The sequence below is a fragment of the Burkholderia sp. MSMB1826 genome (assembly GCF_001526325.1).
Lineage (GTDB): Bacteria > Pseudomonadota > Gammaproteobacteria > Burkholderiales > Burkholderiaceae > Burkholderia.
The window spans coordinates 1-57,277 of sequence record NZ_LOYN01000006.1 but is presented as its reverse complement, the minus strand read 5'-3'; the positions used below and the strand labels follow the sequence as shown (position 1 = coordinate 57,277).

Sequence of the window (57,277 nt, the reverse complement as noted above, 5' to 3'; positions counted from 1 at the left end):
TATGCGTCCCATTCGTTCGGCGCGGTGTTTGCCGAAGTGCACGTCGATGCCGCGCTCGGCACGCTTCGCGTACCGCGCATCGTCGGCGTCTACAGCGTCGGCAGCGTGCTCAACGCGAAGACGGCGCGCAGCCAGTTGATCGGCGGGATGGTGTGGGGGCTCGGCACCGCGCTCGAGGAGGGCTCGCATCTCGACGTGCGGCACGGCCGCTTCACGAACGCGAATCTCGCCGAATATCACGTCCCCGTGAACGCGGACATCGGCGAGCTCGACGTGAGTTTCGTCGACGAAAGCGACACGCATTTCAATCCGCTCGGCATTCGCGGCATCGGCGAGATCGGCATCACCGGCGTGCCGGCCGCGATCGCGAATGCGGTCTATCACGCGACCGGCGTGCGGGTGCGCGATCTCCCGATCACGCTCGACAAGGTCGTGCCGCCGACGCGCGCGTGAGCGTGCCGGCAGGCGGCGTCAGCGTCGCGGCGTCCTGCGCCGCACTTCGCTGCGCAGCCAGTCGAGCCAGGTGCGGATCGCCGCTTCGCGAGGATGGCCGGGGCGCCACACGACGTAGTGCGCGTACACGTCGGTGATGCGCACCGTCGATACGCGCACGAGCGTGCCGGCCGCGAGCTCGGGCTCGATCAGCGAGCGGCGCGCGAGCGCGACGCCGCGCCCCTTCAGCGCGGCATCGATCAACGCGTTCGCATCGGTGAAGCGCGGCGCGCGCGCGGATTCAGTGAGGTCGAGCCGCGCGGCCTGGAACCACGGTTCCCACGGCTGCGCGGGATGGCGCAGCAGCGTCGCGCGCACGAGGTCGGCCGGCGTGCGCGGCACGATGCCGTCGCGATTGCGGTAGGCGGGGCTCGCGACCGGAAAGATCGTCTCGTTCATCAGCTTCTCGGCGACGACGCCGGGCCACGTGCCCGGCCCGTAGCGCAGCGCGACGTCGATGCGGTCGCGCTTGCGCAGCGGCGCGAGCGCCACGTCCGGATGCAGCGCGATCGAGATGTGCGGATGCGCGGCCGCGAAGCGCGGCAGGCGCGGCGCGAGCCAGCGCTCGGCGACGCTCGGCAGCACGCTCACGTTCAACGTCACGTCGCAGGTGCGCGGGCGGCGGCGCACCGCGAGCGTCGGCTCGAACGCGCGTTCGAGCACGCTCAGGCCCTGGCGCACCTGCAGCGCGAGCGCATGCGCGGCGTGCGTCGGCGTCGCGCCGTTGCGCTCGCGCGTGAAAAGCGGATAGCCGAGCTGCGCCTCGAGCGCGCGGATGTGCTGGCTGACCGCGCCCTGCGTGAGCGCGAGCTCGTCGGCCGCGCGCGTGAAGCTCTGCAGCCGTACGGCGGTCTCGAACGCGCGCAGCGTCTGCAGCGGAGGAAGGTGGATGCGTCGCATGCGGGTATTAGTAACACTAATGTCCGAGCACGACAATTCATCGTTTGCCGCGCATCGGCACGCGTTCCTACACTCGGCTCCGTCTTCCACAGCCCCGTCGGGCCATACCACCATGAACGCCTATCGTCTCTATCTTTCGCCGGGCGCCTGCTCGCTCGCCGCCCACATCGCGCTGGAGGAAACCGGCGCGCCGTTCGACATCGAGATCGTCTCGGTGAAGGAGCGGCAGAACCTCGAAGCGCGCTACCTCGCGATCAACGCGAAGGCGCGCGTGCCCGTGCTCGCGATTCCGGGCGAACCGCGTGTGCTGACCGAAACGCCGGCGATCCTCACGTATCTCGCGCGCCGTTACCCGGATGCGCAATTGCTGCCACTCGGCGATCCGCTGCGCGAGGCGCGCTGCCACGAATGGCTCGCCTGGCTGGTCGGCTGGGTGCATGGCGTCGGCTACGGCGCGCTGTGGCGGCCGGGCCGCTTCATCGACGATCCGGCGCTGCACGGCGCGATCAGCGCGCAGGGACGCAGCACGATCGAGGCCGCGAACGCGTCGATCGAAGCCCTGCTGGCCGACGGCCGCACGTGGGCCGAACCGGGCGCGCATTCGATCGTCGATCCGTTCCTGCTCGTGCTGTATCGCTGGGGCGTCGCGATCGGGCTCGACATGACGCGACATCCCGCATGGACTGCCCATGCGCAGCGCGAGGCCGAACGGCCGGCCGCGCGGCGTGCGCTGGCGCGCGAGGCGGTCTGACGGGGGCGCGGGCGCAGGGATCCGCGCCGCGCTGCCCGCGCGGAACGGGCGGCGGCTATCTCGCCGCGAACAGCGGATAGGTCGCGCCCGCGATCAACGCCGCCGCGAGCCACACCACGCTCCACGAACTCGCGGCGAGCAGCGGCGGAATCGCGAGCGGCGTCGCGAACAGCCCGAGATAGACGATCGTGTTCGCCATCCCGAGCGCGGTGCCCGCGTGGTTCGCGCCCGCGAGCGTCGCCAGCTCCGTGTACGCGACGCCGTGCCATGCCGACACGCAGATGCCGGCGAACACGAGAATCGCGACGATCGCGGCGAGCGGCACATGCGGGCTGCCGGCCGTCGCCGCCGCGAGCAGCGCGAACGACCCGGCCGCGACGAGCACGGAACCGCGCAGGTACGCGCGCCGGTTGCCGTGCCGGTCGGTATGGCGGCCGCTCCAGACGCGCATCGTCATCGCGCCGAGCTGCAGCGCGACCATCGCCGCGCTGATGCCGGCAAGACCGAGCCGGCCGAAGTCGTGCAGGAACACCGTCGCGAACGTGAGCACCGCGAATTGCGGCGCGCACAGCAGGCCGATGCCGAGCACGATGCGCCACACGGGCCCGCTCGCGAGCGGGTTGCGCGCGGGGCGCGCGGATGGATGCGCAGGCGATTGCGCGGCGGACTGCGACGGCGCCGACTGTCCGTGGGCCGCCTGCATGAGGCGCGACTGCGTCGGGGTCGCCTGCGCGAAGACCGGTTGCGCGACACGGGGCACGTCGGGCGGCTCGTGCAACCAGCGCCACGTGAGCGCGGCCGATCCCGCGCACAGCAGCATCAGCGCGCCATAGACCGCAGCGAATCCCGCGTGCGATGCAAGCGACGGCAGCAGCGCCGCGCCGAGGCCGCCACCGAGCGGCACGGCCGTCTGGCGGATGCTCATCGCGAGCCCGCGTTCGCGCTCGCCGAACCAGCGCATCACCGCGCGCCCGCTCGAACCGTTCACGCTGCCGCCGAGCAGGCCGACGCAGGCCATCGCCGCGACGACGCGCATCAGCGGCGGCGCCGCGTGCGCGGTCGGGACGATCGTGCCCACCATCAGCGCGAGCATCGCGGCCGTCGCGACGAGCCCGGTCAGCAGCACGCGGCGGTCGCCGAAGCGGTCGGCGGCGATGCCCCACGGCAGCTCGGACAGCGCGACGCCGAAGCCGAGCGCGCCGAGCACGAGGCCGAGTGCGCCGTTGTCCAGATGGTAGGCGGCGCGTATCCACACGGCCGTGGTCGGAATGCCGGCCGCGGCGGCCGAAAAGCTCATGTTGGCGGCGACGCCGGCGGCCAGCACGCGCCAGCGATGGGCCGGCCCGCGCACGTCGCGGGCGGGCGAAGAGGGGGAAGCGATGCACGAGGTATCCATGACGGCAGGCCCGGTTCGAGGTTGACGTGCACAGTCTGGCGGCCTACATTCATCCTGAAAATCGGAAAGTTTTGGATGAATCGTTCGATGAAACAGGATGATTGAGATGCCCGGACAAGACATTCCGCGCGACGGCGGCGAGCCGCTCGCGTTGGCCGATGCCGCACTGGCGCGGCCCAACTTCGACATCGCGGCGCTGCGCAGCCTCGTCGCGGGCGTGGATCTCGGCAGTTTCGCGAAGGCGGCGGACCGTGTCGCGCGCTCGTCGTCGGCGGTGAGCGCGCAGATCCGCAAGCTCGAGGAGCAGGCCGGCACGCCGCTGTTCGTGAAAGCGGGGCGCGGGCTCGCGCTGACCGATGCCGGCGACGCGATGCTGCGCTACGCGCGGCGGATGATCGAGCTGAACGACGAGGCGGCCGCGGCCGTGCGCGGCGTGAAGCTCGACGGCTGGGTACGCGTCGGGCTGCAGGAGGATTTCGGCGAGGCGATCCTGCCGGACGTGCTCGGGCGGTTCGCGCGTGCGCATCCGAAGGTGAAGATCGAGGCGCGCGTGGCGCGCAACGCCGATCTGCTCGACCGGCTCGATGCGAACCAGCTCGATCTGGCGCTCGTGTGGGGCGATCCGGCGTCGGCGGCGCTCGTGTCGCGGGCGGGGATCGACGGCGAAGCGATCGCGCAGGTGCCGATGCAGTGGATCGGCGCGGCGGCGGGCGGTGGTTTCGGTGTGCCGGATGGCGGGGGGGACGCGGGTGGGGAAGGCGGCGTCGACGAAACCGGCGGCCGTGCGGTGCGGGCGACGGACGAGCCGTTGCCGCTTGTCGTGTTCGACCGGCCGTGCCGGTTCTTCGGCGCGGCGACCGATGCGCTCGATCGTGCCGGCGTGCCGTGGCGCGTCGCGTTCACGACGCCGAGCCTGGCCGGGCTATGGGCGGCCGCGGCGGCGGGGCTCGGGCTGACGGTGCGCTCGCATTACGGGTTGCCGGCTTCGGTGCGCGTGCTCGATGCCGCGTCGTGCGGGCTGCCGGCGCTGCCGAGCTTGCCGCTGATCCTGCTGCGGCGCACGTCGTCGGCGACCCCGACGGTCGACCGGCTTGCACGGATCGTGACGCAGGCGGTGCGGGGCGCGACGGAGGAGGGCGGCGTAGCGCTCGCGGCGTGACGAGCCGCCGAGATCCGGCAGGCATCCCCCATTCGGCTGAATGGATCGTTCGGGCCGACTTGAATACAGTGGTGGCATCCAAAGCGGAGGTCATCATGCAACGCGCAAATATCCCTGGCACCACGGCCGATCCATCGCAACAAGTCGACGTTTCGATTTCCGGCAAGGAAACCGCGATCTCGAACCCGCCAGCATCCGGGGATCGGTCCGTATCCGTCAAACGGCCCGTTCGGTTCGGCCTCCTGCAAGGTCAGGTTCGGATTGCGGACGACTTCGACGCACCGCTGCCCGACGATGTGCTGGCTGCTTTCGAAGGGCGCTGATGCGGTTGCTGCTCGATACGCACATCTTCTTGTGGAGCGTGACCGATGACCCGAAGCTCAGCGCCCGAGCACGCAGGCTGATCGCGGATGCCGACGAGCGGTTCGTCAGCAGCGCGAGTATCTGGGAAGCCGCGATCAAGGCCGGCTTGGGGAAGCTCGATGTCGACGTGGATCGGCTAGTTCGCGTGCTTCGGGCGAGCGGGTTCCGCGAACTGCCGGTCCGGGCCGTACACGGGGCGGCCGTACGCAACTTGCCGAGCCATCATCGCGACCCGTTCGATCGGCTGCTCGTTGCGCAGGCCCAGCATGAACCCTTGCGGCTCGTCGCTGCCGATGGGCATCTCGCCCGGTACGGCATGTCTGTGGTTCTGACAGTCTGAAACAATCTGCCAGGCGGGAAGCCGGCGGTCGCCGGCCCCCGATGCATGACCGGCCGTTCATACAGCCGCAGCGTGCGGTTCGATTTCCTCGAGCGCCGCACGGAGCCTGCCCAGCCTCTCCCGCAACCCGTCGCTCGCCGGCACGAACGGCAGCCGCAACCCGTCCTCGCACCACCCTTGCGCGGCGAGCACGGCCTTCACCGGCGCCGGGTTCGGTTCCGCGAACAGCGCCGCGACGAGCGGCTGCAGCGCGACCGACAGGCGCCGCGCGTCGGCGAGCCGCCCGTCGCGCAGCCACGCATGAATCCGCACATGCCATTCGGGCAGCACGTGCGCGCTGCTCGCGATCGCGCCGTGCGCGCCTGCGCACATCGCCGCGAAGTTCTGGTTGTCGTCGCCGGACAGGATCGCGAGCGGCGTGTCGTGCACGAGCCGGCTCATCCGGTCGAGCGTGCCGCCGCATTCCTTGATGCCCGCGACGCGCGGATCGCGGGCGAGCGCCTGCAGCGTGTCCAGTTCGACGTTCACGCCGGTGCGGTACGGGATGTTGTAGACGAGCACGGGCAGGTCGGCCGCGTCGACGATCGCCTCCACATGGCGGCGGATGCCGTCCTGCGTCGGCCGCACGTAGACGGGCGGCGTGACGAGCAGCCCGTCGGGGCGCAGCGCCGCGAGCTCCCGCGCGCGGGCGGCCGCGAAATGCGTCGCGCTCGCGGTCAGCCCGACGACGATCGGCAGCGCGGGCGCCGCGTCGCGCAGCGTCGCGAATACCGCGTCCTGTTCGCGCGCGTCGAGCAGCACGCCTTCGCCGGTCGTCGCGCCCGCGACGAAGCCCGCGATGCCGGCGGCCGCATAACGGCGTGCGAGCCGCGCGAGCGCCGCGTGATCGACCTCGCCGTGGTGGAACGGCGTGATGATCGGCAGCCAGATACCTTCGAAACGTGTGTTCATGCAAAGCCTCATGGTGGAAACGGAGTGGGAAGGAACCGTTCCGCCGGCGGGGGGCCGGAGCGAGGCGTGCGTGCAAGGAGAATGAAACGACCTGCGGGCATCCCGTCCGGCATTCGCCTGACGGGACGCGACGTCCCCGTCAGTCGAGGAGTCGTTTTTTCAGTTTCAGCCCGGCCGCGCGCGCACCTGCCGCGACGGCGGCGAGGATCGAGGGCGAGCGCAGGGTAGCGGACATGGATGAACCGTGAGTGGGCTGAGCGGCGATCTTAACACCGGGGCGGCAGGGCGCGCGAGCCCCGGCCGTCGTTTAGCAGGATTCGAGATTTGCTTTTCACGACTGATTGGAAGGCGCGCTGCGCCCGGCCGCTAGAATGCCCGCTTACGTTTCGATGACGGCGCGTACGCGTGCGGTCACGCACATTCACCACCACTGGAAACGGGGCATATCACGATGGCAAGCATCAAGGGGATCGGCCGCTGGCTGCACACGGGCGCGGCGGCGCTGGTCGTGGCGGCGACGGCCGCGCAGGCGGACACGTCGATCCTGAACGTGTCGTACGACGTGACGCGCGAGCTCTACAAGGACATCAACACGAGCTTTGCCGCCGCCTACAAGCAGAAGACCGGCGAGACGGTCACGATCAAGCAGTCGCACGGCGCGTCGAGCGCGCAGGCGCTGTCGGTGCTGCAGGGGCTGCAGGCCGACGTCGTGACGATGAACCAGCCGAACGACATCGACCTGCTCGCCGAGCGCGGCCAGTTGCTGCCGAAGGACTGGCGCGCGCGCTTCCCGGACAACAGTTCGCCGTACTCGACGACGATGGTGTTCCTCGTGCGCAAGGGCAACCCGAAGGCGATCAAGGACTGGAGCGATCTCGCGAAGCCGGGCGTCCAGGTGATCATCGCGAACCCGAAGACGTCGGGCAACGGCCGCTATGCGTATCTCGCCGCCTGGGGCTTCCAGAAGCAGAAGGGTGCGACCGACCAGCAGGCGCTCGACTTCGAGAAGGCGATCTTCCGCAACGTGCCGGTGCTCGATTCGGGCGGCCGCGGCGCGACGACGACGTTCACGCAGCGCGGCATCGGCGACGTGCTCGTCACGTTCGAGAACGAGGTCGCGCTGATGGACACGGGCGCGTCGGGCGCGCAGTTCGACGCCGTGTATCCGTCGGCGAGCATCCTCGCGGAGCCGCCCGTCGCCGTCGTCGACAAGGTGGTCGACAAGAAAGGCACGCGCAAGGTCGCGCAGGCGTATCTCGACTACCTGTACACGCCGCAAGCGCAGGAGATCATCGCGCAGCACCATCTGCGCCCGCGCGACGCGGCCGTGCTGAAGAAACATGCGGCCGAGTTCAAGCCGCTGAAGACGTTCAGCGTCGAGCAGGTCTTCGGCAGCTGGGCGAACGCGCAGAAGACCCATTTCGCCGACGGCGGCACGTTCGACCAGGTGATCGTCGACCGGAAGTGATCGCGGCGGGCGCCGCGCGCGAGCCCGCACGACGACCCAGCCGGCCGCTCGTGCGGCCGGTTTTTTTCGCGGCTGCGCGGCGGGTTGCCGTTCCGAATCGCCCCGCATTCCCGGCCGCTGCCGCGCGTGCTACGCTCATCGCCTCCCTGCAACCGGCGCCGCGCGATGAACGTCGATTCGTCCTCCCCAGCCTCCCGCGGCCGTGGCCGCAAGATCTGGTCGGGCACCCGCCCGGTGATCGCGTACGGGATGCCGCCGCTCGGCTGGCGCGATTTCTATCACCGCGCGCTGACGGTGAGCTGGCCCGTGTTCTTCCTGTCGCTCGCGGTGCTGTTCCTGCTGCTCAACGGCGGCTTCGCGACGCTCTACCTGCTCGGCCATGCGCCGATCGCGAACCAGTCGCCGGCCGGCTTCGGCGGCGCGTTCTTCTTCAGCGTCGAGACGCTCGCGACCGTCGGCTACGGCGACATGCATCCGCAGACGGTTTATGCGCACCTCGTCGCGACGTTCGAGATCTTCGTCGGGATGTCGGGCATCGCGCTGGCCACGGGGCTCGTGTTCGCGCGGTTTTCGCGGCCGCAGGCGAAGATCCTGTTCGCGCGCTACGCGATCGTGCGGCCGCTGAACGGCCGGATGACGCTGATGGTGCGCGCCGCGAATGCCCGCCAGAATGTGATTGCCGAGGCGCAGGCGAAGCTGCGGCTGATGCGCGTCGAAGGCACGCACGAGGGCTATTCGCTGCGCAAGATTCACGACCTGCCGCTCGTGCGCAACGAGCATCCGATCTTCCTGCTCGGCTGGAACCTGATGCACGTGATCGACGAGTCGAGCGCGCTGTTCGGCGAGACGCCCGAATCGCTCGCCGCGCGCGACGCGCAACTGTTGATCACGATCGAGGGCTCGGACGAGACCACCGCGCAGGTCATGCAGGCGCGTCATGCATGGGCGCATGGCGAGATCCGCTGGCGCCACCGCTATGTCGACCTGATGCACGACGAGGACGGCATCACGCACATCGATTACACGCATTTTCACGACGTCGTGCCGATCGACGTCGACACGGACGCGCGCGGTTCGCCGGGCGTGGCGATCGACGCGGACGCGTCGCCGCCGGGGCCGGCCGCGCAGACGTGATCGACGGCGGCGGGGCGCCGCCCCGGTGCGCGTCACGCGTGCAGCAGACGCGCCGCTTCGCGCCGTTCGATCGCGACCGCGCGGCGGAACGCGTCGCGGTCCTCGGCGCGCGCGACGTAGTCGCCGAGCACGCCTTCATGCGGCAGCAGATGCGCGTCGAACGCGATCTTCAGCGTGCTCGCGAGCAGCAGGTCGGCCGCGGTGAAGCGCTCGCCGACGAGCCAGCGACTGTGGGCGAGCGCTTGCGCGAGGGCACGCTGCACGCGCGCGATGTTGCCCCAGCCGAACGCGACCGGATTGCCCGACGCGCCGGTGAATTTCTCGGCCATCGCCGGTTCGAGGCAGGTCGGCGTGAAGAACATCCACTGGAGGAAACGGCCGCGCAGCGGATCGTCGGGGGCGATGCCGAGGCCGGCAGCGGGGCAGCGATCGGCGAGATAGAGCAGCACGGCGCCCGATTCGGCGAACGGGGCGCCGCCGTCGTCGAGCGCGGGCAGCTTGGCCATCGGGTTGACCTGCACGAACGCATCGCTGCCCTGTTCGTGCGAGCGCAGATCGACCGGCACGAGTTCGTACACCACACCGATTTCCTCGAGCATCCACAGCGCCCGGAATGCCCGGGTCTTCGGCCAGTAGTAGAGCTTCATCGCGCCTCCGCGTTTGGGTGCAGGTGTCGATCCGGTGGAGGCTCAAGCGTACCCGAGCGCGGGAGGTTGGGACAGGGGCGCCCGGCTAGGGGCGCCCGGCTAGGGGCGTTCGAGTCGGTTGCATGCGGTAAAGGGCGGAAGACGCGATGAAACCTTATGGGACAAGGGCTCCGTGAATAACTAGTTATACAGAAACTAGTTATTCACGGAGCCTTCAGAAAACCCCGGCGAAAAAGCGGCATCACTACAATGTGCCGGGCCCAATCCGCTGCCTCCGCGCACGCGGCAACGCAATCGGCCGCTTGCCCGCGATCGCCGACGCATCGCGCAAACCCCGCACCTAATGGAGACCCGTCACGCATGGCAAACGACGATCGCACCACGATCATTCCGCGCAGGACACCCGAATCGGCGGCCATGGTGGCCGAGATCAAACGGGCGATGGCGATCACCGCGCGGCTCAACCGCCTGACGTTCGACGATGCGGCGGACGTGCGCGCATTGTTCGGCGAACTGATCGGCACGCAGGTGGACGACGGTTTCGTGCTGATCCCGCCGTTCCATGCGACGGGCGGCGCCGGCATGAAGCTCGGGCGCAACGTGTTCGTCAACCAGAACTGCACGTTCTACGACCTGGGCGGACTCGAGATCGGCGACGACGTGATGATCGGCCCGAACGTCAGCCTCATCACGTCCGGTCATCCGGTCGAGCCGTCGCGGCGACGCGACGGCGTGGTCGCGAAGCCGATCGTGATCGGGCGGAACGTGTGGATCGGCGCGGGGGCGACGATCATCGGCGGCGTGACGATCGGCGAGAACGCGGTCGTCGCGGCCGCGGCCGTCGTCACCCGGGACGTGCCGCCCAATACGCTGGTCGGCGGCAATCCGGCGAAGGTCATCCGGTCGATCGCGGAATAACGTCGCCCGGGCGTGCCGGCGCGACGAAGCCGCGTCGACGGGATGTGGACAACACGCCGCCAAAGCCACTCGAAACGCTGTGCAATCGAACGGTGAGTGTGCCGTCGAGGCCGTCCGGACAAGCCTTTGCGGCTTTTCCGGAATTTCGTGCGTCAAGGCGTCCGTCGACCGGCAGATGAAGATCCGGTCGCGCCCCGGGTTGTGGATATCCGCGCGTCGAAACGACTCGGCGCCCTGTGGTTTTCACCGGTGAGGATGACCGGATGCTGCGCAAGACATGAAGCGGGGTGTGGACAACTCGCGTCCGGACGAAGCGAAATGCTGTGAAATTCAATGGTGAGTGCCGCGACCGATCCGGCTGCGCGCCTGCACCGGCGCGGGTTTCGAGCCAGTGTCGCGGTGCGGGGCGACGCGCATTCTAGCCGATGGCGCGCGTATCCGCCCCCGGGCATGCGGGCCGGGCGATGTCGATATCCGGCTCCGGCCCCTATCGAACGGCTGTGCATTCTAACGGTGAGCGCCGCGGCGTGGTACGCAACGCGCGGATTTCGACGCGCTTGTCCGCTTGCTCCAGCGACGCTGCGCGCTGTGCAATTCAATGGTGAGCGTGAGCCCGCGATCGGCGCGTCGTCCTTCAGGATGCGGCCGTTCGACCGCCGACGCCACGCGAAGCAATGTTCCTGTCAGGCCGAGGAGCCAGATTGCGAGCAACGGCTACGCGCATTGTCGTGTGGATATCCGTCCACCGAAACGACTCTGGGCACTGTGTATCTCGACGGTGAGCATCGGTGCCTGATTGCGTGATGAGCCGCATCCAGTATGGAATACCGGTCGTCGGCGTCCTTCGAGACGGGCTGCGGTTATCGATCGGAGAACGCTCGTCCATGTGGATATCCGGCTCACTCCACCACTCGAAGCGCTGTGGTTTTCAACGGTGAGAGTGCCCGGATGGCCGGGAGGCAACGCGGATCCGCACGTGGACAACTGCCACCGCAGCCAGTCGAGTCCCTGTGTATATCAACGGTGAGAGTGAGTCGGCAATCGCATGGCCTGCGTGTTCAGGCGAGGACGTCCGGCCCACTCCATCACTCGAGACGCTGTGGTTTTCAACGGTGAGAGTGCCCGGATGGCCAGGAGGCAACGTGGATCCGCACGTGGACAACCGCCACCACAGCCAGTTGAGTCCCTGTGTATATCAATGGTGAGAGTGCGTCGGCAATCGCATGGCCTGCGTGTTCAAGCGAGGGCATCCGGCCCGGTCGATCACTCGAAGCGCTGTGGTTTTCAACGGTGAGGGTGCGCGGATGGCCGGGAGGCAACGTGGATCCGCACATGGACAACTGCCACCACAGTCAGTCAAACCCCTGTGTATATCAATGGTGAGAGTGCGTCGGCAATCGCGTGGCCTGCGTGTTCAGGCGGGAGCATCCGTCCCGGTCAAGCACTCGAAGCGCTGTGTATTTCAACGGTGAGTGCGATCCGGCAATCGCGCGGCATGCGGGATCCGGCGAGGACATTCGCCCTCCAAACCCACGCTCGACGCTGTGTATTCGAGCGGTGAGCGCAAGCAGAGGACCGACGAAACCCCGCGATTTCCGATGTGGATATCCATCGCCGCGACCCAATCGCCAAGCTGTGAATTTCAACGGTGAGCGCCGTTGCCCGAACGTCCCGCATGTCGATTCCGGATGTGGACATCCCGGCTTCGACGCCACTCGAAATGCTGTGCAATCGAACGGTGAGCGCGCGAACCCGATCGGCCGAAGGGGGCGGCGTTGTGGACATCCGTCGCTTCCGGCCACTCGGAACGCTGTGCATTTCAATGGTGAGGGCGACGGCCTATGCCGCCGAAACCCTTGTCGGGCAGGGTTCGCGCGCCGATCGCCGGTCGGGCGGCGACCCTTGCGACCTGCGCCGGCTTTTCCGCCCGAGCGTCGACCGCCGCCGACGCATCACCCACCGCGCTCTTGCCGCCCGCGCGAAAACTCTCTCAAATGTCGGCCAAAAGCTGCGCAGTTTTTCTCCCCGCGCGCCGGTCCGAGCAAGATGAGGAAAAACATTCTCGGCTGCGCGCGAAAAAATAGAGCCATTCGCTGCCGGCACCGGCGCGTCATCCGACGCCCGCCGCGCACGGCCCAGAACAGCACAATCCGGAGACTCCCCCCATGACCGCCCGCCTGCCCGTCGACGGCACGCCTGCCCTGTCCGACTACCGCCTGACCGACAACCTGACCGCGACGCGCGGCCGGATCTTCCTGACCGGCACGCAGGCGCTGATCCGCCTGCTGCTGATGCAGCGCGCGGCCGACGTCGAGCAGGGGCTGAACACAGCCGGCTTCGTCAGCGGCTACCGCGGCTCGCCGCTCGGCATGGTCGATCAGCAGCTGTGGAAGGCGAAGAAACTGCTCGACGCGAGCGGCGTGCGCTTCCTGCCCGCGATCAACGAGGAACTCGGCGGCACGGCCGTGCTCGGCACGCAGCGGGTCGAGGCCGACCCCGAGCGCACGGTCGAGGGCGTGTATGCGATGTGGTACGGCAAGGGCCCGGGCGTCGATCGCGCGGGCGACGCGCTGAAGCACGGCAACGCGTACGGTTCGTCGCCGCACGGCGGCGTGCTGGTCGTCGCGGGCGACGACCATGGCTGCGTGTCGTCGTCGATGCCGCACCAGAGCGACTTCGCGATGATGGCGTGGCACATGCCGGTCGTGAACCCGTCGAACATCGCCGACATGCTCGAATTCGGCCTGTACGGCTGGGCGTTGTCGCGCTATTCGGGCGCGTGGGTCGGCTTCAAGGCGATCTCGGAAACGGTCGAGTCGGGCTCGACCGTCGACCTCGATGCGTTGCAGACGCGCTGGCCGGCGCCGGCAGGATTCACGCCGCCCGCGGGCGGCCTGCACAACCGCTGGCCTGACCTGCCGAGCCTCACGATCGAGGCGCGCCTCGCGGCGAAGCTCGACGCGGTCCGCCACTTCGCGCGCGTCAACAGCATCGACAAGTGGATCGCGCCGAGCGCGCACGCGAACGTCGGGATCGTCACCTGCGGCAAGGCGCACCTCGACCTGATGGAAGCGCTGCGCCGCCTCGACCTGACGGTCGCCGATCTCGACGCGGCCGGCGTGCGGATCTACAAGGTCGGCCTGTCGTATCCGCTCGAAATGACGCGGCTCGAGACCTTCGTCGACGGGCTCGCCGAAGTGCTGGTGATCGAGGAGAAGGGCCCCGTCATCGAGCAGCAGATCAAGGACTACCTGTACAACCGTGCCGAAGGCGCGCGCCCGCGCGTGCTCGGCAAGCACGACGCGGCCGGCGCGTGCCTGCTGTCCGAGCTCGGCGAACTGCGTCCGTCGCGCATCCTGCCGGTGTTCGCCGACTGGCTCGCACGGCACAAGCCGGCGCTCGACCGCCGCGAGCGCGTCGTCGATCTCGTCGCGCCGCAGATCCTGTCGAACGAGGCCGATGCGGTGAAGCGCACGCCGTACTTCTGCTCGGGCTGCCCGCACAACACGTCGACGAAGGTGCCGGAAGGCTCGATCGCGCAGGCCGGCATCGGCTGCCACTTCATGGCGTCGTGGATGGAACGCGACACGACCGGGCTGATCCAGATGGGCGGCGAGGGCGTCGACTGGGCCGCGCACGCGATGTTCACGAACACGAAGCACGTGTTCCAGAACCTCGGCGACGGCACCTACTTCCACTCGGGCATCCTCGCGATCCGCCAGGCGGTCGCCGCGAAAGCGAACATCACGTACAAGATCCTCTACAACGACGCGGTCGCGATGACGGGCGGCCAGCCGGTCGACGGCAGCATCTCGGTGCCGCAGATCGCGCGGCAGGTCGAGGCCGAAGGCGTGTCGCGCTTCGTCGTGGTGTCCGACGAGCCGCAGAAGTACGACGGCCATCACGGGCAGTTCCCGGCCGGCACGACGTTCCATCACCGCAGCGAACTCGACGCGGTGCAGCGCGAATTGCGCGAGACGCCGGGCGTCACCGTGCTGATCTACGACCAGACCTGCGCGGCCGAGAAGCGCCGCCGCCGCAAGAAAGGCGAATTCCCCGACCCGGACAAGCGCCTGTTCATCAACGACGCGGTGTGCGAAGGCTGCGGCGATTGCGGCGTGCAGTCGAACTGCCTGTCGGTCGAGCCGCTCGAAACGCCGCTCGGCCGCAAGCGCCGCATCGACCAGTCGTCGTGCAACAAGGACTATTCGTGCGTGAACGGCTTCTGCCCGAGCTTCGTGACGGTCGAAGGCGCGGCGCTGAAGAAGGCGGCCGGCGCCGCATTCGACGAAGCGGCGCTCGCCGCGCGCGTCGACGCGTTGCCGGTGCCGGCGACGCATCTCGACGCGGCGCCGTTCGACATGCTCGTGACGGGCGTCGGCGGCACCGGCGTCGTGACGGTCGGCGCGCTGATCAGCATGGCCGCGCACCTCGAAGGCAAGAGCGCCTCGGTGCTCGACTTCATGGGCTTCGCGCAGAAGGGCGGCTCGGTGCTGTCGTTCGTGCGGATCGCGTCCAGCGACCGCTGGCTGAACCAGGTGCGCATCGACACCCAGCAGGCCGACGTGCTGCTCGCGTGCGACATGGTCGTCGGCGCGAGCGCCGAAGCGCTGCAGACGGTGCGTCACGCGCGTTCGCGAATCGTCGTCAACACGCACCGGATCCCGAATGCGTCGTTCGTGCAGAACCCCGACGCGAACCTGCACGCGGATGCGCTGCTCGAGAAGATGCGCCACGCGGCCGGCGACGGCTACCTGTCGAGCTGCGACGCCCAGGCGCTCGCCGCGAAGTTCCTCGGCGATTCGATCGGCGCGAACATCCTGATGCTCGGCTACGCGTGGCAGCTCGGTCTCGTACCGGTGTCGCTCGCCGCGATGATGCGCGCGATCGAGCTGAACAACGTCGCGGTGCCGATGAACAAGCTCGCGTTCTCGATCGGCCGGATGGCGGCCGGCGACGCGGCGGGCCTCGACGCGTTGTGGAACGCGCGACATGCGGTGGCCGCCCACGCCGCGCCGGAGACGCTCGCCGAGCTGATCGCCGATCGCGAAGCGCGCCTCGACGCATACGGCGGCGCGCGCTACGTCGAGCGCTACCGTGCGCTGGTGAACGCGGCGCGCGCGAAGGGCGACGACGCGCTCACGCGCGCGGTCGCGACGACGTTCTACCGGCTGCTCGCGGTGAAGGACGAATACGAAGTCGCGCGGCTGTACACGGACGACGCGTTCCGCACGGCGCTCGAAGCGCAGTTCGAAGGCGTGCCGGGCCACGCGTACCGCGTGAAGTTCAACCTGGCGCCGCCGACGGTCGCGAAGGCCGGCAGCGACGGCGGCACGCCGAAGAAGCGCGTGTTCGGCCAGTGGATGTGGCCGGTGCTCGGCATGCTGGCGCGCGTGCGCAGCCTGCGCGGCACGTGGCTCGATCCGTTCGGCCGCACGGTCGAGCGCAGGATGGAGCGCGCGCTGGCCGACGACTACGAGACCACGCTCGCGCGTGCGTTCGCCGCGATGACGCCCGGCAATGCGGCGCAGGTCGTGCAACTGGCCGACCTGCACGCGCGCGTGCGCGGCTTCGGCCACGTGAAGGTGCGCAACCTCGCCGGCGTGAAGCGCGCGGAACGCGAGCTCGCGTTGCAGCTCGGTATCGACGCGGCGACGAGCGCGGCCGTGCAGCACGCGCTCGACGAGATGAAGGGCGCGGGGATGCTGAAGGGGATTCCGGTCGTCGTCGCGAAGTAACGCGATCGCGAGCGGAGGCGAGAACGGCGACGCCGATGCGTCGCCGTTTTTTCATGCCCGCGGGCGGCGGCGCGCAGGCCGCGGCCGGTCGCTCAGAGAATGCCTTTCTTGCGCGTCGACAGCGCGGTTTCGGACAGGTCGATCTCGCGAAGCAGTTTCGTCAGCGTCTCGTCGGAAATCTTGCTGTCGCTGCGCAGCCGATACAGCGCCGAGCGTTCCGCGCGCACGGCCGCGATCCGCATCTGCAGCTCCATCGTTTCGGCCTGCTGCGCTTGCGCGCGCGGCGTGGGGCCGTCTTCGGCCAGCGCGGCCAGCCGGCGGCGGTACTGGTCCATCACGCGTGCGGAGATGTCCGCGCAGCGTGCCGCGCCCGATTCGTCGAGATCGGCCGAGATCGCGTCGTGCGACGAATCGACCGCGCGGATCGCGGCCTGCGCGGCGGCCGAGCGTGCGAGGCGCTCCTCGTCGCCGAGCGGGTTGCGCGTCGAGCGCACGCCGCGCAGCAGCAGCGGCAGGCCGATCACCGCGACGATCAGCGAGCCCAGGATCACGGCCGATGCGATGAAGACCGCGGTGTCGCGGCCCGGCAGCGGCGCGCCGTCGGACAGCGCGACCGGGATCGACAGCACGCCGGCGAGCGTGACCGCGCCGCGCACGCCGCCGACCGTCATCACCGCGATCGTGCGCACGCCGGCCATCGTGCCGGCGAGGCCGTGGCGCGCGGCGCGGCGGCTCGCGAACCAGCGCAGCAGCCACACCCACAGGAAGCGGATCGCATACAGCGCGAGCATCATCGCGCACACGTTGAAGATCATGCGGCCGACCAGCGCGTCGCTCGTATGGTGCGCGTCGACGAGCGCGCGGCCGATGATGTGCGGCAACTGCAGCCCGAGCATGATGAACACCATGCCGTTGAACACGAACTCGATCATCGCCCACGTGCTTTCGGCGCGCACGCGCGACGCGACGGTGCTTTTACGCGAGAAGCTCGTGTAGTTCATCATCATCCCGGCCGACACGGCCGCGAGCACGCCCGACAGGTCGAGGTGCTCGGCGAACAGGTAGGCCGCGAACGGCACCAGCAGCGTCATCACGATGCCGGGGGCCGGATCGCCCTCCTGCTCGGCATTCAGGAAGCGCGTCGACAGCGCGCTGAACAGCCACGCGACGAGCGCGCCCGTCGCGAGCCCGCCGGCCGCGACGATCACGAACGTGACCGATGCGGCGCGCAGCGAGAACACGCCGGTCAGCGCGGCCGCGATCGCGAACTTCAGCGCGACGAGGCCCGACGCGTCGTTCATCAGCGCCTCGCCTTCGAGGATGTGCATCAGTTGCGGCGGAATGCGCCCCTTGCCTGCGATGCCGGACAGCGCGACCGCATCGGTCGGCGACAGCACCGCCGCGAGCGCGAACGCGATCGGCAGCGGCAACTCGGGAATCAGCCAATGCGCGAAGTAGCCGACTGCGAGTACCGTCATGAACACGAGCCCGAACGCGAGCATCAGGATCGCGCGGCGCTGCAGGTAAAGCTCGCGTTTGGGAATTCGCCAGCCGTCCGCGAACAGCAGCGGCGGAATGAACAACAGCATGAAGATTTCGGGGTCGAACGTGACGTGCAGGTTCAGCTTCGGCCACGCGAGCATCGCGCCGAACGCGATCTGCATCAGCGGCAGCGGCAGTTGCAACGGCAGGAGGCGCGTGACGGCGCCGGACAGCGCGACGGTCAGCAGCAGGATCAGGACTGTGAAGACGATTTCCATCGATACGGCGGAGAGGCAGAATGAAACGGTCGTACGGAGTGTAGCGTGCCGACGTGACGGATGCGCTCGAGCGGCCGGTGCGTGCGCACGAAAATGGTGCGCCGGCGCTGCGCCACGATGGTGCGACGGCCCGGCGCGGCCGTGCGGCGCATGGGTTCCGCGCACCTTGCACGGAGCTTGCTTGAAGGTGAGCAAGCCGCCCGGCCCGAGCCGGGCAACCGAGGGTCCAACCATGACATTGCGCGCGCCGTCCCGTTCGTCGTCCGTTTCGCCGGACGTCGCGTTCGACTGCATCACCAGGAGAAGGGCATGACGATCGTGCAACAGGAGCGTCCGGCCGCCGCGTCGCCGTACCGGTTCGAGCGGGAGATGAGCTCCGGCTTAGAACGGCTCGCGACGCAGCACCGCGACCTGACGCTCACGACCGTATTCCAGCCGATATTCAGCCTGTCGCACCAGCGTGCGGTCGGCTACGAGGCGCTGCTGCGCGCGCACGATGCGCTCGACCGCGCCGTGTCGCCGCTCGACGTGTTCGGCGAAGCCGCTCGCCGCGGCGAGCTGCTGCAGCTCGACCGGCTCGCGCAGGCGCTGCATCTGGAGAACTTCGCGTTGCTCGGCGCGGAGCGCGAGTGGCTGTTTCTCAACGTCCATCCGGGCGTGCTCACGGATTCGTTCCAGGCGGCCGCGCTGCTCGCGAACCTGAAGCGGCTCGGCATGCCGCCGCGGCGCATCGTGCTCGAAGTGCTCGAACAGCGCGCGGAGGACGTCGAGCGGCTCGCGGAGGCCGTGCGCGAGTTCCGCACGCACGGTTTCCTGATCGCGCTCGACGATTTCGGCGCGGGCCATTCGAACCTCGAGCGGATCTGGCAGCTGAACCCGGACATCGTGAAGCTCGACCGGATCATGTTGTCGCACGCGGCACATCGCACGGGGCTCACCGCGATCCTGCACGGGCTCGTGACGCTGTTGCACGAGGCCGGCAAGCTGGTGCTCGTCGAAGGGATCGAGACCGAGCACGAAGCGCAGATCGCGCTGTCGTGCGAGGCCGATTTCGTGCAAGGCTACTACTTCGGCCGGCCGGCGCCGGGGCTGCCCGACAGCGCGACCGCGACCGGCTGCATCGGCGAGCTGACCGAGCGCTTTCGTCAGCAGACCGAAGCGCGCGAGCGGCGCGACACGCAGCGGCTCGCGCCGTACCTGCGCGCGTTCGAACGGGCGGCCGAGCGTCTCGAGGCCGGCGAGCCGCTCGACGAGGTGTGCTGGAACTTCCTCGCGCTCGACGCGGCTGCGCGCTGCTTCCTGCTCGACGCGCAGGGCCGGCAGTCGGGCCGCAACGTCGTACTGCGCGCCGATCGCGCGCTGGCCGAGGCGCGCTTTTCGCCGCTGGCGGACGCGCAGGGCGCGAACTGGCTGCGCCGGCCGTATTTCCGCTCGGCGATCGCCGAACCGGGGCGCGTGCAGGTCACGCGGCCGTACCTGTCGATCAACGAGGCGCAGCCGTGCGTGACGCTGTCGGTGGCCGTGCGCGTCGGCGATGCGCAGCGCGTGCTGTGCGGCGATATCGACTGGAGCGACGACGACGAGCAGGCCGCCTAGCGGCACGCGGTCCGGATGCGGCGAGCGACGGCGCGGGGACGTCCGTTGCGTTCGCCGTGCGGTTCCCCGACAATGGCGCGAGCGCGGCCGTCGTGACCGTGCGCGCGCCGTCCCGGGGGCCACCATGGCGGCGAATATAAAAAGGAAAACACCATGAAAAGACCGATTTCGCTGACCATCCTCGCGTGGATCATCATCGTGACCAACGCGATCACCTGCGTCTACACGCCGTTCTCGATCGGCATGCCGACGACCCAGGCGCTGATGTCGCACTACCTGCTGCCCGTCTGGGCGACGTTCGGCATCAGCATGATCATCGAGGTCGCGAACGTCGTGATCGGCATCGCGATCCTCAAGGGGCGCGAATGGTCGCGCAAGGCCTATATCGTGACGTTCGTATTCGGCATCGCGTTCTCGCTGATCAACATGCCGGCGTCGATGCTCGCGGTGCTGATCCCGGGCGTCCTGCTGTTCGCGCTGTTCGTCTACCTGCTGTTTCGGCGCCCGGCGACCGCGTATTTCCGGCAGGCCGTTGCGTGAGCGTCGTGCGCAACGCGCTGGCGATCGTGCTGTTCTCGATCGCCGGCTTCTGCGTGCTTGCCGCGCAAATGGCCGCGTTCCTGAAAGTCGGGCAGACGGGCGCGACGGCCGTATTCGTCGCCGTGCTGTTCGCGGTGTCGGCCGTGCTGCTCTTCGCGGGCGCGTTTGCCGGTGCATTCCGGCCGCGTGCGCGCGGCGCGGGCATCGTGCTGCTCGTCGCGGCCGCGACCACCGCGCTCGGGATGGTGGGCTGGACGATGCTCCTGCTCACACCGGCGATCGTCGACGTGATGCAGCAGCAGGGCGCGTACTTCGACGCGCACATGTTCCGGTTCATGCCGGGTACCGCGGTGACGGCGTTGTCCGCGCTCGTCGGCATCTGGCTCGTGCGGCGCGGCTGAAATACGCGGCTGACGTACGTAACCGACATACGCGGCCGACGTACACGGCTGACGTACGCAACCGAGATATGACCGACGCACGCGACCAACGCACGCGGCCAATGCACGCAACCGCCGGCACGCTGGCGTCCGTCGCGCGGCTCGGCTAGGATGCGCGAATTGTCCAGACGATTCGCGGGCCGCCCATGAACCGACACGCCGCTTCTTCCGTCCTCCTCGAAGTGATCGCCACGACCGTCGGCGATGCGAAGGTCGCCGCCCGCGCGGGCGCCGACCGCCTCGAACTCGTGACCGCGATCACCGAAGGCGGGCTGACGCCGAGCGTCGGGCTGATCGAGGCCGTCGTGGCCGCCGTGCCGATTCCGGTCAACGTGATCGTGCGTCCGCACAGCCGCTCGTTCGTCTATGACGCCGACGACCTGCGCGTGATCGAGCGCGACGTGCGTGCGGCCGTCGCCGCCGGCGCGAACGGCGTCGTGTTCGGCGCGCTCGACGCGCGCGGCGACGTCGATCTCGGCGCGCTGGCCCGCATCGCGGCCGCCGCGGACGGGCGCGCGCTCACGTTCCACCGCGCGTTCGACGTCGCGCGCGATCTGAACGCCGCGTTCGACGCGCTGCTGCGCGTGCCGGCCGTCATGTCGGTGCTGACGTCGGGCGGCCATCCGTCGGTGCTCGACGCGGTCGCGACGATCACGCGGCTCGTGCGGCAGGCGGCCGGCACGACCTGCACGGTGCTGGCCGGCTCGGGGCTCACGATCGAGGCGGTCGGCGATTTCGTGCGCGCCACCGGCGTGCGCGCGGTGCATTTCGGCTCGGGCGTGCGACCGCGCGGCGAAGTGCTGGCGCCCATCGACGCGCAGCGCGTCGAACGCGTGCGCGCGGCGCTCGACGGCGCGACGTCGCACGTGTGACGCACGTACCGACACCACAAAACCCGACATCCCCGGGGAGAGCGGGCCACATGACGGACGCCACACACGACACGCATGACGGCGCGGACGACGATGCCGCGCCCGGCTGGGACGCGATCTACGCCGCGCTCGCGCGCCTTTATCCGGGCCAGACGCCGAAGCACTACGGCACGCTGGTCAAGTGGCGGCTCGGCGGCCCCGATCCGCTCGACGGGATCAGCGTGTGGCAGCGCGCGGAACCCGTGCCGCATTGGCATTTCGTCACGTACGGGCTGAGCGACCTGTATGCGAAGGAGTCGGACGATCCGGCCGTCAGCGGCTTCGGCTTCGAGTTGACGATGCGCGTGGCGTGCGCGGCCGGCGACGACGAACCGCCGCGCTGGGTGTTCAGCTTCCTGCAGAATCTCGCACGCTACGTGTTCCGGAGCGGCAACGCGTTCGACGACGGCCACTGGATGACGGCCAACGGCCCGATCGCGCTCGATACCGATACGGCGCTCTGCTCGATGGGCTTCGCGTTCGATCCGGAACTGCCGGCGATCGACACGCCGCACGGCCGTCTCGCGTTCCTGCAGGTCGTCGGGCTGACGCTCGACGAGGAACGCGCCGCGAAGCGCTGGCGCACGCGCGCGTTGCTCGACACGCTGCTGCCGCACATGCCGCTGTGGGTGACCGATCTCGGCCGCGCGTCGCTGCTCGAACGCGCCGACGTGCGCGAGCAGGTCGACGCGGGGACGCAGCGCGACGGCTCGGCGAGCGCCTATCTGTTCACCGACGTGCTCGGCTGGGAAACCCGCAAGCGGCTGCTGCGCGCGCCGGTGATCGAGATCACCGTCGGCGCGCGACAGGTCGACGAACTCGTCACGCTGCTGCCGCTGCGGCTGCCGTTCGACCGGCCGTTTCGCCTCGTCGGTCACGACGGCGCGGTGCGGTTCGTGCGCGGCGACGCGAACGGCGCGACCGACGAAGACGGCACGCTGACGTTGCGGCTCACCGATGCGGCGGTGCAGGCGCTTGCGCGCACGCTGAAGCCGCGCGCCGGCGAGTATGCGATCGACGGGCTCGATGGCGTGCGCTGGCGGGTCGAGCCGACCGTGATCCGTGACGCGCAGGGCAATCCGGTGCAGACGATCGGATGAAGAAAAGCCGGGGCATGCCCCGGCTTTTTCATTGGCGGGCGCGGCGCGCCGGCCGTGACCGCTTACGCGTTTTCCGCCAGCGCATCGGCCTGGCTCGCGCGGATGCCGAGGCGCTCGAACAACGCGCGGTCGCGCTGCGTCTGCGGGTTGCTCGTCGTCAGCAGCTGGTCGCCGTAGAACATCGAGTTCGCACCGGCGAGGAAGCACATCGCCTGCATCGCGTCGTCGAGCTGCTCGCGCCCGGCCGACAGGCGCACGACCGCCTTCGGCATCGTGATGCGCGCGACCGCGATCGTGCGCACGAACTCGAACGGATCGAGCGGCGCGGTGCCTTCGAGCGGCGTGCCTTCGATCGCGACGAGGTTGTTGATCGGCACCGATTCCGGATACGGATTCAGATTCGCGAGCTGCGAAATCAGCCCGGCGCGCTCGCGGCGCGATTCGCCCATCCCGATGATGCCGCCGCAGCACACGTTGATGCCCGCGTCGCGCACGCGGTCGAGCGTGTCGAGACGATCCTGGTACGTGCGCGTCGAGATCACCTGTCCGTAGAACTCCGGCGACGTGTCGAGATTGTGGTTGTAGTAGTCGAGGCCCGCGTCGGCGAGCTGCTGCGCCTGTTCGTCCTCGAGCATGCCGAGCGTCATGCAAGTTTCGAGGCCGAGTTCCTTCACGCCGCGCACCATCTCGGTCAGCGCCGGCATGTGACGCTCCTTCGGGTTGCGCCACGCGGCGCCCATGCAGAAGCGGCTCGCGCCGTTCGCCTTCGCCGCGCGCGCGGCGTCGAGCACCGCGTCGACGTCCATCAGCTTCTCGGCCTTCAGGCCCGTGTCGTGATGCGACGATTGCGAGCAGTAGCCGCAATCTTCCTCGCAGCCGCCCGTCTTGATCGACAGCAGCGTCGACAACTGCACCGCGTTCGCGTCGAAGTGCTCGCGATGCACCTGCTGCGCGCGGAACATCAGGTCGTTGAACGGCAACTCGAACAGCGCGACGACGTCGGCGACGCGCCAGCGTTGCGGGGCCGGTGCGGCAACGGGAATCGCGTCGGGTTGCACGGCGGCGGTCTGGGCTTGGGTCATTTCGTTTTCCTGTCCTGGGCGGGATGGGGGGATCGGTCGGGTCAATGCCGCGCGGCGCGCAGCGACTCGACGAGCGCGGCGATGTCGAGCATCGCCGCGGCGGATTCGGGGGCGGCCGGCGTCATGTGCGCGATGCGGCCGACGAGCGGCGCGCGGTGCTCGCGCACGAGCCAGTCGCGGATCGTCGCGACGTTCTCGTCGGCGAACGACATGGCCGGGTCGACGTGGTTCGCGACCCAGCCCGCGAGCGTGAGGCCGCGTGCGCGAATCGCGTCGGCCGTCAGCAGCGCATGGCTGATGCAGCCGAGCCGGACGCCGACGACGAGCACGACGGGCAGGCCGAGCGCGACCGCGAGATCGGCGGTGTCCTGCGTGTCGTTCAGCGGCACGCGAAAGCCGCCGACGCCTTCGACGACGACGACGTCCGCGCGCGTCAGCGCGTCGCGATGGCACGCGACGATCGTGTCGAGGTCGAGCGTCACGCCTTCCTGCGCGGCGACGATGTGCGGCGCGGCCGGCGCTCTCAGCAGGAACGGCGTGCGCAACTCGGGCGGCAGCGCGACGTTCGCGGCGGCGTCGAGCTGATCGGCATCCTCGTTGCGCCACACGCCGTCGCGTTCGTACGCGCCGGCCGCGACCGGCTTCAGCGCGGCCGCGCGCAGCCCGTGCCGCGCGAAGCCGTGCAGCATCGCGGCCGACACGAAGGTCTTGCCGATTTCGGTGTCGGTGCCGGTGACGAAGACGGAAAGCGGGGCGGCGGTCATGCGGCTGCCTCGCTGGCTTCGATCAACGCGGCTTCGAGCCGCGCGAGATCGTCGAACGAATGCGCGGCCGACAGCGACACGCGCAGCCGCGACGTGCCGGCCGGCACCGTCGGCGGCCGGATCGCGGGCACCCACAGGCCGTGCGCGTCGAGCGCGCGCATCGCCGCGAGCGTCGCGTCGTTGCTGCCGATCACGAGCGGCTGCACGGCCGTATGCGAATCGACCGGCTGCCAGCGCGTGTTACGCAGCAGCGCGCGCGTGCGTTCGATCAGCGCGGCGAGGTGCGCGCGGCGCGCGTCGCCTTCGTCGCCCGCGATCAGCTTCAGGCTCGCCGAGACCGCATGCGCGACGGCCGGCGGCGCGGCCGTCGTGAAGATGTAGCTGCGCGCGCGCTGGATCAGCCATTCGATCACGGTTTCATGCGCGATCACGAACGCGCCGGCGACACCGGCCGCCTTGCCGAGCGTGCCGACGTACACGAGATGCGGCGAACGCAGCGCGGCGGCCGCGAGCGCGCCGCGACCCTGCGGGCCGAGCACGCCGAAGCCGTGCGCGTCGTCGACGACGAGCCACGCGCGATGGCGTTCGGCCAGCGCGACGAGTTCGGCGAGCGGTGCGACGTCGCCGTCCATGCTGAACACGGTATCGCTGACGATCAGCTTCGTTTCGGCATCCGACGCGTCGAGCAGCGCGGCGAGCGCGGCCGTATCGGCGTGCGGATAGACTTGCACGTTCGCGCGCGACAGCCGCATGCCGTCGATCAGCGATGCGTGGTTCAGGGCGTCGGAAAAGATCGTCGCGCCCTTGCCGGCGAGCGCCGTCATCGCGGCGAGGTTCGCCATGTAGCCGGTGCTGAAGTACAGCGCGCGCGGCGCATCGGAGAAACCGCCCGCGAAACCGGCGAGTTCGTCCTCGAGCCGGGCATGCGCACGCGAATGCCCGCCGAGCAGATGCGAGCCGCCGCTGCCGGAGCCGTAGCGCTGCGCGCCTTGCGCGAACGCGGCGACGAGCGCCGGATGTGCGGCGAGGCCGAGGTAGTCGTTGCTCGCGAAGCCGACGATCTCGCGGCCGTCCACGGTCATGCGCGCGTCGCACGCGGTGTCGGCGATGCGGCGCACGCGGCGCAGCCCTTGGGCGTCGAGGTCGGCGAGGCCGCGCTGCAGGGTGTCGAGCAGGCTCATCGGCGGAGGTCCTCCAGCGTGGCGTCGAGCGTGTCGCGCGTGTGTTGCGCGAGCCACGCGATGTCGTCGTCGCTCATCACGTACGGCGGCATCAGGTACACGGTCGTGCCAATCGGGCGCAGCAGCAGTTCGCGCGCGAGCGCCTGTTCGAAGAAGCGCCGCGAGAAACCGCGCGCCGCGTCGCCGTCGAGCGCGACGTCGAATGCGAACAGCGTGCCGCGCTCGCGCAGGTGGCGCACGTGCGGATGCGCGCCGAGCGGCGCGAGCGCCGCGCGCAGCGTCGCCGATTTGCGGGCGTTGCTCGCGAGCACGTCGTCGCGCGCGAACAGATCGAGCGTTGCAACGGCCGCGCGGCACGCGAGCGGGTTGCCCGTGTACGAATGCGAGTGCAGGAAGCCGCGCGTCGTGTTGTCGTCGTAGAACGCCGCGAACACGTCGTCGCGCGTGAGCACGAGCGACAGCGGCAGGTAGCCGCCGCTGATGCCTTTCGACAGGCACATGAAATCGGGCCAGACGCCGGCCTGCTCGCATGCGAAGAAGGTGCCCGTGCGGCCGCAGCCGACCGCGATCTCGTCGGCGATCAGGTGCACGCCGAATTCGTCGCACAGCGCGCGCAGCCCGCGCACATACGACGGATCGTGCATCGCCATGCCGGCCGCGCACTGCACGAGCGGCTCGACGATCAGCGCGGCGATCCGGTCGCCGCGTTCGACGAACAGGCGCCGCACGTCCGCGAGCGCGCGGCCCGCGACGTCGGCGGCGGTCTCGCCCGGCAGCGCGCCGCGCGCATCGGGCGACGCGACCACGTGCGCGTGGCGGATCAGCGGGTCGTACGCATCCTTGAACAGCGCGACGTCGGTCACGCCGAGCGCGCCGATCGTCTCGCCGTGATAGCTGTTCGCGACGCAGACGAATTCCTGCTTGTTCGCGCGGCCGCGGTTGCGCCACGCGTGGAAGCTCATCTTCAGCGCGATCTCGACGGCCGACGCGCCGTCCGACGCGAAGAACGCATGGCCGAGCGTGCGCGCGGTGAGCGCATGCAGCCGTTCGGCGAGTTCGATCGCCGGTTCATGCGTGCAGCCGGCGAGCATCGCGTGCTCGAGCGTGTCGAGCTGGTCCTTCAGCGCCGCGTTGATGTCCGGGTTCGCATGGCCGAACAGGTTGACCCACCACGAGCTGATCGCGTCGAAGTAGCGGTGGCCGTCGCGGTCGTACAGCCACACGCCCGCGCCGCGCGCGACGGGGACGAGCGGCAGGCGCTCGTGATGCTTCATCTGGGTGCAGGGATGCCAGACCGCGCGCAGGCTGCGCGCGACCCAGTCGTCGGTGGCTGGCGTACTCAAGGCGACTCCGGGGGTAAAACGGCCGCGCGGCATCGACGGGATGCCGCGCGGCGGAACACGAAACGCGCAGAGATTAGCGTGTTCCGCCGGACGTTGCACTAGCGGTTACAAACGCCGCAAAGCCTTATGGGGCGGGAGTTCGGCGCAGTTCGCCGGTGCTCGGGACGGAACGCGGCGGATCGGGCGAAATGCGCGCAGATGACGACGTTCGAGTGACACCCCCCGACGAAAAAAATCGTGGGACGGGCGCGGCCCGGCGGGGAAATAGGGGGAACGATGGTGGCGCGGTGTGTGCGGCGGCGAGGGGCGGCCGTGCTTCGCGGATTGTCCCGATCAGTGGGGGCAAGGCTGGACGACTGAACGAAATCGAGCGGGCAGGTTCAGGGCAATGCCTTGCGAAGTGCTGCGTCGGCTACGTGGTCGATGTGACGGAACGCCGGCGCAATCTTGTCGACTTCCTTGTCAGGCACGCCATGCTCTTCGAACCACGTCTTCCATTCGCGTGTCGATTGCCAGACTTCCGCAATCGCGAGTCCGGCGTCTGCCTTCGAAAGGCCGAATGCATCCCGGGCACTGAACGCGTTGTCCAGTGTGGCGAGCCGGCCCTGCGGCCCGATGCCGAGGTGCAGATAGCGCTCGTGTGCACTGCTCGGATGGGGCAGAACATCGTATAACGGGCTAAGGCGCCAGCCTGGAAGACGCGGGTCGCGAATGAATCCGTGATTGCGCAAATGGTCGTCGTTGCTCACGAGGATGTTGAAGACCATCCGCTTGAACAGTTCCCTGTTGTCGGCTCGAATGGCGTCCACGTGCCCATGCTGCCGGATCGCGTGAGCCACATCCTGATAACTTTTCTCGATCGATTCCATCTCGGAACAACCGACCAGCGTTAATGCGCTCGCGAAGGGCACTCTTCGCTCGGTTGCCCCGGCACGGGGGGGCGGATATAGCGCGTCGTCCCCTCGAAGGGCTTCGAACTCGGGGTGAGTCCAGTACCGATCGAATCGGCGGATCAACATGACTTGTCGGCCGCCAACGTCGACGATGCGGGTGGGTGGGACCCGAATGCCGCACCGGGCCGCAAGACGAAGCGTGGCCTCTTCGATGACCGCCACGTTCAACCGGTCGCTACGACTCGGGAATTTGGCCAGCCAAAGTACGCCGTTTTCGTCCCGCACCGTAGCCTTTGGCCGGGCGCCGCCGAGACCGCTGCCCTGTACGAAGATGGCTTCGAGTTCGGCTGGCACGGGCTCGCCTTCCTCGATGCGTGCGGCCGAATCGATCAGATACTCGAGGCTGTGCAGGCCATTGCCGGCTTGCGGGCCCGGAGGGGTGTCCAGATTCTCCCGGATATCGAGCGCACCGATCCGCTGACTGCCTGCGTGGAGAAGATAGGTGGATTCGGGCAGCGTGTTGGCCCTGACTTTGAGTTTGGCTTCGATGACGCGTCGCCCCCATGCATCGGGCGCGGCGTCGCGAATACCGCGAATTGCGTCAACCCGCCCGTCGGGAAGTTCATCTTGCCGCGTATCTCGTTCTTTCTCGCGAGACTCAGGCTCACCGGGTCGATTTCGATGGCGTTGGGCCGGTCGATATAGCGCAAGCCGTATGCGAAGCTCGATGCCTGCAGATCTGCGCCGTCTTCGGTCATTTGAAGCAGGCCGGCGGGTGCCCAGTCATCGTCGAGATAGGCGAACACGGCGAGTCTTTTGACGACGGCGACCATCAGAAATCAAGATCCTTGAGTTCGTTGTCCGTGAGCGATCGTACGCGTCGACTACGTTCTCGGGCAGCCTGTGTCTTGAGCGACGGGTCTGTTCCGGAGAGCAGTTCCAGCAGGGTGGTTCCCGGCGCAATCGCCTCGAGATACCGAAGCCACTGCCCCAGCGCGACGCCAGGGTCGCCTTTTTCGATGCGATAGGCGGTATTGCGCGAGAGCCCGGCGCGGGTGGCCGCCTCGTTCTGCTGAACGCGCCGCGAGATGCGCAGACGGGCGAGTGCTTCTCCAACGCGCGCAGCTTCCGCGAGGGCGGCTGGGCTGGCGGCAGCAGTTTGATTGACCTTCATGCTCGTAAAATCGATCATTAAGTCGATTGTGATCGAAATAACGATCATCATAGATCATGCCGGCGCGAATTCAAGCCGATTGCTCGTCAAAACGAGCGTTACGCGGTTTGCGCTCGATTTGACGAGCAGGCGGCGGAGCGCCGCGCTAATCGTGAATGGCCCGGGGGGCGCGAAGCGAGGGGAAAGACGGCCGCGCGTCAGCGCGAAGCCAATGCGCGCGTATCGACGTCGCGGGGGTGATCGTCGCCGTTGTCGGCCGTCTGCGTCGCGTTGTCGCTCCACACGACGCGGTCGTTGACCGCATACAGCCGGCACGCGCCCGCACCTTGCTTCGCGCAGTTGTCGAGCGCGAGCGCCATGGGGTCGTCGCCGCCTTCGGCCCATGACCACGCGCCTTCCGACGACACCGCGAACGCGCGGCTCGGATGCTGGTTCAGGAAGCGGCGATAGCCTTCGCGGCCCGCTTCGTCGACGTAGGGCACCGCGTTGACCGCATCGATCGACGCATAGCCGGTGGCCTTCGGTTCGCGCGGGTCCGCGACCGCATAGCGCACCGCGGACGGCAGATTCAGTTCGGCGAGGAACGCGTGCACGGCCGGCCACCACACGGGCACGCCGTCGCGATCGACGATCAGCCGGTGCGCGTCGTCCTTGTAGCGGCCGAAATCGATGAACTGCGCCTGCGTGCCGTGCGACACGTATGCGTCGTGCATTTGCGCGACGAGCGCGGGCGTCCACACCGAATCGTTGTCGCCGTACAGCCACAGCGACCGCACGGCGGTATGCGCGCCGTACTGGTCGAACGCGTCGACGAGGTTGCGCTGCCAGCCGTCGCACAGGTCCTGGCGCAGCCCGCCGGAGAAGTTGATGATGCCGCGTACGCCCGCGGCGGCTTCGGTGCCGTATGCGATCGACACGAGGCCGCCGTGCGACGTGCCGGCGACGACGATGCGCGACGCATCGACGTACGGCTGGCGCGACATGTAGCGCACCGTCGCATCGACGTCGGCGGCCTGCGCGAGGCCGTTCTTGCCGACGTTGCAGCCTTCCTGCCGGTACGTGCCGTCCGAACCGGCGAAGCCCTGGCGATTCGGCGCGATCACCGCATAGCCGCGGCGCACGAATTCGCGCGCGAACGCGAGCGGCCGGCTGCGCGGCTGCAGATGGAGATCGCCGGTATTTTTACCGTGGTTGAAGACGACGAGCGGGAACGGGCCGGGGCCGTTCGGCTTGAACAGCGTCGCCTCGAGCGTGACGGTGCCCGATGCGTCGGCCGGAATGCGCAGGACCTGCTCGTTGAGGTCGGCGGCGACCTGCGGCAGGTTCGCGTCGGCGTAGTCGAAGTGCCCGGCATGGGCGAGCGATCCGCTGGCGCCGGCACCCGTATTGGCGCTCGGCAGCGTACCGGCCTGAGCGGCCGACAGCGCACAGGCCGCCATCCATCCCACCAATACCTTGCTGAACGCCATCCGTAAGCCCTGCCATGCAACATGACCAATTCGAGGCCATCGTAGCCCGACAAAATCGGGTTGTGCAATGCGGGAATTACCCGGCGTCTGACATGGCAACTATTTGTCAGCGTTCACTTACTTCGCCGTCGACATAGCGCCAGGATCCGTGCTCGTCGCGCTCGAAGCGGCTCGTCTCGTGGAGCCGGTACGCGCGTCCGCCGACCTTGTAGCGGGCCACGAATTCGACCTCCGCATGCCGGTCGTCGAGCGGCGTGTGGTGTTTGATCGCGAGGCCCAGCCAACGCGGCGCGTCCGGCGCTTCAGGGTCGACGTCGAGATCGGGCGGGCAGGTGCGCGCGGCCCACGTCGCGCGCAGGTAAGCGGTCGCGCCCAGCACGTACGCGCTGTACCGCGAACGCATCAATTCGAGCGCGGTCGGGGCGGCTTCGCCGCCGTCGATGAAGCGGCCGCAGCAGGCCGCATAGCGCGGCGCCGGCGCTGTGCCGGTGCGCGCGGGGGACGCGCCGCCGCACGGGCACGCGTCAGGTCGGTTCAAAATCATGCGGAATGTGAATTAACAACGCCCGGTTGCCGGCGCCGCTCACCAACTGAGCTCGATGCCGTCGTACTGGAAGAACCGGCCGTTCGCCTGGGACACGTCCGAAGCGGATTCGGCGATGACGCGACGCATGCCGGTCACGCTCGTTTCCGGATCGATCGCGGCTTGCGCGCCGCCCATGTCGGTGCGCACCCAGCCGGGATGCAGCGAAATGCACGCGGCATGGCGCGTCTGCAGCGACGCGATGCGCAGCGCGTCGTTCAGCGCGGCCTTGCTCGCGCGGTACAGCCAGCCCGTCGTGCCGGTCGCCTCGGCGATGCTGCCCATCCGGCTCGACACGACGGCCAGCACGCCGCGCGCGTCCTCGACGAGCGGCAGCAGGATCGGCAGCAACTGCATCGGCCCGCGCACGTTCGTATGCATCACCGCGTCGAAATCCTCGGCGGTGATCGTCTCGACGCCTTCGGTGCGCGGCCCGTACACGCCCGACACGAGCACGGCCGCATCGAGCCGCTCGCCGTCGAGCTTCCAGCCGAGCGCCGCGATCTGCTCGGGCTGCGCGATGTCGAGCGCATGCGGCTGCGCGCCGAACGCGCGCAACGCGTCGAGCGACGCCGCGTCGCGCGCGGTGGCGATCACGTTCCAGCCGTCGCGCCGGTATTGCCGGACGAATTCGCGGCCGAGGCCGCGCGATGCACCGACGATCAATACGGTTTTCATGCCCGTCGCTCCTTGGGTTGGCGCCGCCGTGGCAGTGCCGGTGTCAGATCCGTTCGATGCGCGCTGCGCCCGCGCGGCAGCCGCCGTCGGGCGGCTGGCGCGTCATTGCACGTTACTGCGCGTCGTCGCACGGCTTGAGCGTGGCGGCGACCGCCTGCGCGACGCCGTCGATCTGCGCGGCGTCCGCCGCGACCATGTCGTTGTCGGGCGCATGCTGGCCGCGTACGGTCAGCGCCGCCACGCAGCGCCGGTAGGTCTCGTCGAGCGCGTCGAAGTTCGACACGGCCATCCCGAGGTTGCGCATCCGGCCGTCGTGCACGCCGTACACGAGCCCGTGCACGGTCAGCGACTGGCCGCGCGCCCATGCGTCGTTGACGATCGTCGTGCGGCACACGTTGACGACCTGTTCGATCGAATTCAGCTCGATCAGGCGGCGGTAGCGCGCTTCGCCGACCGGCCATTCGTCGAGCAGCGCCGCATGGCGCTCGCGCACGTCCTGCACGTGATGCAGCCAGTTGTCCGCGAGGCCGACGCGGCGGTTGTGCAGCGCCGCGTTCACGCCCGAGCAGCCGTAGTGGCCGACGACCATGATGTGCTTCACGCGCAGGATGTCGACCGCGAACTGGATCACCGACAGGCAGTTCAGGTCGCTGTGCACGACGACGTTCGCGATGTTGCGGTGGACGAACACCTCGCCCGGCGGCAGGCCGATGATCTGGTTGGCCGGCACGCGCGAATCCGAGCAGCCGATCCACAGATATTCCGGCGCCTGCTGGTCGGCGAGCCGTGCGAAGAAATCGGGATCGTCGGCGAGCTGGCGCTTGACCCAGGCATCGTTGTTGTCGAACAGATGTGAAAGCGGATTGTCTTGGGTAGTCATCGGTGTGGATTCCGTTGGCGGAAATCGGGTCGATCATGATTGCGGTGTTGCCGGCGTCAGGCGGCGCGCTGCGCGTCGCCTTCGCCGTCGTTCCGGTCCGTCGCGCCGAAGCGCGCGGGGTAGCGCACGCAAAAGCGCAGCGCTGCGTCGTACGGATAAAAATCGGGCAACTCGCCCTGCATCAGCTTGTCCTTGCTCGCCTGCCACAGCGCGGGATCGAAAAAGTCCGCGTGATGCTTCATGAAGACGTCGCGCACGCGCGGGTCGCCGAGCAGGAACGGTCCGTAGGTCTCCGGAAAGATGTCGTGCGGGCCGACGGTATACCACGGTTCGCCGGACAGCTCGTCTTCCTCGTTGCGCGGCGGCGGCACGCGCCGCACGTTGCAGTCGGTCAGGTACTCGATCTCGTCGTAGTCGTAGAACACGACGCGGCCGTGGCGCGTGACGCCGAAGTTCTTGTACAGCATGTCGCCCGGAAAGATGTTGGCCTTCATCAGCTCCTTCACCGCGTTGCCGTATTCCTTCACGCCATGCTCGACGTCCGCGTCGGTGCCGTTCTGCAGGTACAGGTTGAGCGGCGTCATCCGGCGCTCGATGTACAGGTGCTTGATCACGAGCTTGTCGTCCTCGTATTCGAGCAGCGACGGCACTTCCTTCTCGAGTTCGCGCACGAGCGCGTGATCGAGCCGCGCGAGCGGCAGCGCGACGCTCGAATACTCGAGCGTGTCGGCCATCCGCCCGAGGCGGTCGTGGCGCTTCACGAGCTGGTACTTCTCCATGATCTGCGCGCGCGTCGTGTCCTTCGGCGGCGGGAAGTGGTCCTTGATGATCTTGAACACGTACGGGAACGACGGCAGCGTGAACACGAGCATCACGAGGCCCTTGATCCCGGGCGCGACGATGAAGCGGTCGCTCGAATGCGACAGGTGGTGCAGCAGGTCGCGGTAGAACAGGTTCTTGCCCTGCTTCTGCAGCCCGACCGACGTGTAGATCTCGGCCTTCGGCTTGCCCGGCATGATCGTGCAGAGGAAATCCACGTACGCGGACGGCACGCCCATGTCGACGAGGAAGTACGAATGCGAGAAGCTGAAGATGATCTGCAGCAGGTCGCGGCGCAGCAGCACGGTGTCGAGCGCGAGCAGGCCCGGGCGCACGTGGCGGATCGGCACGGCGAACGGCAGCACGCGGTCGGCGTTGATGATGCGGCCGACGATGTATGCGCTCTTGTTGCGGAAGAACAGCGACGACAGCACGTGGATCTGGAAATTCGGCGCTTCGTCGAAGTGGCCGAATTCGTCGTCGATCGCCTGCATCACGCAGCCGATGTCGCGCGCGAGATCCTCGAACGCCGGCTCGAGCTGGAAGTTCGTGACGATGCGCTCGAGCGTGACCGCGAGCCCGTCGGTGCCCGGGTAGTACGCGCGGTAGGTCGGCTTCGCGGCCGGCTCGTCGTTCTCGAGGTACTCGGTCGAGATCGCCGGGCGCACGAAGATGAAATCGTTGTTGAAATACGAGCGGTGCAGGATCTTGCAGCACACCGAATTGAAGAAGGTTTCCGCGCACTCGGGCTGGCGGTGCGACGTGAGCAGCCCGATGTAGTGCAGCTTGATCTGCTGCCACACTTCGTCGTCGATGTTCTCCGCGTCGTACTCGTCTTCCAGCACCTCGACGCATTCCTTCACGCGATCGTCGTACGACGTGATCCGCTCGCGCGCGAGCCGCTGCAGCCCGTGCCAGTCGCCGCGCTCGAACAGCGTCTTCGCATCGACCGCCGCTTCGCGGAAGATCCGGTAATGGCGATCGAAGTATTCGAGCATCGTCTGCGCGACGTCGAAACCGATCTGCGACGACAGCAGTTTGGGGAAGTGATTCATCGCGTGCAGGCTCGTTCAAGGGGCTGTAAGCACTCGCCATTTTAGCGCCCAAGTCGGCGTTTCAATGACTTTCGCGGTGGCGCGCGAACGGCCGTCAATCGGCGTGTTGATCGCCGTTGGGCGCCGTTCGATGCATCTTCGCGTAAAGATGCGGGTACGGGACCGATTCTGACACGAACTTTTTTCTGGCGGGCCGATGCTCGTCGGGCACCTGTTTCGCGCGACGGCGATAGAATCGACGCACCGCCCGCCGCGCGCTGCCGCCGGCACGCATTCGCACCGATAACGACGAGACGCCCCACCGATGAACGCCCTGGAACACCAACTCGACTACCCCTTCGCCGATACGCTGCCCGCCCCGGGCGACACGTTCGAGGTCGCGCCCGGCGTGCGCTGGCTGCGCATGCCGCTGCCGTTCTCGCTCGATCACATCAATCTCTGGCTGCTGCGCGACGAGATCGACGGGCAGGCTGGCTGGACGATCGTCGACTGCGGGATCGCGTCGGACGCGATCCGCACGCACTGGGAGCAGATCTTCGACACGCATCTCGACGGCCTGCCCGTGCTGCGCGTACTCGTCACGCACTGCCACCCCGATCACTTCGGCCTCGCGAACTGGCTGTGCGAAGGCGGCGACAAGGGCCGCTGGAACGTGCGGCTGTGGATGACGCTCGGCGAATACCTGTTCGGCTGCCTGATGGCGGCCGGTAACGGCTCGAACGCGGGCGGCGCGGCCGCCGCCGATCACTTCGCGCGCCACGGGCTGACCGATCCGGCCGCGCTCGACAAGCTGCGCAACCGCCGCAGCTATTACTCGGATCTCGTGCCGGCCGTGCCGCCGCGCTACCGGCGCCTGCGCGAAGGCGACGCGGTCGCGATCGGCGCGCGCACGTGGCGCGTCGTCACCGGCTTCGGCCATTCGCCTGAACATTGCGCGCTCCACAGCGAAGCGGACGGCGTGCTGATTTCCGGCGACATGGTGCTGCCGCGCATCTCGACGAACGTGTCGGTGTTCGACCTCGAACCGGAAGCGAACCCGCTCGCGTTGTACCTCGAATCGCTCGGCCGCTACGAGACGATGGCGCCCGACACGCTCGTGCTGCCGTCGCACGGCAAGCCGTTTCGCGGCGTGCGCACGCGCATCGCGCAACTGCGCGAACATCACGATGCGCGCCTGGCCGAAGTGCGTGTCGCGTGCGCGGAGCAGCCGCGGAGCGCGGCCGACATCGTGCCGATCATGTTCCGCCGCCGCGAGCTCGACATCCACCAGATGACGTTCGCGCTCGGCGAGGCGCTCGCGCACCTGAACCTGCTGTGGCTCGCGGGCGAACTCGTGCGCGAGCAGGGCGCCGACGGCGTGCTGCGGTTCCGTACCGCCCACTGAGACTGCTTCGTTCTCCTTACGCGACGGGTTCGTAGTGCCACCCGTCGCGCTGCCACTGCATCGTGTGTGTCGGCTCGAGCGCCGCGAGAAACGCGGCGTCGTGCGACGCGACCACGATCGCACCCGGGAAGCCGGCCAGCGCCGCTTCGATCGCGCGCACCGATTCGAGATCGAGGTGATTGGTCGGCTCGTCGAGCAGCAGCAGTTGCGCGGGCGTGCCGCGCCACAACGCACACGCGAGCGCGGCCTTCAGCCGTTCGCCGCCGCTCAGTTGCCGCGCCGGTTGCGTCGCCCGTGTCGCGTCGAGTTGCAGCAGCGCGAGGCGGCTGCGCAGGTCGCCTTCGGCAAGCGGCGTATCGAGCAGGCGCAACTGCTCGACGATCGAGCGCGCCGGGTCCAGCAGCGCGAGCCGCTGGTCGAGATACGCGGCGCTCACGTGCGTCGTGCAGGTGCCCGAGCGCGGCGCCAGTTCGCCCGCGAGCATCCTCAGCAACGTCGACTTGCCGCAGCCGTTCGGGCCCGTCAGCGCGATGCGCACCGCGCCGCTCGCCGACCACGTGATCGCGTCGGCGTCGCCCGCGACGCACCACGGCAGTTGCGCGCGTTCGAGCGTGAACAGTTGGCGGCGTGCGCTGACCTCGGTGCCCGGCAGCGATACCAGCACGGGCGCCGCGGCGTCGACGCGCGCGGCCGAGTGCTGCACGCGTTCGTCGAGCGTTGTCTTGAAATCGTCCTGATGGCGCCGGACCTGTCCCATGATGCTGCGCGCCGCACCCTTGCGGCGCTGTTTCGCCATCGACGACAGGTTGGCCGTCTTCGCGCCGCGCAGCGACGCGGCCGCGTGACGCTGGATCGTGTCGTGTTCCTGTTCGAGCCTGCGCCGCACGCGCCCGCGCTCGGTGCGCGCGTGGTCGAGCGCCGCTTGCGCGGCGTCCTGTTGCGCGTCGCGTTGCGCGCGGTAGAGCGCGTAGTTGCCGCCGTACGAGCGTGCACCGTGCGGCGTCAGCTCGACGATGCGTTGCACGCCGGCGAGCAGCGCGCGGTCGTGGCTCACGACGACGACTCCGCCGCGCCAGCCGTCGAGCGCCGCGCGCAGCCATGCGCGGCCCGGTGCGTCGAGATGGTTGGTCGGTTCGTCGAGCACGAGCAGGCCGGCGTCCGACAGCAGCGCGCCGATCAGCGCGACGCGCGCGAGCTGGCCGCCGCTCAGCGTATGCGCGGGCGTGTCGGCGTGGACGTCGTGCAGGCCGGCCGCGTCGAGCGCGGTGCGCAGCCGCTCCGCGAGATCCCAGCGATCGCCGATCAGCTCGAAGTCGTGCGGCGCCGCGCGGCCGTCGGCGAGACGCGCGAGCGCGCCGAGCGGCGCATCGAGCGCGGCGATCTGCGCGACGGTCCGCGGGGCGGCCGCCGTGTCGTCGCGGTCGTGCTGCTGCTCGACGTAGACGACCTGCGTATGCCGCTCGATGGCACCCGCGCTCGGCGCGCGGCGGCCCGCGATCAATTGCGCGAGCAGGCTCTTGCCGACGCCGTTGCGGCCGACGATGCCGGTCGGCGTGCGGTCGATGGACAGGTCGAGCGAATCGAACAGCGTGACGCCGTCGTCGAAGCGGAAGGAAACGTGATGAAGCGCGACGAGCGCGCCGGTCGGCGTGGCAGCAGCCATCAGCACCTCCGAAAATGCGTGAAGACCTTCGCGCGCGGCGTGCGTGGCACGGCGGCGAAAACATTTTGGGAAGGCTTAGATGTTCACTTGGGCTGGCGTCCGGTATGAGGAATGAGCGCGCAGTGTAGCAAGCGCGGCGCGCGGGCCGCAAGCGACGGCCCGACGCACCGTCGCTTGCGCGCCACGCGCGCGGGGCGCGTTACTGCACGGCGACCGTCGTGAAGTTCTGCCGCCCGAACGGACTGACGCGATAGCCGCTCACGTTCGTGCGCGTGAGCGCGGCCGCGGTCGGGTAGCCGAGCGGGATCCACAGCGCCTGGTCGTGGATGATCTTCTGCGCGCTTTCGTACAGCTTCGCGCGCTTGGCCTGGTCGGCGGTCGACTTGCCGTCGGCGATCAGCTTGTCGAGCTGCGCATCGCAGAAGCGCGCGAAGTTGATGCCCGACTTCACCGCGTTGCAACTGAACAGCGGCGACAGGTAGTTGTCCGGATCGCCGTTGTCGCCGGCCCAGCCCATGAACAGCATGTCATGCTGGCCGAGCTTCGCCTGCTTGATCAGCTCGCCCCATTCGATCACCTTGACCTCGGCCTTCACGCCGATCTTCGCGAGGTCGGCCTGCAGCAGTTCCGCGCCGACCTTCGGGTTCGGGTTCAGCACGCTGCCGGTCGGGCGCGTCCAGATGGTCGTCGAGAAACCGTTCGGGAAGCCGGCCTGCGCGAGCAACTGTTTCGCCTTCGCCGGATCGTACGCATACGGCGCGACGTCCTTCGCGTAGCTCCACGTGTTCGGCGGATACGGGTTGTTCGCGGCCGTCGCGGTATTGTCGAACACGACCTTCAGGTAGGTTGCGCGGTCGAACGCGAGATTCAGCGCCTCGCGCACCTTGTCGTTGTCGAGCGGCTTCTTCTGCGTGTTCAACGCGACGAACGCGGTCATGAACGCGGGCGTCTGCACGACCTTCAGCGCGCTTTCGCCCTTCGCGGCGAGCACGTCCTGCGGCTTCGGCGACAGCGCGATCTGGCATTCGCCGGCCTTCACCTTCTGCAGGCGCACCGACGGGTCGGGTGTGATCGCGTAGATCAGCCGGTCGACCTTCGGCTTCGTGCCCCAGTACGTCGGATTCGCGTCGTAGCGGATCAGCGCGTCCTTCGTATAGCTCTTCAGCACGAACGGGCCGGTGCCGACCGGCTTCGCGTTCAGGTCGGCCTGCTTGCCGGCCTTCAGCAGCTGGTCCGCGTACTCGGCCGAGTAGATCGACGCGAAGCCCATCGTCAGGATCGGCACGAACGTCGCGTTCGGTTCGTTCAGCACGAACTTCACCGTGCTGTCGTCGACTTTCGTGACCGACTTCACGAGCTTCACGAGGCCCATCGACTGCGCGTGCGGGAAGCCGCTCGCGCCGGCCACCTTGTGCCACGGATTCGCATCGTCGAGCATCCGCGTGAACGTGAACACGACGTCGTCCGCATCGAGCGGGCGGCCCGGCTTGAAATAGTCGGTGGTCTGGAACGCGACGTTCGGGCGCAGGTGGAACGTGTACGTGAGGCCGTCGGCGCTCGTTTCCCATTTGTCGGCGAGCGCGGGCACGACCTTCTTCGTGGCTTCGTCGTAGGACACGAGCGTGTTGAAGATCACGTCGGCCGATGCGTTGGTCGTGACGAGCGAGTTGTACTGCACGACGTCGAAACCGTCCGGGCTCGATTCCGTGCAGACGGTGAGCGGCTTGGCGGCGGCGAGGCCGGGGGCGGCAAGAGCGGCGGCGACGGCGGCCGCGGCGAACAGCTTGACGTGCATAGGATCTCCCACGTGGCGCGTGTTTTTCGCTGGATGACGGAGGCAGGCGCGGCCCGGAAGCAGGCAGGGCCGGCGCGGCTGGCGAATAGCATACCGTCAAAGCGCGCGACGCGTGAAAAAAGGCGCCGGAACGCGGCGAATTGACCGAAAAACGGCTGCGTTCGCGACGGAACGGGTGTCGATGCAGCGGAAGGTGCGGCTGAAGCGGCGGGAAGGCGGGAAGGCGGGAAGGCGGGAAGGCGGGAAGGCGGGAAGGCGGGAAGGCGGGAAGGCGGACGACGGAGAAGGCGGGGTCAGCGCGTCGAAGCATGCGGCGGACGTGGCGAATAGGCCGTGGAAGGCGTCGCCAAACCGGCGCGTCGACGCGTCGGCGCAGCGAGAAGGCCCGGCGTACATCGCGCGGGCCGTCTCGGCGGATCGTCAGTGCGCGCCGGCCTTCGGCTTGCGCGGCGCCTTTTCGAACAGGCGATCGTACAGCCAGCGCGGCAGCACGTGCAGCACCTTCGCGACGACACCCATTTGCCACGGAATCACGCGGAACGCGTGCTGCCGGGCGATCGCGCGTGCCGCGCGCGCGGCGAAGCGGTCGGCGTCCATCAGGAACGGCATCCGGTACGGGTTGTGCGCGGTCATCGGCGTGCGAATGTAGCCGGGCGCGATCGTCACGACGCCGACGCCGGCCGGGCGCAGTTCGACGCGCAACGCCTCGAGATACTTGATCGCGGCCGATTTCGACGCGCTGTACGCGCCGGAGCCGGGCAGTCCGCGCACGCCGGCGACGCTCGCGACGCCGACCAGCGTGCCGTGGCGCGCGGCCGTCATCGGGCCGACGAACGGCTCGAACGTCGCGACCATCCCGTAGTAGTTGATGTCCATCACGTCGCGGAACGCCGCGAGATCGCCCTGGCCGGTGACGGCGCCCTGGCTGATGCCCGCGTTCGCGATCACGACGTCGGGGCAGCCGTGCGCGGCGATGAACGATGCGGCGGCCGTTGCGAGCGCATCGGCGTCGCGCACGTCGGCGGAATAGACGGAGACGGACAGCGTCGGGAAACGCCGCGCGAACGCATCGAGTGCATCGGTGCGTCGCGCGACGAGCGCGAGCGTGGCGCCCTGGCGGGCGTATTCCTCGGCCATCGCGAGGCCGAGGCCGCTCGACGCGCCGGTGATGAAGACCTTCAGCGGAGTAGTCATGCCGGCGCGCGGGCGGGGATCAGAGCTTCTTGTCCTGGACCTGCTTCACGAGAAAGTCGAGCACCTGGGCGGTACCCGGGATGCTGTTCGTGTAAGCCGGGCCCGTCTTGTACTTGCCCTGGACGACGACCGTCGGCACGCCGTCGATCGCGTAGTCCTTTAGCAGCTTGGCCGACTGGTTCACTTCGCCCTGCACGCTGAACGAGTTGTACGCGTCCATGAACTTCTTCTTGTCGACGCTCTGCGTGGCCAGGAAATCGGCCTGCGCCTGCGGCGTCAGCAGGTAGTTCTTCTGCTTGTGGATCGCGTTGAAGATCGCCGGCGTGACCTTCTCGGAGATGCCGAGTGCGGACACCGCATAGAACAGCTTCGAGTGCGGGAGGAAATCGTCACGGAAAGCGACCGGCACGCGCTTGAAGTCGATGTTGTTGCCCTGTTTCTTCACCCAGGCCTCGATCGTCGGCTCGAATTCGTAGCAGTGCGGGCAGCCGTACCAGAAGAACTCGATCACCTCGACCTTGCCGGCCGGCGCGGACACCGGCTGCGGCGACTTCATCACCTCGAAGTCCTTGCCGGACACCGGTGCGGCGGGCGTCGCCTGGGCCAGGCCGGCAGCCAGGCCGAGGGACAGAAGGAGCGTGCTAAGCAGTTTTTTCATGTTGTGGACGTCGAATCGGTTGCTCGGGTTACGAAACGTAACGGGTTCTGCGTGGGTGCGGCCGGCTGCTTACTGCTTCGTGAAGCGGATCACCGCCGTGTCGACACCTGCATCGGACAGGCGCTGACGGGCCGAGTTCATATCCTCGAACTTCGAGAACGGACCGACGCGCACGCGGAAATAGGTCACGCCGCTGACGTCGCGTTTCGACACCTTCGATTCGAAGCCCTGGAAGCCGAGGCGCGCACGCTGCTGCTCGGCATCGCCTTCCGTCTTGTACGCACCGACCTGCAGGAAGTAGCCGGTGTTCGCGTCGTTCGCGGTCGGCGGCTTCGCGGCCGCCGCGGCCGTGGCCGACGACGTCGGCTTCGGCGTGTTCGCGGCCTGCTGCTGTTGCTGCTTTTGCGCGGCGGCTTGCTGCGCCTGCTTCTGCGCGGCGAAGCGTGCGAGGTCGTCCTCGCCGCCTTGCTGCTGTTGCTGCGCCTGTTGCGTCTTCTTCGGCGGCGGCGTGGTGTCGGCCGGCTTCGGTGCGACGGCGACGCCGTTGCCCGACGACGGCGTGTTCGACGCGGTGTTGCTCGAGCCGGTGGCGCCGTTCGTGTTACCCGACGGCGGCACTTCGACGATCTGCGGCTCGGGCAGCAGGCCGCCCTGGGTCTGGTTCGCGGCCTGGCCGGGCGCGGTGTTCGGCGGTGCGGGCTGCGCGGCCTGCGGCACCGGCTGGCCGGGCGTCTTGCCCTGCAGCGCGCGGTTCGGGTCGAACTGCTGCGGCTGGCTCGCGCCGTTGTCGGCCGGCGGCGGCGCGACCTTCGACACGAACGGCGACGGCGAACGCGTGATGTAGAGCGCCACCACCACGGCGATCGCGAGGCCGACGATCAGGCCCAGCACGATTCCAAGAAATGTTCCTCCGGCTTGTTTCGATTGTTTCGAAGTGCGGCGTGGTTGTGCCATTGCTTGAGTCACCTGCAAAAAGAATCGTGAAAAGGCTGCGACGGGCATCCGACGGCGGGCATCCGATGACGGGCATCCGATGACGGGCATCCGGCGGCGGGCGCTGCCGCGGCCATTCGCGGCCCGGTTCGGGCCGCGCTGACATCCGTTACATCTTGGCGGGCGCGGATACGCCGAGCACTGCCAGGCCGTTCTCGAGCACCTGCCGGGTCGCGGCAAGCAGCGCGGCGCGCGCATTGCGCGGCGCTTCGTCGTCGACCAGCACGCGCTCCGCATTGTAGAACGAGTGGAATTCGCCAGCGAGATCGCGCAGGTAGAACGCGACCGCGTGCGGCGCGAGCTCGTTCGCCGCGTGCGTGAGCATGTCCGGGTACTCGGCCAGCTTCTGCATCAGCGATGCCGCTTGCGCGCTGGTCAGTTGCGACAGGTCGGCGCCCGGCAGTTGCGCGACGTCGACGTTGTAGCGCGACTTCAGTTCGTTGAGCACCGAGCAGATCCGCGCATGCGCGTACTGCACGTAATAGACCGGGTTCTCGTCGTTCTGTTTCAACGCGAGGTCGATGTCGAACACGAACTCGGTATCGGCCTTGCGCGAGATCAGGAAGAAACGCACCGCGTCGCGGCCGCGCGTGATGGTCGCCTCGTCGATCAGGTCGGGCGCCGCTTCCTGGCCCGCCGCCGCGCCGCCCGACCATTCGATCAGGTCGCGCACCGTCACGTAGCTGCCCGCGCGCTTCGAGATCTTCACTTCCTGGCCGTCGCGCATCACGGTGACCATCTTGTGCAGCACGTAGTCGGGATAGCCCTTCGGGATCCCGATGTGCAGCCCCTGCAGGCCGGCGCGCACGCGCGCGATCGTGCCGTGGTGGTCCGAACCCTGGATGTTGATCACCTTCGTGAAGCCGCGCTCCCACTTCGTCACGTGATACGCGACGTCCGGCACGAAGTACGTGTACGTGCCGTCCGACTTGCGCATCACGCGATCCTTGTCGTCGCCTTCGTCGGTCGTGCGCAGCCACAGCGCGCCGTCCTGCTCGTAGGTCATGCCGGCCTTGACCAGCGCGTCGACCGTCTTCTCGACGCGGCCTTCGCTGTACAGCGACGATTCGAGGTAGTACTGGTCGAACTTCACGCCGAATGCCTGCAGGTCCATGTCCTGCTCGCGACGCAGGTACGTGACCGCGAACTTGCGGATCGCGTCGAGATCCTCGACGTCGCCCGCGCCCTTGACCGGCTCGCCGTCCGATGCGGCGACCGTTTCGCCGTTCAGGTAGTCGCGCGCGATGTCGGCGATGTACTCGCCGTTGTACGCGGCTTCCGGCCAGCCCGCGTCGCCCGGCTTCAGGCCGCGGGCGCGCGCCTGCGTCGAGATCGCCAGGTTGCCGATCTGCACGCCCGCGTCGTTGTAGTAGAACTCGCGGTGCACCGTGTAGCCCTGGCTCGCGATCACGTTTGCGAGCACGTCGCCGAGCGCGGCCTGGCGGCCGTGGCCGACGTGCAGCGGGCCCGTCGGATTGGCCGACACGAATTCGAGCAGCACCCGCTTGCCCTTCTCGCGATCCGACGTGCCGAACGCGCGGCCCTGGTCGAACACGGCGGCGATCACCGCCTGCTTCGCGGCGGCCGACAGGCGCAGGTTGATGAAGCCGGGGCCGGCGATCTCGGCGGCTTCGACGAGGCCTTGCGCGGCCGGCTGCGCGGTGAGTGCGGCGACGATCCGTTCGGCGAGCTGGCGCGGGTTCGTGCCGAGCGGCTTCGCGAGCTGCATCGCGACGTTGCACGCGACGTCGCCGTGCGCGGCGACCTTCGGGCGCTCCAGCGTGATGGCCGGGGCGACGAATGCCGCGTCGGCGCCTTTCAGCGCGTGTGCGACCTGCTTGACGCTATCCGCGAGCAGGGCTTCGAGGGTCTGTTTGTGTGCTGGCAGCATGCTGGTAGAAGGCTTCGTTGGTGGCGGCCGGAAACGCCGGGCCGCCGGCGCGCTTTTTAAGCGCGCGTTTCAGGGATCGCAGAATTTTAACAGGTGCTAATATGCCGCTCAGGCGGCCCGCGTCCGCGAGGCCGGACGCCGGTCTGTCGGCGTTCCCCAACCGCGCCGCGCAGGCACAACAAGATGAAAAGGGAATTGTCATGATTACGTTCAAGAGCAAGGCGGCACAGGATCTCGACGTGCTGAAGGATTTCGCCGTGTATGTGCTGGGTCTCGTCGGCAAGCAGCTGGGCGAGCGCGGTGTGATCACGCACGACGAACTGGACCACGCGATCGCCAAGCTGGAAGGCGCGGTCGCGCAGGCGAAGCAGGAGCGTGCGGAGCACGCCGGCCATTTCCACGAGGACGAAGCCGACCACGCGCACCACGAAGTGCCGCCGAGCCTGGCCCAACGCGTCGCGCCGTTCCTGACGATGCTGCGCGAGGCGAAGGCCGGTCAGGCCGACGTGCACTGGGGCTTCTGAGCTTCCTTGCCGGGCGGGTCGACAGGTTCGCCAGACACGAAAAAGCCCGCTTTCGAGCGGGCTTTTTCTTTTGTCTGATGAAATTGGTGCAGGACAAGGGCGAGCGCGAAATCCGGGGCGGCAGTGCGGCGCCTGCCTTGACCGACAGGTGAAATTCCTTATAATTCAACGCAAGACTGTGTGAAAGCGGGTGCGAAAACATAGCGCCGCCCGAGCAATCGGGCCCCACCTGGAGTGGGTATTTCGTCGCGAGACGGAAAGAGAGTCCCGCATACGACGGCTGCCGAAAGGCGGCCGTTGGTTTTTCTACGCCCGGATCCTGCGGCCTTCGAGGCTTGCGCGCAGCAACGTGCGCAACGCGACTTTCCGGGCTTCCCGCTGGCGTCGGGTCAGGCCGCCATCCAGCATGTAGGCCGACTGCACGCGCAGGACGAGCCGGCGTTTTCTGGTCCGGTCCCTCGAAACCTCGAAGAACACTGCATAGACGCGTTGCGTGCCGTCCGATGCGACGGCTTCCACCGTGACGAAATTGGGCTGCCGTTCATCCGCGACAACGATCCGCCGCTTCGCCAGCCCGACGATCACGCCGCGCAACAGCGCCCGTGACGCGCGATACCGGTCCACGCAGAGTACGCGCGTCTCGCGGCCATCGTCGTAAATCTCGTCGTCCGGAATGGTGTCGCGGGTGCGTCCGTCCCATTTGAAGCTGCGTGTGAAGCAGTGGCAGGAGAACAGGACCAGTACCGTCACGTCGAAGCCGGTTTCCAGATCGCATGTGAACGTCAACGGGCGCAAGTGGCTCAGGTCCCAGCTTTCGCCGCGATAGCGGGTCGGCGGAAACGGACCGGCGGCGTCGAGCGGTGTTTCGCTGATCCTGATATCGAAGGAAGGCATGGCGGAGCGAATGTCGGATCCAGAGGCCGTGGCCTCGACCGGTGAATATTGAGATTAGTTATCCTGATTAAATGACGACATGCACAACGCGCCCCGGGATCGGGGCGCGTCATGGCGAGCCGCAGCGGGTACCGCGGCTCGATCGGTTACAACTGCGGCGCGAGCGCGCGGCGCGCGTCGTCGAGCGACAGCGCCATGCGCTGCGCGTAGTCCTCGAGCTGATCCTGCCCGATTTTGCCGACCGAGAAATAGCGGCTGTCCGGATGCGCGAGGTAGAAGCCCGACACGCTCGCCGCCGGCAGCATCGCCAGCGAATCCGTCACGCTCATGCCGATCTCGTCCGCGTGCAGCACGTCGAACATGTCGCGTTTCACGAGGTGGTCGGGGCAGGCCGGGTAGCCGGGCGCCGGGCGGATGCCCGCGTACTTCTCGGCGATCAGCGCGTCGTTGTCGAGCGTCTCGCCGCTCGCGTAGCCCCACAGCTCGCGCCGCACGCGTGCGTGCATCGCTTCCGCGAACGCTTCCGCGAAACGGTCGGCGAGCGCCTTCAGCATGATCGCGCTGTAGTCGTCGTGGTCGGCTTCGAACTGCTTTTCCTTCGCGTCGACGCCGAGGCCGGCCGTCACCGCGAACATCCCGATGTAGTCGGCGACGCCCGATTCCTTCGGCGCGATGAAATCGGCGAGCGAACGGTTCGGCCGCATCACGCCGTCGACGACCGGACGCACGCTTTGCTGGCGCAGGTTGCGCCACGTGAGCAGCACTTCCGAGCGCGACTCGTCGCTGTAGATCTCGATGTCGTCGTCGTTCACCGTGTTCGCCGGCAGCAGCGCGATCACGCCGTTCGCGGTCAGCCAGCGGCCCTGGATCAGCCGCGCGAGCATCGACTTCGCGTCGGAAAACACGCGCCGCGCCGATTCGCCGACGATCTCGTCGTTCAGGATCGCCGGGTATGGCCCCGCGAGGTCCCAGGTCTGGAAGAACGGGCCCCAGTCGATGTAGTTCGCGAGCTCGTTCAGGTCGTAGTTCTTGAATACGCGCCGCCCGATGAACTTCGGCTTCACCGGCGTGTAGTTCGCCCAGTCGACCTTGGTCTTGTTCGCGCGCGCCTCTCCGAGCGTGACCATCGGCTGCGCCTTGCGATTCGCGTGCTGGTCGCGGATGCGTTCGTAGTCCGACTTCAGCTCGTCGAGGTACTTCGCCGCGCCTTCGTCCGACAGCAGGTTCGACGCGACCGACACCGAGCGCGACGCGTCCGGCACGTAGACGACCGGGCCTTCGTAGTGCGGCGCGATCTTCACGGCCGTGTGCACGCGCGACGTCGTGGCGCCGCCGATCAAGAGCGGGATCTTCTTCACGCGGAAGTAGTCGTCGCGCTGCATTTCGGACGCGACGTACGCCATTTCCTCGAGGCTCGGCGTGATGAGGCCCGACAGCCCGATGATGTCCGCGCCCTCGACCTTCGCCTTCGCGAGGATCTCGTTGCACGGGACCATCACGCCCATGTTGACCACTTCGAAGTTGTTGCACTGGAGCACGACCGACACGATGTTCTTGCCGATGTCGTGCACGTCGCCCTTCACGGTCGCGATGACGATCTTGCCCTTCGCGCGCACGTCGCCGCCCGCTTCCGCGAGCAGGCGCTTTTCTTCCTCGATGAACGGGATCAGGTGGGCGACCGCCTGCTTCATCACGCGCGCCGACTTCACGACCTGCGGCAGGAACATCTTGCCCTGGCCGAACAGATCGCCGACGACGTTCATCCCGTCCATCAGCGGCCCTTCGATCACGTTGATCGGGCGGCCGCCGGCGGCGGCGATCTTCGCGCGCGCTTCTTCGGTGTCCTCGACGATGAAGTTCGTGATCCCGTGCACGAGCGCATGCGCGAGCCGCTTCTCGACCGGCTGGTTGCGCCATTCGAGGTTTTCTTCCTTCTTCGCGGCGCCGGTCTTGAACTTGTCGGCGATCTCGAGCAGGCGATCGGTGGAATCCGGCCGGCGGTTCAGGATCACGTCCTCGACGCGCTCGCGCAGTTCGGGATCGAGATCCGCGTACACGCCGAGCTGGCCCGCGTTCACGATCCCCATGTCCATCCCGGCCTGGATCGCGTGATACAGGAACACGGTATGGATCGCCTCGCGCACCGGGTCGTTGCCGCGGAACGAGAACGACACGTTCGACACGCCGCCGCTCACCTTCGCGTACGGCAGGTTCTGCTTGATCCAGCGGGTCGCCTCGATGAAGTCGACCGCGTAGTTGTTGTGCTCGTCGATGCCGGTCGCGACCGCGAAGATGTTTGGGTCGAAGATGATGTCTTCCGGCGGGAAGCCGACTTCGTTCACGAGGAAGTCGTACGAGCGCTTGCAGATCTCGGTCTTGCGTTCGTAGGTGTCGGCCTGGCCGGTTTCGTCGAACGCCATCACGACCGCGGCCGCGCCGTAGCGGCGGATCAGGTTCGCGTGGTGGCGGAACGCGTCCTCGCCTTCCTTCAGCGAGATCGAGTTCACGATCGCCTTGCCCTGCACGCACTTCAGGCCGGCCTCGATCACGTCCCACTTCGACGAGTCGATCATGATCGGCACGCGCGCGATGTCCGGCTCCGACGCGATCAGGTTGAGGAAGCGCACCATCGCCGCCTTCGAATCGAGCATCGCTTCGTCCATGTTGACGTCGATCACCTGCGCGCCGTTCTCGACCTGCTGGCGTGCGACGGCGAGCGCCTCGTCGAACTGGCCGTTGAGGATCATCCGTGCGAACGCCTTCGAGCCGGTGACGTTGGTGCGTTCGCCGACGTTGATGAAGAGCGTCCCGGGCGTGACGTTGAACGGCTCGAGGCCGGCAAGGCGCATCATGTGATCGGTCATGGCGGTGCGGATTCTGGTGATGAAGGACGTGGGGCGGTCGGGTCAGGCGTTGTCGCTGTACTGGTTCGGCCAGCGGCGCGGCTTCACGCCGGCGAGCGCCTTCGCGATCTCGGCGATGTGTTCGGGTGTCGTGCCGCAGCAGCCGCCCGCGAGGTTCACGAGCCCGGCCTGCGCGAATTCCTTCAGCAGGCCCGACGTGACGTCGGGGGTTTCGTCGAAACCGGTGTCGCTCATCGGGTTCGGCAGGCCCGCGTTCGGGTAGCACGACACGTAGGTGTCGCACAGCTTCGCGAGCTCGGCGATGTACGGGCGCATCAGCGCCGCGCCGAGCGCGCAGTTCAGGCCGAACGTGAGCGGCTTCGCGTGACGCAGCGAATTCCAGAACGCTTCTACCGTCTGGCCCGACAGGATCCGGCCGGACGCATCGGTGACGGTGCCCGAGATCATGATCGGCAGGCGCTCGCCGGTGTCCTCGAACAGCTCGTCGAGCGCGAACAGCGCGGCCTTGGCGTTCAGCGTGTCGAAGATCGTTTCGACGAGGAACAGGTCGACGCCGCCGTCGAGCAGCGCCTTCGCCTGCTGGTAGTACGCGTCGCGCAGCTCGTCGAACGTGACGTTGCGCGCGCCCGGATCGTTGACGTCCGGCGAGATGCTGGCCGTCTTCGGCGTCGGCCCGATCGCGCCGGCGACGAAGCGCGGTTTGTCCGGCGTCGCGTATTTCGCGGCCGATTCGCGTGCGAGCTTCGCCGATTCGACGTTCATCTCGACGACGAGCTCTTCCATTCCGTAGTCGGCCTGCGCGACGGTCGTCGCGCCGAACGTGTTCGTTTCGACGATGTCGGCGCCGGCCGCGAAGTACTGGTCGTGGATCTCGCGGATGATCTGCGGCTGCGTGAGCGACAGCAGCTCGTTGTTGCCCTTGATGTCGCGCGGGAAATCCTTGAAGCGCTCGCCGCGATACGCGGCCTCGTCGAGCTTGTAGCGCTGGATCATCGTGCCCATCGCGCCGTCGAGGATCAGGATGCGCGATTTCAGCAGCGCGGGCAGGGCGGCGCCGCGCGTGTAGGGCGCGTCGAGCGGGACGGAAGCGGCGAGAGGAGTCGCAGACATGGGCGAAAGACCGGCGAAGACGGAAAACCGTCATTGTAGCCGGTGCGTCAAGCGGTCGCCGTCGCTCGCCGCGCCGGCCGGACGGCCCGTCAAATGAAAGCCCCCGCCGGCGAACCGGACGGGGGCAGGATCGGAGTGCACGCGGCGCCGCGCGGGGCGCGGCGAATGGCCCGGCCGCGCGACGCGCCGGGCCGCGAGTCGTCAGTGCAGCACGACGGGCATCATCATCAGGCTGTCGAATTGTCCGAGGAATTCGTCGACTTCGTCGAGCGACGGTTCATCCTCGATCAGCTGCTTCACGTGCGCGCGGAATCGCTCGGCAAGTTCGCCGTCGATGAAGATTTCGCGCTGCGCGTTCTTGTCGACGATTTCGTATCCGCCGGCATTCATCAGGTGATGGCCGGCCTGCGGCGCAAATTCGACGACGCAGTAGTTGGGGCTGTTGTAGATCATTTGCATGGCGGCACTCCTCTTCGCAGTGGCATCTGGCCTTGTTGTCCCCTAGGTGGGGCGAGCCTTGCCGGTTTCAAGGGGCTTGCGCTGCACACCCCGTTCTCCCGTTTGCGTGGGGTGTATCGGTTAGAAGCCGATGTCTATCAAACGTTTCTCATTGTGAGCCGGTGGACTGAAATAGTTGTTAAAGAGTGTCATCGGCCATTTTTCGGAAATCTGTAGTCGGTCGAAATTGCCGATTCGTGCGCGTTCACTGTGTGACAGCCGATGAGGCAGGCGGTTGCATCGTCGCGGGCGGTGCCGCTTGCGCCGGTGGCGCGGGCGGCGCGGCCGATGCATCGGCTGCCGGCGCGATGGCGGGCGGGTTCATTGCGCCGCTTGCCGGTGCGGCATCGGCAGGCACGTTCGGTGCGGCGAGGCGGCCGTGCCACAGCAGCTCGATCTGCGCACCGTTCGGCTCGCTCTGCACGAGCCGCGCGGGCAGCCAGCCGAGCGACGGCGCGAGCCACATGTCGATGCGGCGCGTGTCGCCTTCGCGGCGCGGCAGGCGCATGAAGTGCCGCGCGGCGACGATGCCGGCCTGCGTCTGCACCTGCTCGTCGCCGATCACGGTGATCGGCCAGGTCTCGCCGCTGTTGTTGTCGATCACGAAGAATTGCTGCGTGACGCCCGGTTTGTAGGCGGCGGGATTGCCGCGCACGAGTCCCGACAACTGCATCAGCATGCTGAAGCGGTCCTGCACGCCGTCGGGCAGCGGCGCGTTGTTCGGCGTGCGCGTGAACACGACCTGGCGGATCTCGCGGTTGAAGATCGCGATGTCTTCCGGCCGCTTGCCGCGCTTCTCGACGTAACGGTCGGGCGCGACGCCGAACGCGTCGATGCGGCCTTCGCTGCGATAGGCGAACGGGCCGACGAACGGCACGGGCATCGATACCGACAGGTCGTAGGCGTGCCCGTCGGTGCGCCAGTGGATCGTGCCGATCATGTTCTGCATGCCGTTGTAGAACGTGTCGTACTGCAGGTCGCCGGACGGCGGCACGGCGAACTTCACGCCGGTCGTCGCGGGGCCCGGTGTCGCGGCGCCGGCGCTGGCGGCCGATGCGGCGTGTGCGCCCGAGGCGCCCGGCGTACCGCTTGCCGCGGATGCGGCGGCAGCCGGCGGTTCGCCGTGCTCGGCCGTCTGCGTCGACGTGAGGACCGGCTCGCGCGACGGCGCGGGTTTCGGCGGGGCCGCCTGCGGCGCGGCGGCCTTGGGCGCGGCCGGGCGTTCGACCGGCTTCGGCGCCGGCGGCGCCGGCTGGCGCTCGATCGGCTGCGGTTTCAGCAATTCGATCTGCACGGGGATGTCCGCGGGCGGCGGCGGCGTGAACGATTCGCGGTTGCGCATCAGCCAGAACCCGGCGAGCGCATGCAGCACCAGCACGGCGACGAGCGCGACGCCCACGCGCAACCAGCGGCGGGGCAGGGCGTGACTCGGGCGAAGGTCGGCAGGCTGTATGGGCATCGGAACGGGATCGGGGCGCTTGCTTGACGTCGGGCGCGCGCCGCGCGCCACAGGAATCGGACCGCCGGATGCGCCGCGCGTTCGCGATGCGTGACGTGGCGTGAACCGGAGGCGTCAGGCGTCGCGTGCGTCGGGACTATAGCCGAGTTCGTAAGACAGTTTCCGTGCGCACGCGCGCAGCGCGGTGTCGATCTCGCCGCCCCACGCGATGTCGAACGAGCCTTCCTGGCCGAGCGCGACGATCGCGAGCGCGAGTTCGCCGACCGCGTCGAACACCGGCATGCAGAACGCGTGGATCGTCGGCAGCAGCATCCCTTCGACGCGCGCGGCCTGGTGCGCGCGCACGTCGGCGAGCACCGCTTCGACTTCGTCGAGCGTGCGCGGGCCGCCGTGGTGCGGCGAGCGGCGCGTATCGGCGAGCTCGCGCTCGAGCATCGCGGCGGTCTTGCTGCGCGGCAGGTACGCGGCGAACAGCAGCCCCGTCGCGGAGCCGAGCAGCGGCATCACGTCGCCGAGCTTCAGCGACGCCTTCGCCGGATGGCTCGATTCCATCCAGTGCACGATCGTCGGCCCCTGGTTGCCCCATACCGCGATGCCGACCGTCTGGTCGAGACGGTCGCGGAATTCGGTCAGCGCGATCCGCGCGAGCTTCACGCCGTCGACGCGCGCGAGCCGCGCGAGGCCCATCTGCAACGCGAAGCCGCCCAGCTCGTAGCGGCCCGAGACGGGATCCTGCGACACGACGCCGAGCCGCGAGAAGCTGACCAGATAGCGGTGCGCCTTCGCCGGACTCATGCCCGCGCGCTGCGCGAGATCGCGCAGCATCATCGCGCGCGGCTCGCTCGTCAGCACGTCGAGCAGGCGGAAGCCGACCTCGATCGACTGGATGCCGGAACGGACCTTCTCGCCGTGGTCGCCGGACGCGGCGTCGTCGGTATCGGAGTCGGCGAGATCGTCGTCGGGAAGCGGGCTGGCGGGCATGGGCAACGGGTGCGCGAAAATGCGTCGGGAAACGGGGCGAAAACGGCGCGCGCCATCATCGCGCGCCGCATGGATTCACCATCGTAAAATAGATTCCCTCCATCGTCACTAAAACGGCCAATCCCCTATGAAACTTGCTTCGCTGAAGGACGGCACGCGCGACGGCCAGCTGATCGTCGTGTCGCGCGACCTGCACACCGCGGCGATTGCCGATGCGATCGCGCCGACGCTGCAGCGCGTCCTCGACGACTGGGCGTTCTATGCGCCGCAACTGCGCGACCTGTACGACGCGCTGAACCACGGCCGCGCGCGCAACGCGTTCGCATTCGATCCGGCCGACTGCATGGCGCCGCTGCCGCGCGCGTTCCAGTGGGCCGACGGCTCCGCGTACGTGAACCACGTCGAGCTCGTGCGCCGCGCGCGCGGTGCCGAGATGCCGCCCGAGTTCTGGACCGATCCGCTGATGTACCAAGGCGGCAGCGACGATTTCCTCGGGCCGCGCGACGACGTCGTGTGCCCGTCGGAGGAATGGGGCATCGATTTCGAGGCGGAAGTCGCGGTGATCACCGGCGACGTGCCGATGAGCGTGTCGCCCGACGACGCGCTGAAGGCCGTGCGGCTCGTCACGCTCGTGAACGACGTGTCGCTGCGCAACCTGATTCCGGCCGAACTCGCGAAGGGCTTCGGCTTCTTCCAGAGCAAGCCGGCCACGGCGTTCGCGCCGGTCGCCGTCACGCCCGACGAGCTCGGCGACGAGTGGCGCGCGGGCCGCGTGCACCGCCCGATGATCGTCCACTGGAACGGCAAGAAGGTCGGCCAGCCCGACGCCGGCACCGACATGGTGTTCCACTTCGGCCAGCTGATCGCGCACGCGGCGAAGACGCGCAACCTGCGTGCCGGCTCGATCGTCGGCTCCGGCACGGTATCGAACAAGGACGCGAAGCGCGGCTACTGCTGCATCGCCGAGAAGCGTTGCCTCGAGACGCTCGAGCACGGCGCGCCGCAGACCGAATTCATGCGCTACGGCGATACCGTGCGCATCGAGATGTTCGATGCGGCCGGCAAGTCGATCTTCGGCGCGATCGAGCAGTCGGTCGCCCCGCCCGACGGCGCGGCATAAGCCGCGCGGCGCACGCCACGCAGCGGCGAAACCCGGCTTCGGCCCGCGCGCCGGGTTTCGCCCGATGTTTGACCGCGCGGGCTTGGCTACACTCGATTCAAGCGTTCGAGCACGTCGAACAAGGAGCAGCAGATGGCCGATCTTGCCGCGTACGGCGGTTACGAAGCACTGAAGGTGACGCGCCGCGACCATGGCGTGCTCGACATCGTGATGAGCGGCGAGGGCGCGAACCGCAGCGGCCTTGCGACCGCGAACGCCCGCATGCATCGCGAGCTCGCCGACATCTGGCGCGACGTCGATCGCGATCCCGACACGCGCGTCGCGGTGATCCGCAGCGAAGGCAAGGGCTTTTCGGCGGGCGGCGATCTCGCGCTCGTCGAGGACATGGCGAACGATTTCGACGTGCGCGCCCGCGTATGGCGCGAGGCGCGCGACCTCGTCTACAACGTGATCAACTGCAGCAAGCCGATCGTGTCGGCGATGCATGGCCCGGCCGTCGGCGCGGGGCTCGTCGCCGGGCTGCTCGCCGACATCTCGATCGCCGCGAAGGACGCGCGCATCATCGACGGCCACACGCGGCTCGGCGTCGCGGCCGGCGACCACGCGGCGATCGTGTGGCCGCTGCTGTGCGGGATGGCGAAGGCGAAGTACTACCTGATGCTGTGCGAGCCCGTGAGCGGCGACGAGGCCGAGCGGATCGGGCTGGTCTCGCTCGCGGTCGAGCCGGCCGACCTGCTGCCGAAGGCGTACGAAGTGGCCGAGCGGCTCGCGCACGGGTCGCAGTCGGCGATCCGCTGGACCAAGTACGCGCTGAACAACTGGCTGCGCACTGCCGGGCCGACCTTCGATACGTCGCTTGCGCTCGAATTCATGGGTTTTTCGGGGCCCGACGTGCAGGAAGGCATCCGTTCGCTGCGCGAGCGGCGCCCGCCCGCGTTTCCCGGCGACGCGCCGTTCTGACGCGCGCGCTATGATCGAACCACGCGCGGCTGCGCGACGCACGGCGGCCGCCTCGCTCCCCCAGTCAACCAGGATGCCCGTATGACGACCGATGCCTCCGGCGCCAACCCTTTCGCCGGCTTTGCCGGGTTCCAGCCCGCCGACATGATGGACCGGATGTGGGACATGATCCGGATGTCGCCGTTCGGCGGGATGGCGCCGTTTCCGGGCGCCGCGCACGGGCTGCCGCCGTCGCTGTCGAGCATGTCCGACATGATGGCGCCGCTCACGAACGTCGAGGAGCTCGACAAACGGATCACCGATCTGCGTGCGGTCGAGCAGTGGCTGAAGCTCAATCTCGGGATGCTGCAGTCGGCGATCCAGGCGCTCGAGGTGCAGCGCGCGACGCTCGCGACGCTGCGCGCGTTCGGCGCGTTCGCGCAAAGCTCGATGTCGGCGGCCGAGGAAGCGGCCGTGGCCGCCGCGCAGGCCGCGAAACCCGCATCGGCGGGCGAGGCCGCGCCCGACCCTGCGGCATCGGCCGCCGCGGCGTCCGATGCGGATGCGCCGGCGGGCGACCCCGCGCAGCAGCCGTTCGACCCGGCCGGCTGGTGGAACCTGCTGCAGACGCAATTCAACCAGCTCGCGAGCCTCGCGATGGCGCAGCCGGGCATGCAGCCTGCCGCGCCGGGCGCCGCGTCGCCGCAGGCCGCTGCCGCGCCGGAATCCGCGGCGAAGCCGGCCGCGGCTGCGCCGCGCAAGCCCGCCGCGAAGCGTGCGAAGCCGTCCGGTTCGGCCGCGGCCCGCGCGGCGGCCGCGTCGTCGCCCGAAACGCGTCCGCCGAAGCGCTCGACGTGATGCGGCGCAGGTAGCAGGTCGATCATGCGACTCGCGCTCGTTCTGATGGGAGGCGGCGCGCGCGCCGCCTACCAGGTCGGCGTGCTCAAGGCGCTGGCCGAAATCGCGCGCGAGGCCGATCCACGGCGGCACACGCTGCCGTTCGCGGTCGTGTGCGGCTCGTCGGCCGGCGCGATCAACGCGACGTCGATCGCCAGCCACGCGGACGATTTTTCCCATGGCGTGCGGCGCCTGCTCGAATTCTGGGAGCCGCTGCGCGCCGAATACGTGTACCGCACCGACTGGCTCGGCATCGCGGCCGCCGGCGCGCGCTGGCTCGCGACGATGACGTTCGGCTGGGCGGCTCGCCGCTCGCCGCGCGGGCTGCTCGACAACACGCCGCTCGCGCACCTGCTGCAGCGCGAGCTGAGCTTTCACCGGATCGAGCAGATGCTGGAGGCGCGCCTGCTGCACGCGCTCGCGATCACCGCGCTCAGCTATTCGAGCGGCCGGCACCTCACGTTCTACCAGGCCGCCGAGCCGATCCAGGCGTGGCGGCGCGCGCAACGCACCGCGCGGCTCGTCGACTTGTCGGCGTCGCACCTGCTCGCGTCGTCGGCCATTCCGTTCGTGTTTCCGGCCGTGCCGCTCGTGCTTGACGGGCAGATCGAGTACTTCGGCGACGGCTCGATCCGGCAGATCGCGCCGCTGTCGCCGGCGATCCACTTCGGCGCGCACCGGATCGTCGTCATCGGCGCGGCCGATCCGCGGCCCGAGATTCCGGCCGCGAACGGCGCGGGCCGGGCACGCGGCTATCCGACGCTCGCACAGATCGGCCAGCAGGTGCTCGCGAGCGTGTTCCTCGACTCGATCGGCTCGGACATCGAACGGATCGAGCACATCAACCGGATGATCGAGCACCTGCCGCACCAGGTCGAAGTCGACAGCGGCTGGCGGCACGTCGACGTGCTCGCGATCGCGCCGTCCGAGCGCATCGAGCTGATTGCCGCGAAGCACCTGAAGCAGATGCCGGCGACGATGCGCGGGCTGCTCGGTGCGATCGGCGGCAGCCAGCCGGCCGGCGCGTCGTTCGCCAGTTACCTGCTGTTCGAGGAGGCGTTCACGCGCGAGCTGATCGAGCTCGGCTACCGCGACGGCCGGGCGCAGCGGGAGACACTCGCCGACTGGATCGCGCATGCGGACGGCGGCAGCGCGCCGGCGGCCGGCACGCCGCCCGAAGACGGCCTCGCGACCGGCGAAATGCGGGTCTGACACGCGCAGGCGTACTGTCAGGTTGTGTTTTCGCGACGGCCGGCCGCGACCGATCGCCGCACCTTGGTTGGCGGCACGCGACCGGGCGGGCGTCTCGGAACCGTCATGCACGCGTGCTATCATGGCCGCCGCCGTATACACCATATCGAGCAGCCCGCCGATCCGGCATCCGCACGGGGACCTTTCGGGGCACCCGCCTGGGGCAGGGGACGGGCGCGCCAACGAGCCGGCCAGCGCCGGCCCCCACTCAGGCAAGCGCGGCCGGCTTCGTCCGAACGGAGCGGGTTGCGGCATGCCCAACGGCGGCAACGCGGCCGCCTGGCTGCCGGACGAGGAATCGGCGTCCGGCGGGCCGGTTTCCCGCGTAAAATTACAGTCTTGGCTGCAAAAAGCGCGCGTGGCGCGCTTGCGCGGCAACAGTCACGTTTAGAGAAGTCGCATTGCGCAGAACAGGGGTGGGACCATCATGAACACCATGCTTTATCCGGAACTTTACAGGTCGCTCGAAGCCGTCCGCTGGGACATGGAGAAGGACATTCCGTGGGACAAGTTCGACGCTTCGCTGCTCACCGACGAGCAGGCGAAGACGATCAAGATGAACGCGATCACCGAATGGTCGGCGCTGCCCGCGACGGAAATGTTCCTGCGCGACAACCAGCACGACAGCGACTTTTCC

The 57,277-nt window shown here is 68.4% G+C and carries 50 protein-coding genes and 1 pseudogene (1 of these 51 cut by a window edge); 22 read left to right on the top strand and 29 right to left on the bottom strand.

Annotated elements, in window-relative coordinates:
* Positions 1–453, top strand: partial view of a xanthine dehydrogenase family protein molybdopterin-binding subunit gene (locus tag WS95_RS01810; RefSeq protein ID WP_059821979.1) — the 3' end only. It extends 1,773 nt beyond the left edge of the window; only the last 453 of its 2,226 coding nucleotides appear in the window; its start codon lies off the left edge, out of view; its stop codon occupies positions 451–453.
* 18 nt (positions 454–471) lie between these two features.
* On the opposite strand, the gene WS95_RS01805 is transcribed toward WS95_RS01810, so the two are convergent.
* Positions 472–1,392: a LysR substrate-binding domain-containing protein gene (locus WS95_RS01805; protein ID WP_059821977.1), complete on the bottom strand. Its 921-nt coding sequence runs from the start codon at positions 1,390–1,392 to the stop codon at positions 472–474.
* A gap of 112 nt (positions 1,393–1,504) precedes the next feature.
* Between WS95_RS01805 and WS95_RS01800 the strand changes: the two genes are divergently transcribed.
* The gene (locus WS95_RS01800; RefSeq protein ID WP_034208541.1) at positions 1,505–2,143 is read left to right on the top strand and encodes a glutathione S-transferase family protein; all 639 of its coding nucleotides are present in this window, start codon (positions 1,505–1,507) and stop codon (positions 2,141–2,143) included.
* A 55-nt stretch (positions 2,144–2,198) separates the two neighbouring features.
* Here WS95_RS01800 and WS95_RS01795 read toward each other — a convergent pair whose 3' ends face one another.
* Positions 2,199–3,539 carry an MFS transporter gene (locus WS95_RS01795; RefSeq protein WP_059821975.1) on the bottom strand — a complete coding sequence of 447 codons (1,341 nt, stop codon included), beginning with the start codon at positions 3,537–3,539 and terminating at the stop codon, positions 2,199–2,201.
* Between the two features lie 106 nt (positions 3,540–3,645).
* Here WS95_RS01795 and WS95_RS01790 point away from each other — a divergent pair, with 106 nt between their 5' ends.
* The 3 genes from WS95_RS01790 to WS95_RS01785 all read left to right on the top strand — a co-directional run bounded on the left by WS95_RS01790 (position 3,646) and on the right by WS95_RS01785 (position 5,401).
* Entirely contained in the window at positions 3,646–4,698 is a 1,053-nt protein-coding gene (locus WS95_RS01790; RefSeq protein ID WP_059821973.1) for a LysR substrate-binding domain-containing protein, read from the top strand.
* Between the two features lie 95 nt (positions 4,699–4,793).
* Positions 4,794–5,021 (top strand): hypothetical protein, encoded by a 228-nt coding sequence (locus tag WS95_RS32540; protein ID WP_034208538.1) that lies wholly within the window; start codon positions 4,794–4,796, stop codon positions 5,019–5,021.
* Positions 5,021–5,401, top strand: coding sequence for a type II toxin-antitoxin system VapC family toxin (locus tag WS95_RS01785; RefSeq protein WP_059821971.1), 381 nt, complete (start codon positions 5,021–5,023; stop codon positions 5,399–5,401). Before WS95_RS32540 ends, WS95_RS01785 begins: the two co-directional genes overlap by 1 nt.
* A 57-nt stretch (positions 5,402–5,458) precedes the next feature.
* Here WS95_RS01785 and dapA read toward each other — a convergent pair whose 3' ends face one another.
* A complete protein-coding gene (dapA, locus tag WS95_RS01780; RefSeq protein ID WP_059821969.1) occupies positions 5,459–6,352 on the bottom strand; it encodes a 4-hydroxy-tetrahydrodipicolinate synthase in 894 nt (297 codons plus the stop codon).
* A 451-nt stretch (positions 6,353–6,803) separates the two neighbouring features.
* On the opposite strand from dapA, the gene WS95_RS01775 reads away from it, so the two are divergent.
* Complete coding sequence (locus WS95_RS01775) at positions 6,804–7,820, top strand: sulfate ABC transporter substrate-binding protein (RefSeq protein WP_059785366.1); 1,017 nt, start codon at positions 6,804–6,806, stop codon at positions 7,818–7,820.
* A 165-nt stretch (positions 7,821–7,985) separates the two neighbouring features.
* Positions 7,986–8,954 carry an ion channel gene (locus WS95_RS01770; protein WP_034208534.1) on the top strand — a complete coding sequence of 323 codons (969 nt, stop codon included), beginning with the start codon at positions 7,986–7,988 and terminating at the stop codon, positions 8,952–8,954.
* Positions 8,955–8,986: 32 nt separating this feature from the next.
* Here WS95_RS01770 and WS95_RS01765 read toward each other — a convergent pair whose 3' ends face one another.
* The gene (locus tag WS95_RS01765; RefSeq protein ID WP_034208533.1) at positions 8,987–9,601 is read right to left on the bottom strand and encodes a glutathione S-transferase family protein; all 615 of its coding nucleotides are present in this window, start codon (positions 9,599–9,601) and stop codon (positions 8,987–8,989) included.
* Between the two features lie 360 nt (positions 9,602–9,961).
* On the opposite strand from WS95_RS01765, the gene WS95_RS01760 reads away from it, so the two are divergent.
* From WS95_RS01760 to WS95_RS01755, 3 genes are all read left to right on the top strand, one after another.
* Positions 9,962–10,519, top strand: coding sequence for a DapH/DapD/GlmU-related protein (locus tag WS95_RS01760; RefSeq protein WP_059821967.1), 558 nt, complete (start codon positions 9,962–9,964; stop codon positions 10,517–10,519).
* Positions 10,520–12,194: 1,675 nt separating this feature from the next.
* Entirely contained in the window at positions 12,195–12,569 is a 375-nt protein-coding gene (locus WS95_RS34570) for a hypothetical protein (RefSeq protein ID WP_156444419.1), read from the top strand.
* 115 nt (positions 12,570–12,684) lie between these two features.
* Positions 12,685–16,257 (top strand): indolepyruvate ferredoxin oxidoreductase family protein, encoded by a 3,573-nt coding sequence (locus WS95_RS01755; RefSeq protein WP_059821965.1) that lies wholly within the window; start codon positions 12,685–12,687, stop codon positions 16,255–16,257.
* A 92-nt stretch (positions 16,258–16,349) separates the two neighbouring features.
* Here WS95_RS01755 and WS95_RS01750 read toward each other — a convergent pair whose 3' ends face one another.
* Entirely contained in the window at positions 16,350–18,017 is a 1,668-nt protein-coding gene (locus WS95_RS01750; RefSeq protein WP_034208531.1) for a Na+/H+ antiporter, read from the bottom strand.
* A 309-nt stretch (positions 18,018–18,326) separates the two neighbouring features.
* Between WS95_RS01750 and WS95_RS01745 the strand changes: the two genes are divergently transcribed.
* From WS95_RS01745 to WS95_RS01725, 5 genes are all read left to right on the top strand, one after another.
* Positions 18,327–19,613, top strand: a complete 1,287-nt coding sequence (locus WS95_RS01745; protein ID WP_059785349.1) for a sensor domain-containing phosphodiesterase — start codon at positions 18,327–18,329, stop codon at positions 19,611–19,613.
* 153 nt (positions 19,614–19,766) lie between these two features.
* Complete coding sequence (locus WS95_RS01740; RefSeq protein ID WP_059785345.1) at positions 19,767–20,153, top strand: hypothetical protein; 387 nt, start codon at positions 19,767–19,769, stop codon at positions 20,151–20,153.
* Positions 20,150–20,554, top strand: a complete 405-nt coding sequence (locus WS95_RS01735) for a hypothetical protein (protein WP_059821964.1) — start codon at positions 20,150–20,152, stop codon at positions 20,552–20,554. The genes WS95_RS01740 and WS95_RS01735 overlap by 4 nt, the downstream gene beginning before the upstream one ends.
* A 185-nt stretch (positions 20,555–20,739) precedes the next feature.
* Positions 20,740–21,465, top strand: coding sequence for a copper homeostasis protein CutC (locus tag WS95_RS01730; RefSeq protein WP_059821962.1), 726 nt, complete (start codon positions 20,740–20,742; stop codon positions 21,463–21,465).
* Between the two features lie 50 nt (positions 21,466–21,515).
* Entirely contained in the window at positions 21,516–22,604 is a 1,089-nt protein-coding gene (locus WS95_RS01725; RefSeq protein ID WP_059821961.1) for a suppressor of fused domain protein, read from the top strand.
* A gap of 62 nt (positions 22,605–22,666) precedes the next feature.
* Here WS95_RS01725 and bioB read toward each other — a convergent pair whose 3' ends face one another.
* From bioB to aceK, 12 genes are all read right to left on the bottom strand, one after another.
* Positions 22,667–23,686 (bottom strand): biotin synthase BioB, encoded by a 1,020-nt coding sequence (bioB, locus tag WS95_RS01720; protein ID WP_034208525.1) that lies wholly within the window; start codon positions 23,684–23,686, stop codon positions 22,667–22,669.
* A 41-nt stretch (positions 23,687–23,727) separates the two neighbouring features.
* Positions 23,728–24,450 carry a dethiobiotin synthase gene (bioD, locus tag WS95_RS01715; protein ID WP_059821959.1) on the bottom strand — a complete coding sequence of 241 codons (723 nt, stop codon included), beginning with the start codon at positions 24,448–24,450 and terminating at the stop codon, positions 23,728–23,730.
* Complete coding sequence (gene bioF, locus WS95_RS01710; protein ID WP_034208523.1) at positions 24,447–25,631, bottom strand: 8-amino-7-oxononanoate synthase; 1,185 nt, start codon at positions 25,629–25,631, stop codon at positions 24,447–24,449. The genes bioD and bioF overlap by 4 nt, the downstream gene beginning before the upstream one ends.
* Positions 25,628–26,974, bottom strand: a complete 1,347-nt coding sequence (gene bioA, locus WS95_RS01705; protein ID WP_179950157.1) for an adenosylmethionine--8-amino-7-oxononanoate transaminase — start codon at positions 26,972–26,974, stop codon at positions 25,628–25,630. Before bioA ends, bioF begins: the two co-directional genes overlap by 4 nt.
* Before the next feature lie 380 nt (positions 26,975–27,354).
* A complete protein-coding gene (locus tag WS95_RS01700; RefSeq protein WP_179950156.1) occupies positions 27,355–28,221 on the bottom strand; it encodes a type II toxin-antitoxin system HipA family toxin in 867 nt (288 codons plus the stop codon).
* A 35-nt stretch (positions 28,222–28,256) separates the two neighbouring features.
* Positions 28,257–28,700: a hypothetical protein gene (locus WS95_RS35265; RefSeq protein ID WP_179950155.1), complete on the bottom strand. Its 444-nt coding sequence runs from the start codon at positions 28,698–28,700 to the stop codon at positions 28,257–28,259.
* Entirely contained in the window at positions 28,700–29,092 is a 393-nt protein-coding gene (locus tag WS95_RS01695) for a helix-turn-helix domain-containing protein (RefSeq protein WP_230624935.1), read from the bottom strand. The genes WS95_RS35265 and WS95_RS01695 overlap by 1 nt, the downstream gene beginning before the upstream one ends.
* Positions 29,093–29,238: 146 nt before the next feature.
* Positions 29,239–30,510, bottom strand: coding sequence for a dienelactone hydrolase family protein (locus WS95_RS01690; RefSeq protein ID WP_059821956.1), 1,272 nt, complete (start codon positions 30,508–30,510; stop codon positions 29,239–29,241).
* A 106-nt stretch (positions 30,511–30,616) separates the two neighbouring features.
* Positions 30,617–31,054, bottom strand: coding sequence for a YchJ family protein (locus WS95_RS01685; protein ID WP_059821955.1), 438 nt, complete (start codon positions 31,052–31,054; stop codon positions 30,617–30,619).
* Between the two features lie 39 nt (positions 31,055–31,093).
* Positions 31,094–31,771 carry an SDR family oxidoreductase gene (locus WS95_RS01680; protein ID WP_059821953.1) on the bottom strand — a complete coding sequence of 226 codons (678 nt, stop codon included), beginning with the start codon at positions 31,769–31,771 and terminating at the stop codon, positions 31,094–31,096.
* A gap of 112 nt (positions 31,772–31,883) precedes the next feature.
* Positions 31,884–32,651: a carbonate dehydratase gene (can, locus tag WS95_RS01675; RefSeq protein ID WP_034208518.1), complete on the bottom strand. Its 768-nt coding sequence runs from the start codon at positions 32,649–32,651 to the stop codon at positions 31,884–31,886.
* Positions 32,652–32,707: 56 nt separating this feature from the next.
* Positions 32,708–34,525, bottom strand: a complete 1,818-nt coding sequence (aceK, locus tag WS95_RS01670) for a bifunctional isocitrate dehydrogenase kinase/phosphatase (RefSeq protein ID WP_034208517.1) — start codon at positions 34,523–34,525, stop codon at positions 32,708–32,710.
* A 304-nt stretch (positions 34,526–34,829) separates the two neighbouring features.
* Here aceK and WS95_RS01660 point away from each other — a divergent pair, with 304 nt between their 5' ends.
* Positions 34,830–35,909 (top strand): MBL fold metallo-hydrolase, encoded by a 1,080-nt coding sequence (locus WS95_RS01660; protein ID WP_059821950.1) that lies wholly within the window; start codon positions 34,830–34,832, stop codon positions 35,907–35,909.
* 16 nt (positions 35,910–35,925) lie between these two features.
* Here the strand turns inward: WS95_RS01660 and WS95_RS01655 are convergent, their stop codons facing one another.
* The 6 genes from WS95_RS01655 to argS all read right to left on the bottom strand — a co-directional run bounded on the left by WS95_RS01655 (position 35,926) and on the right by argS (position 44,103).
* Positions 35,926–37,572 (bottom strand): ABC-F family ATP-binding cassette domain-containing protein, encoded by a 1,647-nt coding sequence (locus WS95_RS01655; RefSeq protein WP_059821948.1) that lies wholly within the window; start codon positions 37,570–37,572, stop codon positions 35,926–35,928.
* Between the two features lie 199 nt (positions 37,573–37,771).
* Positions 37,772–39,367, bottom strand: a complete 1,596-nt coding sequence (locus WS95_RS01650; protein WP_034208514.1) for an ABC transporter substrate-binding protein — start codon at positions 39,365–39,367, stop codon at positions 37,772–37,774.
* A gap of 420 nt (positions 39,368–39,787) precedes the next feature.
* Positions 39,788–40,561, bottom strand: a complete 774-nt coding sequence (locus tag WS95_RS01645) for an SDR family oxidoreductase (protein WP_059785319.1) — start codon at positions 40,559–40,561, stop codon at positions 39,788–39,790.
* A gap of 19 nt (positions 40,562–40,580) precedes the next feature.
* A complete protein-coding gene (locus WS95_RS01640; RefSeq protein ID WP_059821947.1) occupies positions 40,581–41,219 on the bottom strand; it encodes a thiol:disulfide interchange protein DsbA/DsbL in 639 nt (212 codons plus the stop codon).
* Between the two features lie 69 nt (positions 41,220–41,288).
* Positions 41,289–42,173: an SPOR domain-containing protein gene (locus WS95_RS01635; protein ID WP_034208511.1), complete on the bottom strand. Its 885-nt coding sequence runs from the start codon at positions 42,171–42,173 to the stop codon at positions 41,289–41,291.
* A 148-nt stretch (positions 42,174–42,321) separates the two neighbouring features.
* The gene (argS, locus tag WS95_RS01630) at positions 42,322–44,103 is read right to left on the bottom strand and encodes an arginine--tRNA ligase (protein WP_059821945.1); all 1,782 of its coding nucleotides are present in this window, start codon (positions 44,101–44,103) and stop codon (positions 42,322–42,324) included.
* Positions 44,104–44,303: 200 nt separating this feature from the next.
* On the opposite strand from argS, the gene WS95_RS01625 reads away from it, so the two are divergent.
* The gene (locus WS95_RS01625) at positions 44,304–44,627 is read left to right on the top strand and encodes a DUF1840 domain-containing protein (protein WP_006489103.1); all 324 of its coding nucleotides are present in this window, start codon (positions 44,304–44,306) and stop codon (positions 44,625–44,627) included.
* A gap of 306 nt (positions 44,628–44,933) precedes the next feature.
* Here the strand turns inward: WS95_RS01625 and WS95_RS01620 are convergent, their stop codons facing one another.
* The 6 genes from WS95_RS01620 to WS95_RS01595 form a co-directional block, all read right to left on the bottom strand.
* Positions 44,934–45,521: a hypothetical protein gene (locus tag WS95_RS01620; RefSeq protein ID WP_059821943.1), complete on the bottom strand. Its 588-nt coding sequence runs from the start codon at positions 45,519–45,521 to the stop codon at positions 44,934–44,936.
* Positions 45,522–45,667: 146 nt separating this feature from the next.
* A complete protein-coding gene (gene metH, locus WS95_RS01615) occupies positions 45,668–48,385 on the bottom strand; it encodes a methionine synthase (RefSeq protein WP_059785313.1) in 2,718 nt (905 codons plus the stop codon).
* Positions 48,386–48,427: 42 nt separating this feature from the next.
* Positions 48,428–49,495 carry a homocysteine S-methyltransferase family protein gene (locus WS95_RS01610; RefSeq protein ID WP_034208508.1) on the bottom strand — a complete coding sequence of 356 codons (1,068 nt, stop codon included), beginning with the start codon at positions 49,493–49,495 and terminating at the stop codon, positions 48,428–48,430.
* A gap of 201 nt (positions 49,496–49,696) precedes the next feature.
* The gene (locus WS95_RS01605; RefSeq protein ID WP_006477667.1) at positions 49,697–49,954 is read right to left on the bottom strand and encodes a BTH_I0359 family protein; all 258 of its coding nucleotides are present in this window, start codon (positions 49,952–49,954) and stop codon (positions 49,697–49,699) included.
* Between the two features lie 244 nt (positions 49,955–50,198).
* Positions 50,199–51,452: a DUF3108 domain-containing protein gene (locus WS95_RS01600; protein WP_059822006.1), complete on the bottom strand. Its 1,254-nt coding sequence runs from the start codon at positions 51,450–51,452 to the stop codon at positions 50,199–50,201.
* Between the two features lie 114 nt (positions 51,453–51,566).
* A complete protein-coding gene (locus tag WS95_RS01595) occupies positions 51,567–52,433 on the bottom strand; it encodes an IclR family transcriptional regulator (protein WP_034208506.1) in 867 nt (288 codons plus the stop codon).
* A gap of 127 nt (positions 52,434–52,560) precedes the next feature.
* Here WS95_RS01595 and WS95_RS01590 point away from each other — a divergent pair, with 127 nt between their 5' ends.
* The 5 genes and pseudogenes from WS95_RS01590 to WS95_RS01570 form a co-directional block, all read left to right on the top strand.
* Positions 52,561–53,553, top strand: coding sequence for a fumarylacetoacetate hydrolase family protein (locus tag WS95_RS01590; RefSeq protein ID WP_059821942.1), 993 nt, complete (start codon positions 52,561–52,563; stop codon positions 53,551–53,553).
* A gap of 132 nt (positions 53,554–53,685) precedes the next feature.
* A complete protein-coding gene (locus WS95_RS01585) occupies positions 53,686–54,513 on the top strand; it encodes an enoyl-CoA hydratase/isomerase family protein (RefSeq protein WP_059821940.1) in 828 nt (275 codons plus the stop codon).
* An 81-nt stretch (positions 54,514–54,594) separates the two neighbouring features.
* Positions 54,595–55,350 carry a PhaM family polyhydroxyalkanoate granule multifunctional regulatory protein gene (locus WS95_RS01580; RefSeq protein WP_059821938.1) on the top strand — a complete coding sequence of 252 codons (756 nt, stop codon included), beginning with the start codon at positions 54,595–54,597 and terminating at the stop codon, positions 55,348–55,350.
* 24 nt (positions 55,351–55,374) lie between these two features.
* Positions 55,375–56,601 (top strand): patatin-like phospholipase family protein, encoded by a 1,227-nt coding sequence (locus WS95_RS01575; RefSeq protein ID WP_059506346.1) that lies wholly within the window; start codon positions 55,375–55,377, stop codon positions 56,599–56,601.
* A 466-nt stretch (positions 56,602–57,067) separates the two neighbouring features.
* Positions 57,068–57,277 (top strand): annotated as a pseudogene (locus tag WS95_RS01570) (ferritin-like domain-containing protein); the annotation flags it as partial.

Coding starts and splice junctions, on each gene's coding strand:
- WS95_RS01805 (WP_059821977.1), bottom strand. CDS start 1,392: ATGCGACGCATCCACCTTCCTCCGCTGCAGACGCTGCGCGCGTTCGAG.
- WS95_RS01800 (WP_034208541.1), top strand. CDS start 1,505: ATGAACGCCTATCGTCTCTATCTTTCGCCGGGCGCCTGCTCGCTCGCC.
- WS95_RS01795 (WP_059821975.1), bottom strand. CDS start 3,539: ATGGATACCTCGTGCATCGCTTCCCCCTCTTCGCCCGCCCGCGACGTG.
- WS95_RS01790 (WP_059821973.1), top strand. CDS start 3,646: ATGCCCGGACAAGACATTCCGCGCGACGGCGGCGAGCCGCTCGCGTTG.
- WS95_RS32540 (WP_034208538.1), top strand. CDS start 4,794: ATGCAACGCGCAAATATCCCTGGCACCACGGCCGATCCATCGCAACAA.
- WS95_RS01785 (WP_059821971.1), top strand. CDS start 5,021: ATGCGGTTGCTGCTCGATACGCACATCTTCTTGTGGAGCGTGACCGAT.
- dapA (WP_059821969.1), bottom strand. CDS start 6,352: ATGAACACACGTTTCGAAGGTATCTGGCTGCCGATCATCACGCCGTTC.
- WS95_RS01775 (WP_059785366.1), top strand. CDS start 6,804: ATGGCAAGCATCAAGGGGATCGGCCGCTGGCTGCACACGGGCGCGGCG.
- WS95_RS01770 (WP_034208534.1), top strand. CDS start 7,986: ATGAACGTCGATTCGTCCTCCCCAGCCTCCCGCGGCCGTGGCCGCAAG.
- WS95_RS01765 (WP_034208533.1), bottom strand. CDS start 9,601: ATGAAGCTCTACTACTGGCCGAAGACCCGGGCATTCCGGGCGCTGTGG.
- WS95_RS01760 (WP_059821967.1), top strand. CDS start 9,962: ATGGCAAACGACGATCGCACCACGATCATTCCGCGCAGGACACCCGAA.
- WS95_RS34570 (WP_156444419.1), top strand. CDS start 12,195: ATGTCGATTCCGGATGTGGACATCCCGGCTTCGACGCCACTCGAAATG.
- WS95_RS01755 (WP_059821965.1), top strand. CDS start 12,685: ATGACCGCCCGCCTGCCCGTCGACGGCACGCCTGCCCTGTCCGACTAC.
- WS95_RS01750 (WP_034208531.1), bottom strand. CDS start 18,017: ATGGAAATCGTCTTCACAGTCCTGATCCTGCTGCTGACCGTCGCGCTG.
- WS95_RS01745 (WP_059785349.1), top strand. CDS start 18,327: ATGACGATCGTGCAACAGGAGCGTCCGGCCGCCGCGTCGCCGTACCGG.
- WS95_RS01740 (WP_059785345.1), top strand. CDS start 19,767: ATGAAAAGACCGATTTCGCTGACCATCCTCGCGTGGATCATCATCGTG.
- WS95_RS01730 (WP_059821962.1), top strand. CDS start 20,740: ATGAACCGACACGCCGCTTCTTCCGTCCTCCTCGAAGTGATCGCCACG.
- WS95_RS01725 (WP_059821961.1), top strand. CDS start 21,516: ATGACGGACGCCACACACGACACGCATGACGGCGCGGACGACGATGCC.
- bioB (WP_034208525.1), bottom strand. CDS start 23,686: ATGACCCAAGCCCAGACCGCCGCCGTGCAACCCGACGCGATTCCCGTT.
- bioD (WP_059821959.1), bottom strand. CDS start 24,450: ATGACCGCCGCCCCGCTTTCCGTCTTCGTCACCGGCACCGACACCGAA.
- bioF (WP_034208523.1), bottom strand. CDS start 25,631: ATGAGCCTGCTCGACACCCTGCAGCGCGGCCTCGCCGACCTCGACGCC.
- WS95_RS35265 (WP_179950155.1), bottom strand. CDS start 28,700: ATGGTCGCCGTCGTCAAAAGACTCGCCGTGTTCGCCTATCTCGACGAT.
- WS95_RS01695 (WP_230624935.1), bottom strand. CDS start 29,092: ATGATGATCGTTATTTCGATCACAATCGACTTAATGATCGATTTTACG.
- WS95_RS01690 (WP_059821956.1), bottom strand. CDS start 30,510: ATGGCGTTCAGCAAGGTATTGGTGGGATGGATGGCGGCCTGTGCGCTG.
- WS95_RS01685 (WP_059821955.1), bottom strand. CDS start 31,054: ATGATTTTGAACCGACCTGACGCGTGCCCGTGCGGCGGCGCGTCCCCC.
- WS95_RS01680 (WP_059821953.1), bottom strand. CDS start 31,771: ATGAAAACCGTATTGATCGTCGGTGCATCGCGCGGCCTCGGCCGCGAA.
- can (WP_034208518.1), bottom strand. CDS start 32,651: ATGACTACCCAAGACAATCCGCTTTCACATCTGTTCGACAACAACGAT.
- aceK (WP_034208517.1), bottom strand. CDS start 34,525: ATGAATCACTTCCCCAAACTGCTGTCGTCGCAGATCGGTTTCGACGTC.
- WS95_RS01660 (WP_059821950.1), top strand. CDS start 34,830: ATGAACGCCCTGGAACACCAACTCGACTACCCCTTCGCCGATACGCTG.
- WS95_RS01655 (WP_059821948.1), bottom strand. CDS start 37,572: ATGGCTGCTGCCACGCCGACCGGCGCGCTCGTCGCGCTTCATCACGTT.
- WS95_RS01650 (WP_034208514.1), bottom strand. CDS start 39,367: ATGCACGTCAAGCTGTTCGCCGCGGCCGCCGTCGCCGCCGCTCTTGCC.
- WS95_RS01645 (WP_059785319.1), bottom strand. CDS start 40,561: ATGACTACTCCGCTGAAGGTCTTCATCACCGGCGCGTCGAGCGGCCTC.
- WS95_RS01640 (WP_059821947.1), bottom strand. CDS start 41,219: ATGAAAAAACTGCTTAGCACGCTCCTTCTGTCCCTCGGCCTGGCTGCC.
- WS95_RS01635 (WP_034208511.1), bottom strand. CDS start 42,173: ATGGCACAACCACGCCGCACTTCGAAACAATCGAAACAAGCCGGAGGA.
- argS (WP_059821945.1), bottom strand. CDS start 44,103: ATGCTGCCAGCACACAAACAGACCCTCGAAGCCCTGCTCGCGGATAGC.
- WS95_RS01625 (WP_006489103.1), top strand. CDS start 44,304: ATGATTACGTTCAAGAGCAAGGCGGCACAGGATCTCGACGTGCTGAAG.
- WS95_RS01620 (WP_059821943.1), bottom strand. CDS start 45,521: ATGCCTTCCTTCGATATCAGGATCAGCGAAACACCGCTCGACGCCGCC.
- metH (WP_059785313.1), bottom strand. CDS start 48,385: ATGACCGATCACATGATGCGCCTTGCCGGCCTCGAGCCGTTCAACGTC.
- WS95_RS01610 (WP_034208508.1), bottom strand. CDS start 49,495: ATGTCTGCGACTCCTCTCGCCGCTTCCGTCCCGCTCGACGCGCCCTAC.
- WS95_RS01605 (WP_006477667.1), bottom strand. CDS start 49,954: ATGCAAATGATCTACAACAGCCCCAACTACTGCGTCGTCGAATTTGCG.
- WS95_RS01600 (WP_059822006.1), bottom strand. CDS start 51,452: ATGCCCATACAGCCTGCCGACCTTCGCCCGAGTCACGCCCTGCCCCGC.
- WS95_RS01595 (WP_034208506.1), bottom strand. CDS start 52,433: ATGCCCGCCAGCCCGCTTCCCGACGACGATCTCGCCGACTCCGATACC.
- WS95_RS01590 (WP_059821942.1), top strand. CDS start 52,561: ATGAAACTTGCTTCGCTGAAGGACGGCACGCGCGACGGCCAGCTGATC.
- WS95_RS01585 (WP_059821940.1), top strand. CDS start 53,686: ATGGCCGATCTTGCCGCGTACGGCGGTTACGAAGCACTGAAGGTGACG.
- WS95_RS01580 (WP_059821938.1), top strand. CDS start 54,595: ATGACGACCGATGCCTCCGGCGCCAACCCTTTCGCCGGCTTTGCCGGG.
- WS95_RS01575 (WP_059506346.1), top strand. CDS start 55,375: ATGCGACTCGCGCTCGTTCTGATGGGAGGCGGCGCGCGCGCCGCCTAC.